This is a genomic window from Komagataeibacter oboediens (genome assembly GCF_018491655.1).
In the GTDB taxonomy this organism is placed as follows: Bacteria; Pseudomonadota; Alphaproteobacteria; order Acetobacterales; family Acetobacteraceae; genus Komagataeibacter; species Komagataeibacter oboediens.
The window spans coordinates 57,672-114,500 of the sequence record NZ_JABLUU010000002.1; the positions used below are offsets into that span (position 1 = coordinate 57,672).

Sequence of the window (56,829 nt, forward strand, 5' to 3'; positions counted from 1 at the left end):
TCGCCGCCGAGGACGACCGTGACATGGCGAAACTGCTGCAGCAGGGGTATCGCGGGTCGCGCTATTCCTTCGGCTATCCCGCCTGTCCCCGGCTGGAGGAGCAGGAGCCGATCCTGAAACTGCTGGATGCGGAAAAGATCGGCGTCTCGCTGACCGATGGTTTCCAGCTTCACCCAGAGCAGTCGACCTCCGCGCTGGTCATTTTCAACCCGCAGGCGAAGTATTTCTCGATCTGAAAACGCATTGGGGCCATCCGGCGGGACTTGTTGACCGGTGGGCGGAATAATGTCCATCATCGCCCGATGTCCCGTTCCCGCACCCCGTCCGCCCCGCCACCAGACCGGCCCGTCGCCGACCATGCGCTTGGCCGGCTGCAGGCGCGTCTGGATGCGGCCCGCACCCCCGATGACAGGCCCCGCAATACCCGCGTCACGCGTGAGGCAGGCCGCGCCTTCACCTGTTCAGCCGAACAGTGCGTGATGGACCTCATGACACTCGATCACGCGGGCCTTGTCGAACACAGCGCCGATGTACTGGCCCACCTGCTGGAAATCTGGGCCGCGGAAGGGGTCGAGCCCGAGGATGTATGGATCGAACTTGACCGCCGTACCCGCATGGGCAACCTGCTGCTGGCGCTGAATATGGCCGAACGCACGTCCGTCTCCACCGCCGCGCGCCGGCGGCCATGGAAGATCCGCACCACCAAGCTGCCCTGATCGCCCGCGCGGGCCGGGAATCGCGCGGGGCCATTTTTGGCCTATGCGTTGCGGCATGCCGGTGGCATAAGCTGGCCACAGGCGGAACAGCAGGAAATGTCTTGATATATGGACCAGGTCCATGCCTGTTACCTGCCGGCGGGTCATCCCCCGGTCCGGCACGCATGAACTGGATTGACGCAACAGGCATCGCCATTGTCGCCCTGTCGGCTCTGGTCGGTGCAGTCCGCGGCTTTTCACGCGAAGTCCTGGGGCTTGCCGCCTGGGTCATGGCCATCATCATGGCCGTGGCATGGTACGGGGCGCTCATGCCTTATGCCACGCAGTGGATCAGCAATCACACGCTGGCGTCCCTTGCGTCCTTCGCCGTCCTGTTCCTTGTCCTTCTTGTCATTTTCACCACGACTGCCCATCTGTCGGGTCGGGCGGTGCAGGGATCGATCCTGTCGGGAATCGACCGTGCGCTGGGCCTGATATTCGGGCTGGCGCGCGGGTATGTCTGTCTGGTGCTGCTATATGCGGGCATTACCGCCCTTGTTCCCGCAGCCGAATGGCCCGATGTCATGCGATCGAGCCGTATCGTTCCCCTTGTTGGCGACAGCATGACGTACCTGAACGCCTATACGCCCGATAACTTTCATGCGCACCTTGCGCAACCCGCCGGGACGCGGCATGACGCGCCCATCTGAACCTTCTGTCGGTACCCTCCGCCCCCGTCCGTCAAGGAAAGATCGCTGACCATGTCCCGTCCCTGCTTCCATGCTGTTTCCGGCAATCCGACAACACAGCACGAACGCGATGATATCGCCGCCCAGTGGCGGCATGATGATGACAAGCCGCATGAAGAATGCGGGGTTTTTGGCGTATGGAACACCAAGGATGCCGCCGCCCTGACGGCGCTGGGGCTGCATGCCCTGCAGCATCGCGGGCAGGAAGCCTCCGGCATCGTGTCCTATGATGGCGAACGCTTCCATACTCACAAGGGACTTGGGCTGGTTGGCGACGTGTTTGGCGATGCCCGCGTCATGGCGACACTGCCGGGGCACTGCGCCGTGGGCCACAACCGGTACGCCACAACCGGGGCCACACTGATCCGTAACGTGCAGCCGCTGTTTGCCGATTTTGAATTCGGTGGCCTGGCGGTGGCCCATAACGGCAACCTGACCAATGCCGAAACCCTGCGCAAGGCACTGGTGCGACGGGGATGCATCTTCCAGTCCACCACGGACAGCGAGGTATTCATCCACCTGATCGCCATATCGCTGTATTCCAACGTGGTGGACCGGCTGATTGACGCGCTCAAGCAGGTGCTGGGCGCGTATTCCCTGATCGTGCTGTCACGCAATGAACTGATTGGCGTACGCGACCCGCTGGGCGTGCGTCCGCTTATCCTTGGTCGCCTGCGCGAAGAAGATGGCTCGGACGGCAAATGGGTTCTGGCCAGTGAGACCTGTGCGCTGGACATTGTCGGCGCGGAGTTCGTGCGCGACGTGGAACCGGGCGAAATCGTGATCATCAATGATGATGGCATCCGTTCCCTCAAGCCGTTCGACAGCAAGCAGTCGCGCTTCTGCGTGTTCGAATACATCTATTTCGCCCGGCCCGATTCCGTCATGGATGGCAAGGCCGTCTATGACACCCGCAAGCAGATTGGCGTGGAACTGGCCCGCGAAAGCGCAGTGGACGCAGACGTGATCGTGCCAGTGCCCGATTCCGGCGTGCCGTCGGCCATGGGGTTCGCAGCCGAAAGCGGCATCCCGTTCGAACTGGGCATCATCCGCAACCATTATGTGGGCCGGACCTTTATCGAGCCGACTGACCAGATCCGCAATCTGGGCGTGAAGATGAAACATTCCACCAACCGCCCCGTGCTGGATGGCAAGCGCGTGGTGCTGGTCGATGACTCCATCGTGCGCGGCACCACATCGCGCAAGATCGTGGACATGGTCCGCGCGGCAGGCGCCAGGGAAGTGCATATGCGCATTTCCTCCCCGCCGACCACACATTCATGTTTCTATGGCATCGATACGCCCGAACGCAGCCAGCTTCTTGCCGCCCAGCACAATATCGAGGAAATGGCCAAGCTGATCGGCGTGGACAGCCTTGCCTTCATTTCCTTTGACGGGCTGTACCGCGCGCTGGGCTACAAGGACCGCAAGAGCGCGGCCAACCGCTACTGCGATGCCTGCTTTACCGGCGACTATCCGATTGAACTGGTGGATTACGAGGCCGAACACCACCCCGAACCTGCATGACGGGTTCCGTGACCGATCTGACCGGACGGGTCGCCCTGATTACCGGCGCCAGCCGGGGGATCGGGCGCGCGGTCGCCGTGGCGCTGGCGCAGGCGGGTGCGCAGTGCATCCTGACCGCGCGCGCGCAGGGTGGGCTGGAACACACGGATGACCTGATCCGCCAGCACACCGGGCAGAACGCTACCCTACTGCCACTTGACCTGCTGGACGGGGAAAAGCTGGACACGCTGGGCCCGTCCATTGCGGCCCGGATCGGCAGGCTGGACTGCGTGGTCCATTGCGCAGGGGAACTCGGCCTGCTTTCTCCCCTCTCCCACATGCAGCCCGGAGACTGGGAACGGGGGCTGCAGGCCGGTCCCCTGACCACGTGGCGGCTGATCCGCACGCTGGGTCCCCTGCTGGAGCACAGCCCGGCCGGACGCGCCGTCTTTCTGACCGACCACCATGCGCAGGTGCCGGAGCCGTTCTGGGGACTGGTGGCAGCAACGCGCGCAGCACAGGACGCCATTGTACGGACATGGGTACGTGAACTGCCACAGGGCAGCCCGCTGCGCATCAACCTGTTTGAACCCGGCATGGTCGCGACCCGGCTGCGTCGGCTGGCCATGCCCGCGCTGGACCAGAAAAGCCTGACGCTGCCCGAAGCCATCGCACCCCGGATTGTCAGCCTGTGCCTGCCCGGTCCCCAGCCGCAGGGGGGCTGCATACATTTCGATGTGGAAACGTAAAAGATTGTCTCCAGATAAATATAATAAACGTTTTTGAGTGCCATCTTTTTTCACAGAAGGTGGCGATCGCGGAGCTTTTTGAAAAAAGCTTCACCAAAAAATTTTATTCTTTATGACCAGTAACGTCTTCTGAAACGGTCTTCAGGATAAAGAAGGGAAGCATGAGCAGGGCAACACCCGCCACGGCGGCACTGGAAAAAGCTGGCGTGGCCTTCACCGTCATTGAATATGACTATGATCCTGGCGCGGGACAGACTGGCAACCATGCCGCCGCATCGATCGGGGAAGATCCCGCACGCGTGTTCAAGACACTGATGGTCATGGTGGACGCACGCCCGGCCTGTGTCGTGGTGCCGGTCGCGGCGACGCTGAGCATGAAGAAAGTCGCTGCAGCCTTTGGCGGCAAGTCAGCCGAAATGATGCCACCGCCCACCGCCGAACGCAGCACGGGTTTCCGCGTGGGCGGGATCAGCCCGTTCGGGCAGCGTCGGCGCGTGCCGACAGCACTGGCGCAGGACGCGCTGGCACAGCCTTATGTGGTCATAAACGGGGGAAAACGTGGCTATCTGGTCCGGCTGTCGCCTGCCGACGCCGTGGCGGCGACAGACGCGATTACAGCCGACCTGCTGGCCTGATCCGGTCCGCTCACCCCTGCATATGCAGGGGCCTGTTGCGGGACGGGTTCATGCGTGGGTGATTATTCTCCACCACCATCAGAGGGCTGGAACGGCATGACCGGGTATTTGCCGCTCTTGGCGATTTCCTCAGGGTCTTCCGTGGGACCGGGCAGGTACACCGACGGCAGCGCCTGATTGAGGTAGGTCACGACCTGATCGCTGATATCCAGGCTGTTGTCATGCAGGGCGGCGGTGCCAGCCTGCAGCACCATGGTCATGCCGCGCGCGGAGGCGATGGCGCTGACGATCTGCTGCATTTCACGCTGCACCTGGTTCAGGGCAACCTGCGCGTCTTCTTCCAGAATCCGGTTACGGTTGCCAAACTTGGTGCGGTCGGCGTTCACGCGCTTCTGCAGCTCCTGCTGCTGTTCCGGCGTGGGTGCCTTGCCTGCCTTGATGATGGACTGGCGCACGGCCTGAAGCTGCGCATCCTCGGCGCGCACGTCGCGCACCAGCGCCTCGCGGCGGGCGCCCAGTTCGGTCTGCAGTTTCTGCACGGCGGTGGACTGCGCCATGATCTGCTGGGTGTTGAAAATGCCGATGACAGGCGCGGCAGGCTTCGTGCCCGCGGGCAGCGGCTTGAATTCAGGCACGGGCGGCATGGGCAGTATGGGTGCCTGCTGCTGACCGCCACCAGCGTCCTGCGCCATGGCAAGGACAGGGGTCAGGGCAAGTGCCGCCCCACAAAGTGCGCCACACAGCCGCGCGTATCCGGTCCGGGCCATAGTGCTGCTGCGCATACCTGTCATTATCCGATCCATTATTGTTCCGCTATCGTGGTTTCTGCGTAGCGGATCGTATGTCGAAAGAACATACCCGCACAGGCAAAAAAACGCATTTTCACCGAAATGCCCGCCGCATCACCCTACAGCCGCCAGATCAGCGGCGTATGGGACAGGAAAATCAGGCACAGCCCGCCAAGGAACAGGACACGGAACCCCCGGTTGGCCCCTTTTTCCAACAGTTCGTCACGGGTGACAATCTGCATGAAGGAATCGGATATGCCGCCCCGTGCCTCTTCCGGCAGGGCGGCCAGTCTGCCGCGCCATTCATTACGGTGTCGTGCCTGTTCGGTATGGGAAATGTTGGCCCGGCGGTACAGGCCGTCCACATAATCGTCCAGATCCTCGATCCGGAACATCACCCCGTTCTTGCTGCGCATGGCGGCGTGGGGGCCTGCGTTCACAAGACGCAGGCTACGCAGCCGCAGCAGCGTGATACCGACATATTCCGCGGCCTCGCGCAGCGACAGCATGCGCTTGAGGGGGAACATGTGTACCGTAGCCTGCGGGTCACCTATGCTGCCGGATGAAGGGGGAAGGCTCATGGAAGGTGAGGGTCAACCATCCATCCGGACCAAGTCAATCGGAATATGGTTTCCGCCTGCCCACGCGCGGCATATGACCCATGCAGCATATGCGGCCGGGCCGCTAGCGGCAGACCCGGCGGCTGCCGTCAGCGGCGATATAGGTGCCGGTCTGCGCATCGAAACACGCATTGGCGGCGCAGCTGCTGGCGGTGGGGGTGATATCGGGGTGAACGGCGGCCCCTATGGCATTCGCCTCCCGCGCGGCATGGCCACACAGGGGCGTATCCGCTGGCGCGGAGGGATCATTTGTCAGGACGACACCCTGTGGTGGCGCACCTTCCTCCCCCGTCAGGCCGGGAGCGAAATCCTGCGGGGGGATACGCCCCGACGACGCCGGAGCCACGGCGGGGCGCGACGCGGTCCGGGGCGCACCGTGTCCCGCGCATCCCGCCAGCAGCACGACCGCGCCCATAGCGCACAACCACGGCGAAAGTGTCCTGTTACGTGCGTGTATATGCATTACAGATCCAAATGCCCCTGTTCCGTTTCCCCCGATCTTAGGGGACGGGCCGCAACCTTGCCATCGGCGAAGGTCATGGTCACCTGTGTCGCCCGCCGGGCCTGTGCCGCATGCGCCAGAGGCCGGCCCGCCCTGTCGGTCACCAGCACATAGCCGCGTTCCAGCACGGCCTGCGGGGACAGCGAATCCAGCTGTCCCCCCGCCCCGGCAAGGCGGCTGGTGCTGGCGCGCAGCTGTGACACCAGAATGGCGGGCGGCACGCGCAGGCCGCGCAGCGTGGACACCCGGCGGTGCAGGAAACCTGCCATGGCCTGCTGGCTAGCCGCGTCAATGCGTGCAAGATCCGCACGGCGCAGGGCAAGGACCATCTGCGGGGCGGGCAGCCGGTCGGATGCGTTGCGCAGGCGACTGCGTAACTGCTCCATACGGGTCGGCAGTGCCAGATCCAGCCGGTAGGCGCGATCATCCAGCCGCCGCCGGGCATTTTCAACCACGGCGGGCAGGTCAGGCAGCCCCGCCGCCGCCCGGTCCAGCCGCGCGCGCGCCAGCTGCAGCGTACGCTCAAGGCCACCACGCAGGCGTGCGTCACGCTGCGCGAGGCCCGCCTCCAGCTCGGCCCGTACAGGTACAGCCATTTCAGCCGCCGCCGTGGGCGTGGGTGCCCGGCGGTCGGACACGAAATCGATCAGTGTCGTATCCGTTTCATGCCCCACGGCGGAAATCACCGGAATGCGGCATGCCGCCACCGCGCGCAGCACGGCTTCATCATTGAAGGCCATCAGGTCCTCAAGCGATCCGCCACCGCGCGCGACAATCAGCACATCGGGGCGCGGCACGCCACCATGGCCTTCAATCGCATCGAATCCCGCAACCGCCTGTGCAATCCGTTCGGCCGCGCCCTCCCCCTGCACCGGCACCGGCCAGACGAGGACCGGATGGGGGAACCGGCGGGCAATGGTGGTGCGGATGTCATGCAGCACCGCCCCCTGCGCCGACGTGACCACCCCGATCACGCGCGGCAGGAAGGGCAATGGCCGCTTGCGCTCCGCATCGAACAGGCCGTCCGCCGCAAGGCGCAGACGCAGGCGCTCAATCCGGGCCAGCAGCGCGCCTTCGCCCGCATATTCCAGCCGGTCGATCACCATCTGGTAGGAAGATCGTTCGCCGTAGGATGAAATCTTGCCCATGGCGATGACTTCAACACCGTTTTCGGGTTTCAGCCCCAGCCGGGACACCGTGCCCCGCCATACGACGGAGGACAGCTTGCCCCCTTCATCCTTGAGTGAGAAATACAGGTGACCGGACGGATAGCGCTTGAATTCCGTGATTTCGCCACGCACGCGAATGCGGCCAAATGTGCCTTCAAGCACCCGGCGGATGGCCCCTGAAATCTCGGCAACCGAAAATTCCGGGGTATTGCCGCCCATGGTGCGACCGGAGTCGGGAAACTGTTCATCCATTCGCGCAAGGTATGATAGAGACGGCCACCCCGAAAGGGCCGAGATGAAAAACGGGAGAAACAGAGTAATGCGGGTGCTGCTGATTGGATCAGGCGGACGTGAACATGCCATGGCCGCTGCCATTGCGCGGTCGCCATTGCTTGACGCCCTGTTCATTGCGCCGGGCAATCCCGGCACCGCCGTCCTGGGCACGAACTGCGCCGTGCGCGCTGATGACGTGCCAGGACTGATCGCACTGGCGCGGCAGGAAGGCATCGACCTGGTCATACCCGGCCCCGAAGCCCCGCTGGTGGCAGGTATTGCCGATGCGTGCGCGAAGGCGGGCATTCCCTGCGCCGGCCCCACGCAGGCCGCCGCCGCACTGGAGGGCAGCAAGACCTTCACCAAGGAAGTGTGCGATGCGGCAGGCATCCCCACCGCGCGATGGGAACGCTTTGACGCTGCCGGTCCCGCGCTGGACTATGTCCGCCGGCATGGGGCACCCGTGGTGGTGAAAGCCGACGGCCTTGCGGCAGGCAAGGGCGTGGTGGTGGCGCAGACCGTGGCTGAAGCCGAACAGGCCATTACCGACATGATGACCGACGGCACGCTGGGACAGGCGGGCCAGAGCGTGGTGATCGAGGACTGCCTGATGGGCGACGAGGTATCCCTGTTCGCGTTCTGCGCGGGGGAAACCGCCGTGCTGATTGGCGCGGCACAGGACCACAAGCGCATTGGCGATGGCGATACCGGCCCCAATACCGGCGGGATGGGCGCGGTCTCCCCCCCCACCGGTTTTGACCGTGAACAGCAGGAAGCCGCCCTGGACCTGCTGGTACGGCCCATGCTGCGCGAAATGGTGCGTCGGGGCACGCCGTTCACCGGCATCATTTTCGCGGGCCTCATGCTGACCGCAACCGGCCCGCAGCTGATCGAATATAATGTCCGCCTTGGGGATCCGGAAGCGCAGGCCCTGCTGATCCGGCTCGAAAGCGACCTGCTGGCCGCCCTTGCCGCCGTGGCAAAGGGGCAACTGGATCAGACAGATATCCGTTTTGCCAACCAGTCCTCCGTAAGCGTGGTCATGGCCGCGCGCGGCTATCCCGGCACGCCGGTAACGGGCGGGGTGATCCGCGATATCGCGACCGCCGAAGCCATGCCGGGGGTGCATGTATTCCAGGCGCGCACGAAACGGAATGCAGCGGACGAACTGGTTGCCGCGGGCGGGCGCGTGCTTGCGGTCTGCGCGACGGGCGACACACTGCAGCAGGCCCGTGACCGCGCGTATGATGCGGTCAGGGTCATTGACTGGCCCGATGGCATCTACCGCCATGACATCGGCCAGCGCGCGCTGCTGGCGGAAGGATGACGGACCTGTCCTGCGGCATCCCCCCTGCAATGGGCGACTATTGATACCCCTGCTGCAGGGTCATATAACGTTTCACTATCAAAACCATAATTTCCTTCCCGTCTGAAAAGCCGCTGCCATGCCCCCCCGATCGACCCCTGTCCTGACCGAAGGCGAAGGCCTGCATGGTGCGGCCCGCGTCCGGGCGGTCAGCGCCGTGGCGCTGTCGGTACTGCTGGCGCTGCTGGATTACGCCATCGCCAACGTGGCCCTGCCCACCATCGCGCAGGACATCCATGTTTCCCCGGCTTCGGCGGTATGGATCGTCAATTCCTACCAGCTGGCCAGCGTGGTCTCGCTGCTGCCCATGGCGGCCCTGGGCTCGCGCATCGGTTTTGCGCGGCTGTGCCAGATCGGGCTGGCGCTGCTGACGGTGGCGTCACTGTTCTGCGCGCTGTCCCATTCGCTGCTCATGCTGTCGCTGGCGCGGGCGGTGCAGGGCGTGGGGGGCGCATGTATCATGAGCGTCAGCATCGCGCTGATCCGCTTCATCTATCCCCATGCCATACTGGGTCGCGGCATCGCCCTGAATGGCGTGATGGTGGCGCTGGGCGTAGGGGGTGGCCCGACGGTCGCCTCCATCATCCTGACGGTCGCGTCATGGCCATGGCTGTTCCTGATCAACATTCCGCTGGGGGTGACAGCCCTTGTGCTGGCGCTGGTTTCGCTGCCGCGCACGCCTGTCAGCGCGGGAACATTCGACGGGATCAGCGCCCTGCTGAACGTGCTGACCTTTGGCGCGCTGATCATGGCGGGGGATTCGGTGGCGCATCACGCGGGCATGGCGCAGGTCATCTTACTGCTGCTGGCCGGGATCGGCGCGGGCTGGCTGCTGGTGCGCCGACAGCGCGGGCGCGAACACCCCATGTTTCCTGTGGACATGCTACGTATCCCGGCCTTCCGCACCGGGACGCTGGTGGGATTCGTGGGCTTCGTATCCTCCAACCTGTTCATGATCTCCTTCCCGTTCACGCTGCAGTCCATGTTCCATTATCCCCCGTCCATCGTGGGATTGCTGATGACGCCGTGGCCGGTTGGCATCATGGCAGTCTCCCCCGTCATCAGCCGGCTGGCGGACCGCATTCCGGCCGCCATCCTGTCATCGGTGGGACTGTTCATCACCTCAATGGGGTTTCTGCTGCTTTATAACCTGCCACCACATCCGGGCTGGTTCGACATCGCATGGCGCATCACGATCGCGGGGATGGGGTTCGGGATTTTCCAGCCGCCCAACAACCGCATCATGATGGTAACGGCCCCGCCGGGGCGTTCAGGCAGCGCGTCGGGCATGGTGCAGATCGCGCGGCAGTGCGGGCAGGCCACCGGGGCCATGTTCGTGGCCATGGCCTTTGGCCTGATCACGCATGATGCGGAGCGCAGCTGCCTGGGCTTCGGGTCGATTGTCGCCTTTATCGGCATGCTGTGCAGCGCCGCGCGCCTGCTGAACCGCCGCACTGCCTGAAGGACGGCAGATACAGGAACGGGCAAAGGTTCCGGATATTGCCCTGCCCCAGATAAAGACAGCGTTATCTGAAGCTTTCCGGACAGAGCGTCACCAGAAATTTCTTTATGGTCCTCAGGCTTTCATGGCGTGCGTTCGTCCACCACGCTTTCCACATCCGGCGCGCTTTTCCCTACGATCAGGTTCATCAGCACGCCCGACAGGATGCACAGCAGCACACCATTACCCAGTAACAGCCGCGCCAGCCCGCTTATATGCGTAAACAGGTCCGGGCACGCCATTGGCAATACGCCCAGCCCGATGGAAACAGCCGCAATCAGGCCATTCCGTGTCCCTTCAAACCGGACATGCAGCAGTTCGCGTATGCCGCCAATGGTGGTCATGCCGAACATGACCAGACCACATCCCCCCAGAACCGGCGGTGGCAGGGCGGCAATCAACGCGCCAAGCTTGGGAAACAGTCCCAGCCCGATCATGACCACCCCTGCCGCCGCCACGACAAAACGGCTGCGGATATCGGTTATGGCGATCAGGCCGGTATTCTGCGTAAAGGCATTATAGGGAAAGCTGTTGAACAACCCGCCCAGCATGGTGGACAGGCCATCGGCCCGTAAGGCGCCGGCAATGGTGGCGTCGGTAATCGGCACATCGACCACGCGGCCAATCGCCAAGCAGTTACCGGTCGTTTCCGCCACGATGATAACCATGCTGAGCAACATGATCATGATCGGCATGAAATGAAATTCCGGCATGCCGAACGCAAACGGCGTGCTGATGGCAAACCATGGCGCATCGGCAACCACGCCATAATGGCCCATGCCGCACAGCGCAGCGAGAATACTGCCCGCAATCAGCCCGATCAGAACACTGATATTGGCCACAAACCCCCTGCCCCATGCCTGCACCCCCACGGTAATAAGGATGGTTGCGAACGCCAGGGTCAGGTTTGCGATGCTGCCAAAATCGGGTGCGCCAGGCGTACCGCCGCCAATCCACCGCCCCGCCACCGGCACCAGCGTCAGGCCGATGATGGTAATCAGGCACCCGATCACCACCGGCGGGAAAAACCGCATGAGCCGCGCCATGAACGGCGCCAGCACCACCATGGCCAGCCCCGCGCCAATGACCGCGCCAAATACCGACGGCACGCCGTACATCTGCCCGATCAGCAGCATGGATGCCAGCATGGCAAAGGACGACCCCTGCACGATTGGCAGGCGGGAGCCGAATTTCCATACCCCGATACTCTGTATGATCGTGGCGATGCCCGAGGTCATCAGCCCGCAGTTGATCAGCAGGATGGTCTGCACGGGTGACAGGTGCATGGCCGCGGCAAAAACCAGCGGCACGGCAACCGTGCCCGCGTACATGACCAGCGCATGCTGGAGGCCAAAGGCGAACAGCATGCCCGCAGGCAGCATTTCATCAACCGGGTGTGTCGGGTCTGTTTTCACAATCATACGGTTTCCAGCGGCAGCGCGCCCTGTCTGCCTTTCTGTCAGCGGCCCTGTGCCATCCGGCCATGCTGAAGTCATGACGGAAACTGGGTGTTCCGCCTCTCCGTTGACTTATGGAATACAGATACGCGGACAAAGCTTAAAAAATGCAACATGCTGTTCATCTAACTGCCTGTTGCACGTTCCGATGACCACCCGCCGGCCCGGAACCCGCATAAAACACTCATTCCGCCGTAATATTCGATCTGCCTGCCCCGATGCAGGCGGGAAAGTGATCGGGAACAATGCGGGCCCTGTGGCTTTCATGCCACATGGTGCCATTCCCTAATGCCCTGAAAACGGAAATTTTTCCGGGTCACGGCGAACATAAAAAAACGGCCCTTCCCATAAGGAAAGGGCCGCCGTGCTGTCTGGCAGGATACCGTCAGGAAACTGACAGGGTTACTGCGCATCCATGAACTGGTCGCTACCCATGATACCAAGCTTGCTTACACCCAGGCGCTGCGCATCCGCCAGAACCCGTGCCACGACCTTGTAGCTGGCCAGACGGTCTGGGTGGATATGCATTTCCGGCTGTACCGGCTGGGCGGCTGCATCCCTGAAACGGGCCTGCAGGTCCGCATCGCTGGCGACGGGTTCGCCATTCCACGTGATGGTGTTGTCAAAATCGATCGCCACCGTGTCCACAACCGGGTCCGGTGCGGAAGACGGCGGGGGATTGCCCTGCGGCAGGTCGATCGAAACTGAATGCGTCTGAAGCGGAATGGTGATGATCAGCATGATCAACAGCACCAGCATGACGTCAATCAGGGGCGTGGTATTGATATCGACAATACCTTCGTCCTCTGTCGTGCTGTCTGAGCCGATATTCATGCCCATGGTCTACTCTCCCGAAATTGGCCGGGGCACACAGGCCCCGGCCGGGAATGGATATCAGCCGTGCGGCTGCTCGGTAATGAAGTCGATGTGGACGATACCAGCCTGCTGGCAGGCTGCAATCACCTTGCCCACACCTTCGTATTTTGCCGCCTGGTCACCACGGATCTGGATCTGTGGCTGCGGGTTTTCCGCCGCCACGTGTTCCAGATGGGACTCCAGATCGGCATAGCTGGTCAGAGGCGTCTCGTTCCAGTAAGCCTGACCCTCCGGGGTCACTGCGATGACGATGTTGTTCATCATCGTCCGGGTGGGCTGGTTGGCATCCATGGGGAGGCTAACCTTGATGGTATGTGTCGCGACGGGGATGGTGATCAGGAAGATGATCAGCAGCACCAGCATGACATCGACAAGCGGTGTGGTGTTGATGGCGGACACCACCTCGTCTTCATCGCTGCCACCTCCAACTTGCATACCCATGATCAGGCCACCCGGTTATCGATAGTCGTCGTGGTCGGGGAGTTGTCCGGATGGACGGTGATTTCCGCACCATGGCGATAACCACCCATCAGGATCGACTGCACGTCAGCGGCGAAGTTGCGGATCTTGTCCATCGCACCCTTGTTACGGCGCACCAGCAGATTGTAGCCCAGAACCGCAGGCACGGCGGTGCCCAGGCCGATGGCGGTCATGATCAGCGATTCACCAACCGGACCGGCAACCTTGTCGATCGAGGCCTGGCCCGCGATGCCAATGGCGGTCAGCGCGTGATAGATGCCCCACACGGTCCCGAACAGACCCACGAACGGAGAGGTCGACCCCACGGTGCCGAGGAAGGCAAGGCCGCCCTGCAGCTTGGTCTGGATCACGTCAACCGAACGCTGGATGGACATGGTGGTCCAGGAATGCAGGTCGATGGATTCCTGCATCGTGCCTTCGTGGTGTTCAGCAGCCTTCACGCCGGTATCGGCAATGTAGCGGAACGGGGAGTTCGCGGGCAGGGCGGCAGCACCGTCCTTGATGGAACCCTTGGTCCAGAAATCGGTCATGACCTGCTTGGCAGCGTTCATGACACGCGCCTGCTCAAAGAACTTGGTGATCATGATGTACCATGTGCCAAGCGACATGAAGACCATGATCAGCAGGACGCCACGGGCAATGAAGTCACCATTGGCCCACAGCGCGCCCAGGCCATACGGGTTACCCTCGGGTGCCTTGGGGGCATCGGCCGGGGGGGCTGCATCGGCGGCGGGCGCCGGGGCTGCGGGTTCTGCCGGGGCGGCAGGGGCCGCATCAGCAGCCGGTGCGGCATCGGTCGGGGTGGATGCCTGCGGGGCCGGGGCATCCGTGCCGGGGGCCGGGGTGGCGGCAGCGCCGCTGCCATCGGTTGCGGGGACGGAAACCGCCGGTGCCGTGGCCGCATCGCTAGCGGCCGGGGCGGCGTCCTGTGCCAGCGCGGCGAGCGGGGAAGCCGCGCACAGCATGGCAGCGAAAGCAGCCGAGGCAACAAGAGTGTGTTTACGATGCAGTCTGATCATTTAACCAAAATCCTCTGGAGCAGGATGTTTTTTTCCGAGGCGGCGGGGTGCTGCCGGCCCCCGCCGTGCCTGACCTAACACTCAGGCTCAGTCATTCAGACTGAACGTGATCGTATAGAGATGGTGGAACTCCTTGACGGGCACACCATTTTTGACAGCCGGCGCATAACGCGAACGACGGACCGCCTTCAGCGCGGCATCAGCGAATGCCTGGCCACCCTTTACACTGACCACCTGGCAGTTGCTGGTAACACCGGTCGCTTCCACGTCACATGCCACGGACACGACGCCTTCACGGCCTTCTTCCGACATTTCCTCCGGATATTCCGGCACGACATGGTTCAGCGGCGACGTGCCTGCCGAATGATCGGGCACGGGCGGCGCGTTGGACACGGGCGCATCAGCCGGCGGGGCTGCCTTTGCGGGCGGCATCGCCTTCGGCGGCTTCGTGTGGGTCACCTTCATCGGCGGCGGCGGCGTCGGAACCTGAATCTTCGGCGGCGGAATATACGGCGGCGGCGGCTGCGTAATTTCCGGCGGCGGCGGCGGTGGCGGTGGCGGCGGCGGTTCCTTGATCATGTGGACTTCCACCGGCGGCCGCGGCGGTTCCTTGGGCGCATCCGGCGGGGAACTGAGCCCGAACAGCAGCGCAAGCACCAGCAGCCCTTCAAATACCAAAACAAGGGCGAAAATTATTATCTTCTGTAGTCTGTTATCACTCTGTTCCGCATACGTCATACCCATACCTCACTCAGAACGGCATAGTTTTTAGGAAGGAATTATTACAGAATTTGTTCTGGTTGTTCTGATTTCACCAATTTTACTACGGGAGTATGACCAGATTTCTACGAAACGACTGATGCGATCCGCCTTGTTCTCCCCGGCTCAACCCTGAAGCCCGATTGCCCTCTTTCCCGGCGGAACGGGAAAGCACGACCCTCGCCACCTCCGGCAGTGCATATACCAATACACAGGCATTGGATGCGCCCTGCCCTGACAGGCCAAGCCATTCATTCATCACGTTTTATCCATAAACATTATTAACATCTCGAAATCAACCCTGATCTTAATATGAAATAATCTTCCAGCGGCGCCCCGCCCGACAGGCCGCGGTCCATGGCGAAAAAATGCCCTGTTGGAATGGCCGCTGTCCCGGTCTGGCAGGCCGGTAAAAAACTCATACCTGCCAGCTTGATCAAAAAAAAATCCCAGTCAAGCAAACTGTTAAAAAATTAGGAAAAAATCTGCCTGTTCGTGCCCGATAGCCTGTTTTTTCATATGATATTATCAATTCGACATGAACCGGCGGTCTGACAGTATAAGCTGCAACGATCCGTTCATTTCGTCCTGTTTCCAGATCCGGGGGAACTTTTCCCCTGTCGCGGCGTTGCGTCCGGCACACCGCTGAAACAGGGCATGGTTTCCGGGGCGGGCTGATAGGCCAGGGCCTCCCCCTGCTTCACCATTTCCAGACAGGCGGCGAACGTACTGCTCCATGCCGACCGCCGCTGCCCCGATGACAGGTCGCCCCCCTGCCCCACCCACACGGAATCGGGCAGCATCCGGTCCAGCGGCACCGGTTCGTCCTGCGCACGCGCAAGACAGGTGCGCACGCGCATGCGGGCGTCCTCCACCGAAAACAGGTCCAGCTGCACCGGGGCATAGAATGGCGTTTCCACCGGCATGACGCCCCAGTTGCCGTCAAACACCGCAAGGCAGCCCCACAGGAACTCGATCCGGTCCACTTCCCACTGCGCCGATTCGTCCGCGTCGGGGGCAACCGCGCCGCCAAAGGCATGGACATCCCGGCCCAGCTGTTCACGCACCGCAAGCCAGCCCGCCAGGCGGGCGGCGTCCTCCGCCGCCAGCAGGCGCGTGCGCAGGTCGGCTGCCTCCTGCGTGGCCTGAGCCTGACGCGGATCGTCCGCAGGTAACATGAGTCGCGAACGCAGCAGCAGCAGCCCCGACGCCATGACCGCCCACTGCGCCTTGATTCCCAGCGGCAGGTCGGTATGGGTCCGCGCGGCCTCGGCCAGCTGGTCGATCAGGGTCACGATATCCAGCCGCGCCAGATCGATTTCACGCGCATGCGCCAGCTGCAGCAGGTGCGACAGCCCGCCCTGATAGATGTCGAGGACAATGACCGGTTCGCCATCGGGCAACGGCCTGCTGAACAGGTCGGTCTGTTCCGTCATGCCAGCGACCGTTCCGACAGGCGGAATGTCAGGGTGGGGTAATGCTCCTCCATCCGGCGGACCACGGGGGCGGGCGTGCCCATACGGGTAAAGAAGCCATAGACCATGGCCCGATGGCCACGCGGCAGGCGGCGGCCCGCCTTGCGCCCCGGCAGGTGGCGCACCTGTCGCGGTGCCTCGGTCAGGCCCCAGTTGGCATGCAGCCATGCCCGGGCATCGGGGTGGGTGGCGCCCAGATGGAGGATCCGCTCCGGCACGGGCACAAGCTGGTGGAAATCCAGCGGACATGCCTTTTCCATACGCAGGCCCAGCCGGGCATGCCGTGCTTCCGCCGCCGCGCGGAACTGGCGCGCCAGAATACGGCAGCCATCAATGGACAGTCCCGCCCGGCCACGTGCCGGGCCGTTGGCACCAATGGCCAGCGCGAACATGTCCTCCTCCACCCGTTCGGCATCAAACGGCCACGGGATCAGGCCGGGACCCGCCGCTTCCGTAACAAAAGCGTCCATGCCGGCATCCGGCCCGTATACCAGCAGATGCCACCACTGCCATGGCGATGGTTCGGCAGGCTGCGGCCATGCGGAAAGTGGCCGCCGCCCCCGCCTGCCCGGTGGGCGGCGCGTGGTCTCGGCGGGCGTCTCCTCCTCCCGCGCGGTTGCGGGGGGCAGGTCGGCCCAGGGCAGGCGCAGGTTTTCAGTCATGGGTCAGCAGGCGTTCATACTGGCGCAGGGCACGCGGATCACGGTACCGGGTATGCTGGCACAGTGCTTCGGTGTCCATGCCCTGCCGCAACGCAGCGACAATGTAGCCCGCACGCAGGGCATGCGCGCTGAGTGCCGTTGCGATCTCCGGCGGGATTTCGGCCATCGCCGCGCGTCGTTGCAGGATGCGGGTCACGGCATAGGGTGTCAGCGCGCGTCCCCCCACGCGCTCCCCCTTGGAAATGGCGCGGAACAGCGGCCCGGTCTGCCGGTGCGCCACCTGCTGCCATGCCGTGAACGCCGCAGCGGGACACATCTCCTTCGCTTCGGGCAGGGGCAGGTGCACCGGCTGCGCTTCACCGTCCTCACGAATGCTCAGCACGACCGCCATGCGGTCGATGCGCACGTCCTCCACCTGCAATCCCACCAGTTCCGAACGCCGCAACGCGCCCGCAAACCCGAACAGAAGCAGGCAGCGGTCACGCAGGCCGCGGGGGGATCCGTCCGCGCAGCGTTCGACCATGGCGCGCAGCATGTCCGGTGTCACCACCGCGGGCGGCGGAGCCGGACGGCGGGCCCGTTCGGTCATGTCGGCCAGTGCCGCGCGGATGCGGCCGTCGGTCACATCCCACGGCATTTCGTTAAAGCGGTGCATCTTGCCGATCGCAGCCAGCCTGCGGCGTATGGTGGCGGGCGCGAATTCCGTCAGGCTGCGCAGGTACGCCGCCACGACATCCGCCGCGGCAGGAATGGGGGACACGGCATGTCCCGCGCACCAGTTGGTGAAATGCACCCAGTCCGCACGATAGGCCCGCAGGGTGGCCACGGCTTCACGCACGGGGGCTGCGACATCGGCCCCTGTCATGGTCTGCTCCTGTATCGTGACCGCGTCAGACCAGTTCCATCCGGTTGACATCCACCATGCCGAAATCCGTGATCTTGAGATGCGGAATCACCGGCAGCGGCAGGAAGGCCAGTTGCAGGAACGGCTCATCTAGCTTGCAGCCCAGCGCACGGGCGGCGGCGCGCAGCACCTCAAGCTGGTCACGTACGGTCTCGAACGGGGCGTCGCTCATCAGGCCCGCCACCGGCAGCGGCATGTCGGCCACCACCTTTCCATCACGCACCACCACGAAGCCGCCACCTGTCTTTTCCAGATGGTTGACCGCAAGCGCCATGTCCGCGTCATCCATGCCAACCACGCAGATATTGTGGCTGTCATGCCCGACCGAGGACGCCAGCGCGCCACCCGACAGGCCAAACCCCTTTACGAAGCCCCGGCCGATATTGTCGTTATGGCCATGCCGCGCCACCACGCAGATACGCGCGATATCCTGCGCCGGGTCGGGCTGGACGACGCCATCGACCACCGGCAGGTCGGCATGCAGGAAGGGGGTGATGATCTGGCCAGGCAGCAGGCCGATCACGGGGCGCTGCGTGCCGCTTCCCCTGACCTGCATGTCCCCTGCGCTGACGGGGCCGGGCAGGTTGATGCTGTCGGTGCCGACGGGGGGAATGACCTCCCGCGCGGCGAACAGCGCGTCGTTTACCAGACGCCCCGCGCTGATCACGTCCGACACCCGGCATTCGCGCAGGTCGTCAAGCAGCACGATATCCGCCCGCCGGCCCGGCACGATCATGCCCCGGTCACGCAGGCCGAACGCATTGGCGGCGCTGAGCGAGGCGCTGCGATAGGCGGCCAGCGGCTCCACCCCCAGCGAGATGGCAAGGCGGATCAGGTAATCCAGATGCCCTTCATGCGCGATTTCCAGCGGGTTGCGGTCATCGGTGCAGAAGGCGAAGAACGGCGATGTCACCGGGTTGAGCAGCGGCACAAGCGCACGCAGGTCCTTGCACACCGAGCCTTCGCGGATCAGCACCGTCATGCCCTTGCGCACCTTCTCCAGCGCTTCTTCGGCCGTTGTCGCCTCATGGTCGGTGGTGATGCCGGCTGACAGGTAGCCATTCAGCTTCCGCCCGCGCAGCAGCGGGGCATGGCCATCAATATGGCCGCCCGCGAACGCTTCCAGCTTTTCCATGCACACCGGGTCGCCATTCAGCACACCGGGAATGTTCATGAACTCGGCCAGGCCAATGACCTTGGGGTGATCACGGTACGGCAGCAGGTCAGCCGCGTCCAGCGTCGCCCCCGATGTTTCCAGATGGGTCGCAGGTACGCAGCTGGACAGGTTGACCCGCAGGTCCATGACCGTGCGCAGCGCCGCTTCGGTAAAGTAGTCCAGCGCCGGACGCCCCAGCACGTTGGCCATTTCATGCGGGTCGCATATGGCGGTGGTCACGCCATGGGGCAGGACGCAGCGGTCGAATTCAAACGGGGTGATCAGCGAGGATTCAACATGCAGGTGCGTGTCGATAAAGCCCGGCACGGCAATGCGGCCATGCCCCTCGATCACGTTCGTGCCCTCGTACCGGTCCAGCGTGCCAACGATGGTGTCACCACATATGGCGATATCGGTTGGCAGCAGTTCACCGGTCACCAGATCGAACAGACGGACATTGCGGATCACGGTGTCCGCCACGCTCCGTCCGCTTCCCTGTGCAATCCGGTCGGAAATCACGCTACCTGCCATACTGTCCTGCTTCCTGGTGAAAAAACGATGGTGCCCGCAGTCTATCACAACAGCGCGCCTGGCAAATCGATACACGGATTCTTTTTCGTCGCCAGCCCGCGAACCATCGCGGCACTGTTGACAAAAGCAAGGCATTTCAACATCCTGAAACGACCAAGGGGAGTCCCGGCAAGGGGCTGAGATACCGCTGGCATGGGCCAACCATGCGCGCGGGGACCCTTCCGGGCGCATCGTGCGTTCCGGGGAACCTGATCCGGCTCATACCGGCGGAGGGACTGGTGCAGACAATCGGCACGACGCATCGGCCCTGATGGCCCGGGCGACACCGCGCGCATGATCCATGCGGGCGTTCCGGTTTTCTCCCCCACACCCCCTGTCGGAGAGGAAACTTGGAGCATTGCCATGTCGACTGTTGCTTCGCCTTCGTCTCCCGACCATGTCACCACCGGCCCCATCATGGGGTCCACCAAGATCTGGTCCTCGCCCGAAGGCCACCCGCATATCCGCGTGCCGTTGCGCGAAATCGCCCTTGAACCCGGCGCGAACGAACCGCCGGTGCGCGTCTATGACACCTCCGGCCCCTATACTGATCCGGCTGCGCGTATCGATGTACGTGCGGGCCTGCCCCCCGTCCGCGCACCGTGGATTGCGGCACGCCACCTGCCCACGGTCGTGCCCCGCGCCGTCCGCCCCGAGGATAACGGCTTTGCCAAAGGCAAAAACCTGGTCCCGCCCTGCCCTGCCCCCCATACGGTGCATGAAGGGCAGCCGGGGCAGATGGTCACGCAGTACGAATTCGCCCGTGCAGGCATCATTACCGAGGAAATGATCTACGCCGCCCACCGCGAAAACCTTGGCCGCGCCACCATGGACGAAGGGGCCGAGGCACGTCGCGCCGATGGCGAGGATTTCGGCGCGGACATTCCCGCCTTCGTCACCCCCGAATTCGTACGGTCCGAAATCGCGGCAGGCCGCGCCATCCTGCCCGCCAACATCAACCACCCCGAACTTGAGCCCATGGTGATCGGGCGCAATTTCCTTGTGAAGGTCAACGCCAATATCGGCAATTCCGCCGTAACCTCGTCAGTGGCCGAGGAAGTGGAGAAGATGGTCTGGTCCATCCGCTGGGGTGCCGATACGGTCATGGACCTGTCCACCGGGCGCAATATCCACAACATCCGCGACTGGATCCTGCGCAACGCGCCGGTGCCCATCGGCACGGTGCCGCTGTATCAGGCGCTGGAAAAGGTCGGTGGCGTGCCCGAGGCCCTGACATGGGACATCTTCCGCGACACGCTGATCGAGCAGGCTGAACAGGGCGTGGATTACTTCACCATCCATGCGGGCGTACGCCTGCAGCATGTGCCGCTGACGGCCAACCGGGTCACCGGCATCGTCTCCCGCGGCGGGTCGATCATGGCCGGGTGGTGCCTGCACCATCATCGCGAGAGCTTCCTGTATGAACATTTCGGGGAGATATGCGACATCATGCGCCGTTATGATGTCTCGTTCTCGCTGGGTGACGGGCTGCGCCCCGGCTCCATCGCCGATGCGAATGACGCCGCCCAGTTCGCGGAACTGGAAACACTGGGCGAACTGACGAAAATCGCATGGGCGAAAGGCTGTCAGGTCATGATCGAGGGGCCGGGTCACGTGCCCATGCACAAGATCAAGGTCAATGTGGAAAAGCAGCTGCGGGAATGTGGCGAGGCGCCGTTCTACACGCTTGGTCCGCTGACGACCGATATCGCGCCGGGCTATGACCACATCACATCAGGCATAGGGGCCGCCATGATCGGCTGGTTCGGCACCGCCATGCTGTGTTACGTGACACCAAAGGAACATCTGGGCCTGCCCGACCGCAATGACGTGAAGGTGGGTGTCGTGACCTACCGCATTGCCGCCCATGCCGCCGACCTGGCCAAGGGGCACCCGGCCGCGCGCATCCGCGATGATGCGATCAGCCGCGCGCGTTTCGATTTCCGCTGGAATGACCAGTTCAAACTGTCGCTCGATCCGGATACTGCGTGTTCGTACCATGATGAGACACTGCCGCGGGAGGCGCACAAGAACGCACATTTCTGTTCCATGTGCGGACCCAAATTCTGTTCCATGCGCATAAGCCATGACCTGAAGGCCAATGCGCAGCGGCAGGCGGGACTGGAACAGAAAAAGGAAGAATTCCGCAATAACGGCAATCGGATCTATGTACCGGTCGACGATGCGGTGACACCTGCGCAATAGGCCCGCAGGGCAATCGCGGGACCGATTCGGATGGGTCTGCAACAAGCCGGAATGCAGACCCATCGCGCAGCCCGAACGCCATAGGCAAAGTTTCCGCTGACACGCTGTCCGGACAGCATCAAACAGATGCCGCCTTTCAAAAACAAAGGCGGCATTTGGAAAATTATTTCTGAAAACAATGTTTTGATTAAAGAATGTCCAGAGTTTCCGGGCGTTGCCTTTTTCAAAAGACAGCGGTCTTCGAAGCTTTTTGAAAAAAGCTTCACCAAAAAACTTTCAGCCGGTTTTTAGCAGGAAACGGGCGCGCAATCCGCATTGGACAGGGCGTTGGACACTGTCGTTTCCGCCACCCTGTGTTCCGCAACCGTGCCCCCCGCCGCCCGGCGGATCATGAGGAACGGCCCCGACCAGGATCCGGCGATACGCCATTCCCCTTCGATCTCGCAGCCATCCGCGCTCAGCGTGCCCGCATACAGCACGGCATGGATGTGCACATGGTCTTCATATGTCTTTGTAAACCGCACATGCAGGCCGTTGCGCTCCCCCTGTACCGTTGCGATGAAACACGCCCCGGCACTGGCGCCCGACGTGGCGCGCTCCGTCACCGTTCCGCCCACATGCCCACCGGTTTCGAACAGGGAGGCCGAAAAAGACTCCGGCATCAGCGTATGGGGATAACTGAACTGCCCATCCCACTGTCCCGTTACATCCAGAGTCGTCTCAGTCATCGAAACCTGTGTTTATCTTGATACAAGGGAACCCAGACCAATCTGCCAACCGGAAACGGCAGAAGCTGTCGGGCACTACTTTATTTAAAAGACCGCGTTCTGGTCCGCAGGCCATTCCATACAGCCCGCACCAAGCATGGGCATGGCCGGGATGGGTGTCATGCCCGGCCATGTGCGCGTGATCAGATGACCTTTTCGACCCAGCCATGCGGGTCGGGTGCCGTGCCGCGCTGGATGCCGATCAGGGCATTGCGCAGCTTTTCGGTCACGGGGCCAATACCCGCGCCATCACCGATCACGGCCTCGCCCCTGTGGCCGCGGAAACGCCCGATGGGGGACACCACCGCCGCCGTGCCGCAGGCGAACACTTCCTTCAGGCGACCGGACGCGGCATCGGCATAAAGCTGATCGATGGCATAGGGTTCTTCCCGCACGGTCAGGCCCATTCCACGCGCCAGCGTCAGCAGCGAATCACGCGTGATGCCACGCAGGATCGTGCCGGTCAGCGGCGGGGTGGCAAGAGAGCCGTCGTCAAAGACGAAAAACACGTTCATGCCGCCCATTTCCTCGATCCAGCGGCGTTCCACCGCATCAAGGAACAGGACCTGCGCGCAGCCATGGCCCTTGGCTTCCTGCTGCGCCAGCAGGCTTGCGGCATAGTTGCCGCCGCACTTGGCTTCCCCCGTGCCGCCGGGGGCGGCGCGACAGAAATCGGACACCCACACGCTGACCGCTTCAGCACCGAAATACGCGCCCACGGGCGATGCGATGACCATGAACATGTATTCCGACGCGGGCTTGACGCCCAGGAACGTCTCGCTCGCGATCATGTAGGGGCGGATATACAGGCTTTCATCGGGGTTGCCGGGAACCCAGGCATGGTCCACGCGCACAAGCTGGCGCACTGCCTCGACAAACACTTCATCGGGCAAATCCGCCATCGCCAGGCGTTCAGCCGACTTGCGGAAGCGCGCGGCATTGGCATAGGGGCGGAACAGGGTAATGCCGCCGTCTGCCGTCCGGTACGCCTTCATTCCTTCGAAGATTTCCTGCGCGTAGTGCAGGACGGCCGCCGCCGGGTTCAGCGTAATCGGTGCATAGGGCTGTACGCGCGCATCATGCCATCCCCTGCCTTCCACATAACGGATCACGACCATGTTGTCGGTAAAGACACGCCCGAAACCGGGATTGGCCAGAATCTCCGCCCGCCGCTGCGGCGAAACCGGGGAGGTGCTGGGTGAAAGCGTAAAGGGAAGGGAAGTGGCGCTGTCCATAGCCGTTCGTTTCTCTTTCATCATGGCGCTGGCGCGATACACAGGGCGCGCCCCTGCCCGCCAACAGATGCGGGCAACGTTAGCAGAAGTTCACCAGAACATTGTGCCGGTCAACCCCGCCACGTGCGCATGACCCCTGCTTTTCATACCTCGCCCAGCATGAAACCAAGCCGCCGCAGCACCTGCGGCAGGTGTTCGCGCCCATGCAGCGCGCTTATGTCACCCAGCCGCGCCAGCACGCTGTCACTCCATCCCCGCGCGGGCTTGCCCTGGGCCGCGGCCGCCGCGCGCAGGCGGTCGTCATAGGCGTCCAGAACCTCGGGATTGCTGGCGGCGGCCCCGTCGTACTGCTCGGAATGCAGGACAGCCTGCTGCGGCAGGCGGGGGCGGATGGCGGTGGGCTGCTTGCGATCAGGGTAGCCCACGCTCATGCCGAACACCGCAAGCGTGCGTTTGGGCAGCCCCAGTTCCGCGGAAATCGCTTCGGGCTGGTTGCGCACCGCGCCCACATACACGATTCCCAGACCATAGGACTCGAACGTGGCCGCCGCGTTCTGCGCGGCAAAGGCCGTATCCATGACCGCGCCCAGGAACGTATCAAGGCAGTCCAGCCCCGGCAGCGCACGCCCGCGCGACTGTCCCACATGTTCCAGCCGCGACAGGTCGGCGATCCAAGCAAGGAACAATGGCGCCTGCGCGATGAAATCCTGATCCCCCGCGATTCTGGCCAGCCGTTCGCGCCGCGCCGGATCGCGCACGGCGATCACGCTCCATGCCTGCAGGTTGCATGAGGTCGAGGCCGACTGCCCCGCCGCCACGGCCGCTTCCAGCACGCCATCGGGCACTGGCGTGGGGCTGAAGGCCCGCACCGAACGATGGGTCATGAGACTGCGCGCCACCGGGCTTTCGGGCAGGGAAATGCCGGGGGGACGGGTGCCATAGCGCGCCTGCCACAGCGCGTTCATGGAAGACAGGGCGGAAAAGGAAGAAACGGTGACGTCGGACATGGGCATGCCTCCTGCCTGTGCAATGATGGCTGAAAAATCAGCACACCACACCCACCTTCCGGCAGGAAGCGGGGGAAGGTCACACCAGCCCTGCGCTTTCCTGCATCGCATCACGCACTGCCCGGCCGGTGCGGAACAGGCATGGGCACGCCTGCCGCCACATTGGAAAATCTTCTTGCACAATCAGAAGGTTCAGAAACCAGACCGCTTCACGATCATGCGAAATCACGCGGCTGTACATAGGAAGACAGACCTGAATCAGGCATGGATGATGCATTGAACGCGGTCCTGCGTTCCCCTCCCCCTCATCACCACGGAAGACTGCCAGCATGTTCGATGCCCTCATGATCAGCCGCGCGGATGGCGTGGTCACGACCCGGCTGGAGCAGGTCGATCCCATGACCCTGCCCGAAGGCGACGTGACGGTGGAAATTGACCATTCCAGCCTGAATTACAAGGATGCGCTGGCCATAACCCGTGGCGCGCCGGTGGTGCGGCATTTTCCCATGATTCCCGGCATCGACCTTGCCGGACGCGTCATCCACTCCGACGATCCCGTCCATTGCACGGGTGACCGGGTTCTGGCCACCGGCTGGGGACTGGGGGAACGGCACTGGGGCGGACTTGCCCGCATGGCCCGCCTGTCGGGACGGTGGCTGCTGCCGCAGCCTACGGGCCTGAGCGCACGGCAGGCCATGGGAATCGGCACGGCGGGACTGACCGCCATGCTGTGTGTCATGAGCCTTGAAGAAGGCGGCCTGACCCCCGCCAGTGGTCCCATCATCGTCAATGGTGCCGGCGGCGGTGTAGGGGGCATGGCGATCATGCTGCTGGCGCAGCTGGGCTATCAGGTGGTGGCGGTCACCGGACGGCCACAGCTTCATGCCTACCTGACCGGCCTGGGGGCCGCAGAGGTACTGCCGCGCGATACCCTGTCTCCCACTGGCAAGGCGCTGGAAACCGCGCGCTGGGCGGGGGGAATCGACGTTGTAGGTGGCGAGACGCTGGCCGCGATGTGCGCCTCCATCCAGTACGGGGGCACGGTGGCGGCATGCGGGCTGGCGGGCGGGCTGGCGCTACCGATGACAGTGGCGCCGTTCATCCTGCGCGGCGTACGCCTGCAGGGAATCGACAGCGTGATGTGTCCGCGTCCGCGCCGCATGACGGCATGGGCCCGGCTGGCGCGCGATATCGATCCCACACGACTGGAAAGCATGCTGCACGATGCCCCCCTGTCCGACGCCATTGCCATCGCGCCGCGCATCCTTGCCGGTCATATCCGGGGCCGGACCGTCATCACCATCAACTGAACCACCCGGGGCCACGCAATAAAAAACGGCATGCCCGCAGGGGCATGCCGTCCGTCACCCGCCATCGCGCAACCATGGCACGACGCCGTGCCTTCAGTGGCAGGGGAAACCCAGCAGGTGACGGCCATCATGCACGAATTCATGCACGTAATGACCGGAAATAAGGGAGGTCGCCCCCTGCTCCGCTCCGACGAAATACAGCAGCAGGGACGCCAGAACCAGCCCGAACACACCCCACGGCAACAGGTCGCGAACCGGGATGGAAACCTGCGGCGCGGCGACAGCGGCGCTGGACAGAACGGATGTATCTTGGCTCATTGACTGGAAACTCCCTGGATCACATGCGACCCGGGGCAGCATGTGGGCGACGTGCCGCGTCAGGCCGTCCTTCCCATAACCGGATCGGGGCGCATGTTTCCAAAAACGGCATGGAAGGTCAATCACTCCCTGTGCATATCCCACCCCTTCCCCCCGTGCGCGGCCACTGCGCATGACCCAGACCCTGACCTGCATCGCGCTGCCTGCCGCCGGGTGCATGCGTCGCGGCATTTTCCCGAGACGTGATGAAATCCCGCCCCTGCCCACCGGTCTGGCGCGGCACATCGGGACGGCCGGGCAGATCATGCTGCCCCCCGCCCTTCTGGCCGCGTGGCCTTCCACCGCCACCGGCACGGCCTGCCCGCAGGCGGCTCTGACCGCGCCGGACATGGGCGCATGGCACGGGCAATCGCTGAAGGACCTGCCGCCTGACGACGTGGCGCGCTGGGTTGCGGATGCCGGTTTCACCCCGCCGGGGGGTGAAAGCCGGGCTGCGCACCTGCATCGCATGACCCGGTGGCTGGATGCCCTGCCGCCTGCGCCCGCGCAGATCACGGTGCTGACGCATGCCACGGTGGTCCGGGCCATCGTGGTGGCTGCCCTTGGCGGAAGCGCAGCCATGCTGTCACGGCTGGATATCGCCCCCCTGACCCGGTCCCGCCTGACCCGCCATACGGCATGGCGCGTGGCCATCAGCGGCGCACCGCTGCCATGACCGCATGGCATGCGCCCCGCACCGGGTTCCTTTGACAGTGCCGGGACCGATCGTCTAAATCCGCCGGTGATGGTTCCCCCTTCCGGGGGAGAATAGGGAAGACGGTGCGCCATACCGGCAAGTCCGTCGCTGCCCCCGCAACTGTGGGTGGTGATGTCCCGGCACGGTCCATGAAAACATGGACCGGCATACGCCACTGGCCCCCTTCACGGGACCGGGAAGGCCGCCGGGATCGGGGGTGCGGCCGCACCCTCCGCCACAAGCCAGGAGACCTGCCATCATGCCACGCCCTGCCGGCGGGCATAACAGGACCGAATTCGATCGCATGGCCGGCGGGGTGCCCGGCACGCGACAGGCGACCATCCCGCCCCATGCCGGGTGACGCCGCCATGACCGTGCACCCCGCATTCAGCTGCCACGCGCAGCACCGCCGCGAAAGGGCACGGACCGTCATGAGCATTCCCGCACCACCCGAGCCGACGGATGAGACCGGCCCCGTTCACCTGCATGTCTGCGTGACCTGCCGCCGTGGCCTGCCCGCGTCCGACAATCCGCCGGGACGGCAGCTGCATGACGCCATGCAGGCGCTGGCGGCGGACAGCCCGCAGGTCGTGGTACACGAGGTCAGCTGCCTTGCCGCCTGCAATGACGGCTGCACCGCCGTGGTGGCCATGCCGGGCAAATGGGGTTGGCTGCTGGCCAATCTCGGGCCGGAGAAGGCGGATGACCTCATGACGTATGTCGCGGCCTACGGCGCATCACGCAGCGGCACCGTCATGCCGTCCCGCCGCCCCGCCAGCCTGTCGGACATGGTGCGCGGCCGTTTCCCCGCATCCCTTTTTTCAGGAGCCTGATCGCCATGACCCCATCCACCACGGCCCGCGCGCGGGTGCCCGTTACCGTCATCACCGGTTTCCTGGGGGCGGGCAAGACCACGCTGCTGCGCCATGTGCTGGCCAATGCGAAGGGACAGCGCATCGCCATTGTCGTCAATGAATTCGGCACGCTGGGCATTGATGGCGATACGCTGCGCGCCTGTGGCGTGGAAGGCTGCCGCGACGAGGATATTGTCGAACTGACCAATGGCTGCCTGTGCTGCACGGTGGCAGATGACTTCCTGCCCACCATGGAGGCGCTGCTGGACCGTGATGCACCGCCCGACCATATCGTGATCGAGACATCGGGGCTGGCGCTGCCCAAGCCGCTGCTCAAGGCATTTGGCTGGCCCACCATCCGCACCCGCATGACGGTGGATGGCGTGGTGACGGTCGTGGATGGTCCCGCGGTCGCCGCCGGCCGCTTTGCCGACGACCCCGAGGAAGTCGCCCGCCAGCAGGCCGCCGACCCGTCGCTGGACCACGACAACCCGCTGGCTGAAGTATACGAGGACCAGCTTCTGTCCGCCGACCTGGTGGTGCTGAACAAGACCGACCTCATGACGCCCGCGCAGGCCGACGCGGTGGAATCGTCCATCCGCGCCGAGATCCCGCGCGTGGTGAAGGTGGTGCGCGCGACCGACGGACAGGTGGACCCCGCCATCCTGCTGGGGCTTGATGCCGCAGCGGAAGATGACCTTGACGCCCGTCCCTCGCACCACGATGCCGAAGGCGGCGAGCACGAGCACGATGATTTCGAAAGCTTTGTCGCACCCGTGCCCGAACAGGACAGCGTGGAAGATTTCGTCGCGCGGCTGAAAACACTGGCTGAACGGCATGACATCCTGCGCATGAAGGGCTACGCCACGGTGCGCGGCAAGGCCATGCGCCTTGCGGTGCAGGGGGTGGGCAGCCGTTTCCGCCACCAGTTCGACCGCGCCCTGCCCAAGGACGCGCCGCGCACGGGCAGCCTTGTGGTCATTGGCCAGAAGGGGCTGGACCAGTCCGCCATTACGGCTTCATTGGCGCAGGGCTAGACGGCAGGCAGACTGACGGGAACGGGGCAGCGCCATGCATCTGCTTGCACGTGAGGTCCGCACGCTGGATGACGGCGCGCAGGCGGAAGACCTGGGGCATGCCCCGGCTGATATCGTGTTCCTGTCCTTTTCGGACAGTGACCTGCTGTGCCTGAGCGCCGCCCACGCGGCACAGGACGCGCCTGCCGCGACCCTGCGCATGGCCACGCTGTCGCGCCTGCTGCATCCCATGTCCATCGACCTGTACGTGGCCGATACGATCATGGACTCGCGCTGCGTGGTGGTCCGGCTGCTCGGCGGCGTGGAATACTGGCGCTACGGGGCGGAAGAGCTGTCGCGCGCGTGCCGGCAGGGGGGCATTCCACTGGCCTTCGTGGCGGGGGACGGGCGCGATGACCCCCGCCTTGCCGCCCTGTCCACCATGCCGGAACGCATGCGCGCCCGCCTTGACGCGCTGCTGCGCACGGGGGGCACGGCCAATATGGAAGCCGCCCTGCGGCTTATGGCGCATCTGGCAGGTCGCTGTGCGGATGACGGCACCGCTCCCGTTCCCCTGCCACCCGCCGATGTGCTGCATGAAGCCGACCCGGCGCTGCCGCTGCGCGCCATGGTGGTGTTCTACCGCGCGCACCTGCTGGCCGGTGACATCGCACCCGTTACGCAGCTGGCAGCGCAACTGGCGCGCCACGGCATGGGGGCGGACCTTGTCTATGTCACATCGCTCAAGAACCCTGACTCCGCCCGGGTGGTGGCCGCACGGCTGACGGCCTGCCCGCCGGACGTCATCATAAACGCCACCTTCTTTTCCGCCCGCGCAGGGAATGACAGCCGTTCCCCGCTGGATCTCGCGGGCGTGCCGGTACTGCAGGTGCAGCAGCCGGGCATTCCCCATACCGTATGGCGCGACAGCGTGCGCGGCCTGTCGCAGGCCGACCTGGCCATGCAGGTGGTGCTGCCTGAACTGGATGGCCGCATTCCCGCCTGCCCCATTTCCTTCAAGGAAGAAACCACCCCCGGCCTGCCCGCGCGCCATGAACCCTATCCCGATGGCATCACCCTGACCTGCGCACGCGCGGTCGGATGGGCGCGGCTGGGGCATGAAGCGCCCGCCGCGCGACGGGTGGGGATCATCCTGTCCGATTATCCCGGCGCGCAGGGTGCCCCCACGGGACAGGCGGCGCATGCCGTGGGGCTGGACAGTTTCGCAAGCCTTGAACACATCCTGCGCCTGCTGCGCGACGCCGGTTACGATACGGGTGATGCGTCCCTGCCCACGGCGGATGCACTGGCCCACATGCTGGCGCGGGCACCGGCGCGACCCTTCGTTTCCGTCACCACCTACCGCCAGTGGCTGGGCGCACTACCCGCCACATTGCGCGACGCACTGGCCGCCTGCTGGGGCGCGCCGGAAGAGGATCCGGCAGTAACCGATGGCCGGTTCTGCCTGCGTCATGTCCATCTTGGCCATATCCTGATGGCATTGCAGCCCGATCGCGGGGCCACGACCGACCGGCATGCGGGCTATCATGATCCCGACACGCCACCACGCCATGCCTATGTCGCGTTCTACCTGTGGCTGCGCCATGAACGGCAACTGGACGCCATGGTGCATCTGGGCACGCATGGCACGCTGGAATGGCTGCCAGGCAAGGCCGCGGCCCCGTCGGCCACGTGCTGGCCATCGGTGCTGGTTGGCGGCATGCCGGTCATTTACCCCTTCATCGTCAACAACCCTGGCGAGGCCGCCGCAGCCCGGCGCAGGCTGGGGGCGGTCACCATCGGGCACATGACGCCGCCCATCGTGCCTGCTGGTTCAGCGGGGGCCGATACGGGCGACCTTGAACGGCTGATTGATGAATATGCCGCCGCTGACGGACTGGACCGCAGGCGGGGCGCGATCCTGCGCGGGGACATCCTGCAACGCGCCGACAGCCTTGGCCTGCTGAATGAAACCGGCCTGACCCGCACCGATGACGAGGACGAAGCCCTTGCCCGGCTTGATGCCTATCTGTGTGACGTAAAGGACCTGCAGATCCGCGACGGACTGCACGTATTCGGCAATCCGCCGCCGCGCGCGACCGAACTGGCGCAGGCCATCGCACGGTCATGCGGCGGGGTGGCGACGGACGACATCACCACCCGCCTGCTGGCCTGCGGCCCTGCGGAAAGCGCGGCGCTGCTGGCGGCGCTGGACGGACGGTTCGTCCCGGCGGGGCCGGCGGGCGCGCCCACGCGGGGCCGGGCCGACGTACTGCCGACGGGGCGCAACCTGTACGCCATGGACCCGCGCGCCATTCCCACCCGGTCCGCCATGGTGCTGGCGCAGCGCACGGCGGAAGTGCTGCTGGAAGGGCACCTGCAGGATCAGGGCGAGCCGCTGTGCAGTCTGGTCATTGACCTGTGGGGATCGGCCAGCCTGCGCACGGGGGGCGAGGACCTTGCCCTTGCGCTGCTGCTGATGGGGGTGCGCCCGGTATGGGATGACGCATCAGGACGGGTCACGGGGATCGAGGTCATCCCGATGGCGGAACTCGACCGTCCGCGCGTGGATGTGACGCTGCGCCTGTCGGGCCTGTTCCGTGACGCTTTTCCGGGGCAGATCGCCCTGTTTGAACAGGCGGTGCAGGCCGTGGCCGCACGTGGTTTCGAGGCCCCCGGCCTCAACCCGCTGGCGGCACAGGCGGCGGGGCTGGACGGGGCGACGCTGCAGGCCGCGACCGCACGCATGTTTGGCGCGGCGCCCGGCAGTTACGGCACGGGGATGGAAGACCCGCTGGCGCGTGGCACATGGTCAACGCGTGACGATCTGGGACAGGCATGGCTGGATGGGTCGGCATGGACCTATGGCGGCAACCGCGAGGGACAGCGCCAGCCCGACGCGCTGGCCGCGCGCATGGCGGGGGCGGCGGTCGTGCTGCATGTGCAGGACAGTGCCGAAACCGACATTCTGGAAAGCGCGGACATGGCCACCCATGAAGGCGGCATGGCCGCGGCGGCCAGCATGCTGGGCAATACGCCGCGCCTGCTGCATGGCGATACCTCCCGCCCCGATGCGCCGCGCCTGCGGGCCACGGCGCAGGAAGTGGCCCGGATCACGCGCGGACGGCTGACCAACCCGGCGTGGCTGGCGGGCATGCGCCGCCATGGCTACCGGGGCGCTGCGGACATCGCACGCGGGGTAGAGGCCCTGCATGGTTTCGCCGCAACCATGCCTGCGCGTTTCGACCGGCAGTTTGACCTGACCTTCCACGCCGTGCTGGACGACCCGGACATGGATGCCTTCCTGCGCCACGCCAATCCCGACGCGCATGCCGCCATACGCCGCCTGCTGGCCGATGCGCTGCGCCGCGACCTGTGGCGGCCGCGCAGCAATTCCGCGGCCATGCTGCTGGATGATACACGGCCATGACCACGCCACCCGCCATACGCGGCTGGTGTCCCGGCCTGCACACTCCCATGGAAGCCGCCGATGGCTGGCTGGCCCGCGTGCGCCCGCCACTGGGCCGCCTGTCCGGGACACAGGCGCGACAGATCGCCCGCGCCGCCACCATGCATGGCAATGGCCTGATCGAACTGACCAGCCGGGGCAACCTGCAACTGCGTGGCCTGACGCCACACAGCGCCCGCGCCTTTGCCCGCGACATGCACGCGGCAGGACTGGCCAGCAGCGATGCCGCGACCGAGGCACGGCGCAGCCTGCTGCTGTCGCCACTGGCCGGGATCGACCCGGATGCGGCACCCGATGCGCTACAGGTGATCCGGGCGCTGGATGCCGCCCTTGCCGGTGCCGATACGCTGTGTGGGCTGCCCGCCAAATTCGTGGTGGGCGTGGAATGTGGAGGATATATCCCCGCAGGGACGCTGCGCGCGGATATTGTCGCCCGCGCCACGAATGGCGGGTGGCTGGTGGTCTGTGGTGATCGCGCGCTGGCCTGCGCTGGACATGACGTTCCACCCGTTGCTGTCGCGCTGGCGCATGCGCTGGCGGCAGCATCCCCCGCCGCACGGCCCCTGCGTGATCCCATGCTGGGCCGGGTCGCCTTTGCCCGCATCGGGCGACAGAATACTATGGCCGCCCCACCCGCGACCCGGCACAGCCCCCGGCCTGCAGGACCCCTGCCCGGTCACGCCATGGGCGCCGTGCTGCCGCCCGGTCCCGTTACCGCCCGCATGTTCGAAGACATTGCGCAATGGTGCGATGACCACGGAAATGGCCATATGCGCGTGGCCCCGTGGCGCGCGATCGTGCTGGAACAGTGCGCGGTGCCCCCCGCCCTGCCCGGCCTGATCACGCACGCGGATGACCCACGCCTGCGCATATGGGCGTGCATCGGCACACGTGGCTGCGCGTGTGCTGCGCGCGACGTGATTGCGGACGCGCAGGTACTGGCCCCCGACCTGCCGCCGGGTGTCAGCCTGCATGTATCAGGCTGCGCCAAGGGATGCGCCCACCCCGCTCCTGCCGACATCACGCTGGTGGCGGGACCGGACGGGTATGGCCTATGCCCGCATGGCCGGGCGGACAATACGCCTGTGGACATCGGGCTTTCACTGGCACAGATACATCCGATCGTGCGGGGCTGGTCCCGGCACCCCACCAATCCCACCCCACGCAACGGGAGAACTGAACCGGCATGACCCCGCAGACGGAACCGTACGACTATATTCATGACGGGGCGGCGATTTATGCCCGTTCCTTTGCCATCATCCGCGCCGAAGCCGACCTGAGCGGGCTGACCAAGGCCGAAGCCCGCGTGGTCGTGCGCATCATCCACGCCTGCGGCATGGTGGATGTGGTGAAATCCATCCGCATGTCCCCCGATTTCGTAAGCAGTGCGCGCGCAGCCCTGCTGGCGGGCCGGCCCATCCTGTGTGATGCGAACATGGTCGCCCATGGCGTGACCCGCGCGCGCCTGCCTGCCGACAACGCGGTCATCTGCACACTGCGCGACCCGCGCACGCCCGTGATTGCAAAGGAAATCGGCAATACCCGCTCGGCCGCGGCGATGGACCTGTGGGGCGACCGGCTGGATGGCGCGGTGGTGGCCATCGGCAACGCGCCGACCGCGCTGTTCCACCTGCTGGAAATGATTCGCGCGGGCGCACCCCGGCCGGCGGCGGTCATTGGCATGCCGGTCGGTTTTGTCGGGGCGGCGGAATCCAAGGACGCGCTGGCGGAATTTGGCGACCTGCCGTTCATTATCGTGCGCGGACGTCTGGGGGGCAGCGCCATGGCGGCGGCCACCGTCAACGCGCTGGCGAGTGAAGCGGAATGAACGCCAGCGCCGCGACAGGCCGCCTGTCCATCCTTGGCATGGGGCCGGGTGATCCGGAACTGATGACCCTGAAGGCCGCGCGCATGCTGCGCGAAAGCCCGGTGGTGGCATGGTTCTGCCGTCATGACCGGCCCGGTCATGCCCGCCAGATCGCTGGCGACATGCTGCCCGCACAGGCCGAGACCCTGCGCTTCGCCTATCCCTTCACCACGGAAATCCCGGTCAGCGACCCGGCCTATCTGGTGCGCATGGCGGCATTTTACGATGACTGCGCCGGACAGATCGCAACCCGCCTGCAGAACGGACAGGACGTGGCCCTGCTGTGTGAAGGGGACCCGTTCCTGTTCGGGTCGGCCATGTATGTGTTCGACCGCCTGCAGGACCGTTTTGCCTGCACCGTGGTGCCCGGCATTACCGCCATGGCGGGATGCTGGTCGGCCGCGCGGCAGCCGATGGTGCATGGGGATGACGTGCTGTGCGTCATTCCCGGCACGCTGGATGAAGCGGCGCTGACCGCAGCACTGGAACGCGCGGATGCCGCCGTCATCATGAAGCTGGGCCGCAACCTTGAAAAGGTGCGGACCGCGCTGCGCCATGCGGGGCGCGAGGACCGCGCGATCTATGTCGAACGCGCGACCCAGCCGCAGCAGCGCTGGATGAGGCTTGCGGACATGACGGGACCGGCCCCCTATTTCTCCATCATCCTTGTCCCCGGGCGGGAGGACGCGCGATGACGCAGGCGGCAGGGCGCATCTTCATCGTGGGGCTTGGCCCCGGCGCGCCGGAACAGCAGACCCCGCAGGCCGGTCATGCACTGGCGCAGGCAACCGACCTGATCGGCTACGCACCCTATGTCGCCCGGGTCAAATCCGGGCCGGAGGTCGTGCGCCACGCATCCGACAACCGCGTGGAACTGGACCGCGCGCGCCATGCCATTGAACTTGCACTGGCGGGCCGGACCGTGGCGGTCGTATCCGGCGGGGATGCAGGCGTATTCGGCATGGCCAGCGCCGTGTTCGAAGCCATCGATCACGGCCCCGCCGCATGGCGGGGGGTGGATGTCACGGTCATACCCGGCGTCTCAGCCGTGCTGGCCGCAGCCGCCCGGCTGGGTGCGCCGCTGGGGGGGGATTTCTGTGTCATTTCCCTGTCGGACAACCTCAAGCCGCGCGAGGTGGTGCACCGCAGGCTGGCCGCCGCCGCGGGCGCGGGGCTGGTCATTGCGCTGTACAATCCACGTTCAAAGGCCCGGCCCGACCAGCTGGGCGAAGCGCTGGACCTGCTGCGCACCATTTTGCCCGGCGATGTGCCGGTCGCCTTCGCCCGCGCCATAGGCCGCCCGGATGAACGCGTGATCCTGACCGATATCGCCCATGCCGACCCCGAACAGGTGGACATGAGCACGCTGGTGCTGATCGGCTGCCCGCTGACCCATGTGATTGACCGCGCGGATGGCGGGAAATGGCTCTATACCTCCCGCCGGGTGGATGAGACGTGCGCATAAAGGCACTCCAGCCATGCCATGGCGCCCCCCGCATCGGCCACGGTGGGGGCCGGGGCCACAGGCGGGCGATCGACCATGATGACCGGCAGGCCCAGTACGCGCGCGGCCTCCAGCTTGGCAGATGTTGCCGTGCCGCCGGAATTCTTGGTGATGATCACATCAATGCGTTCAGTGCGCAGCAGCGCATCCTCGGCCGCGACATCAAAGGGACCACGCGCCTGCAGCACCCGCGCGCCGGGCGGCAGCAGGGCTGCATCGGGCCGGTCCACGCTGCGCAGCAGCCAGTCATGCGCCCCCGCATGATGGAAGGGCAGCAGGTCCTTGCGCCCCACCGTCAGCAGCACGCGGCGCGGCGTGGCGCCCAGTGCGCGGGCAGCGGCCTGCATGTCGCCCACCCGTATCCAGCGGTCCCCCGCCACCGGCGTCCAGCCGGGACGTTCCACGCGCAGCAGCGCGACACCCGCCTGCGCACAGGCCTGTACGGCATTGGCGCTCATGCGCACGGCAAAGGGGTGGGTCGCGTCAATGACCGCCTCGATCCGGTGCGCCACCAGCCACTCCCGCAGGCCGTCCACCCCGCCAAACCCGCCGATCCTGACCGCAAGCCGTGGCAGGACGGGCGCGCGCGTGGCCCCGGCGAGGGAGACCGTGACATCAAACCGTGCGGCCGCCTGTTCCAGAAGGCCATACAGCGCGCGGGCCTCCGTCGTGCCACCCAGAACCAGAACCCGCATCTTTTCCCCCCTGCCTGCAACGGGGCCTGCGCATGACCACCCCATGGCTGCATGTTATCGGCATTGGCGAGGAAGGTGTCGAGGGCCTGCCCCCGGCCCTGCGCACCCTGATCGCGGGCGCGGACCTGGTGGTGGGTGGCGCGCGCCACCTGGCCCTTGCGGCGACGGTGACAACCGGGCGCACGCTGGCCTGGCCGCACCCCTTTGTCGATGGCGTTGCCCGGTTGCTGGCCCATCGCGGGCAGGCCGTGTGCGTGCTGGCATCTGGTGATCCGTTCCTGTTCGGAGTGGGCAGCACGCTGTGCCGCCACGTGCCGATGGGTGAAATGCGGTGTTATCCCGCGCCGTCTTCCGTAGCACTGGCATGCAACCTGCTGGGCTGGGCGGAACAGGATGTGAATGTCCTGTCCCTGTGCGGTCGCCCGATGGAGGCCGTGGCCCCTGCCCTGCAGCCCGGTGCGCGGCTCGTGGTGCTGTCGGCGGATGAAGAAACGCCTGCGCGGTTCGCGCGCTGGCTGCACGAACGCGGCTTTGGTCCGTCCACCATGCATGTGCTGGGCGCGCTGGGCGGGGCGGGACAGACGCACCACACCGCAACAGTTGCGGACATGGCGGCGGATGCGCCCCGCCCGCCCCGGCTGAACCTGATGGCGCTGGATATCGTGGCGACACGTGATGCGCTGGTCATCCCGCTGGCCTGCGGGCTACCTGATGAGATGTTTGCCCATGACGGGCAGATCACCAAGCGCGAGATCCGGGCAGCAACCCTGTCTGCCCTTGCCCCGCGACGGGGCGAAGTGCTGTGGGACATTGGCGGCGGATCGGGGTCGATCAGCATTGAATGGATGCTGCGCCACCCGGCCAACCGGGCTGTCGCCATTGAAAAATCGGCTGACCGCCGTGCCCGCATCGCCCGTAACGCCCTGAACCTTGGCGTGCCCGCGCTGCATATCGTAGCGGGGGAAGCGCCTGCAATCCTGCCCACACTTGCGGCCGATGGCCTGCCACCACCTGATGCCATTTTCATTGGTGGCGGCATAAGCAGTCCCGGCATGCTGGACGCGGCATGGCGCGCGCTGCGGCCAGGCGGGCGGCTGGTCGCCAATGCCGTCACACTGGAAAGCGAGGCAGCGATCATGGCCGCCCATGCCCGCCGGGGCGGCACGCTGACGCGCATGCAGGTGGAACGGCTGGAGGCCATCGGGCGCTTCCACGGATTCCGCCCCGGCATGACCGTGACCAGCTACGCCGTCACCCGCGCGCAGGACGCATCCGCATGATCGTCGCGGGACTTGGCCTGCGCAGCGGGTGCGCGGCGGGGGCGATCCTTGACCTGCTGCAGGCGGCCCACGAACGCTGTGGCAGGCAGGCGGACCTTGTGGCCGTGCCCGCCTTCCGCTACCGCGAGGCCGGGCTGCAGGCGGCACTCGCCCGGCTGGGCCTGACGCTGTGCGCGGTGACGCCGGATGAACTGGCCGCGGCACAGCCGCGCTGCCTGACCCGATCTGCCCGCGCGCAGGCTGCACTGGGTGTCGCGTCGGTGGCGGAAGGCTGCGCGCTGGCGGCGGCGGGGCCGTACTCACGACTGATCGTGCCGCGCCTGACCGGCACCCACGCAACATGTGCCATGGCACAGGGAGAGGATGCATGACCGTACACTTCATTGGCGCAGGTCCGGGCGCTGCCGACCTGCTGACCCTGCGTGGGCGCGACCTGCTGGCGGCATGCCCGGTCTGCCTGTACGCGGGTTCCATCGTACCGGCCGAAATGCTGGAACACTGCCCGCCAGATGCGCGGCTGGTGGATACTGCCCCGCTGACGCTGGACCTGATCGAGCAGGAATATCTGAAGGCCCATGCGGCGGGACAGGATGTGGCGCGCCTGCATTCAGGTGATCTGTCTGTCTATAGCGCGGTAGCCGAACAGATCCGCCGTCTGGACCGCCATGGCATTCCGTGGACCATGACACCGGGCGTGCCAGCCTTTGCTGCTGCCGCTTCCGTTCTGGGGCGGGAACTGACGGTGCCCGAAGTGGCGCAGAGCGTGGTGCTGACGCGTGTCAGCGGGCGGGCATCGGCCATGCCGGACCGTGAAAAACTGGTCGCTTTCGGCGCGACGGGCGCAACGCTTGCAATCCATCTGGCCATTCATGTGCTGGACCGGATCGTGGCCGACCTGACGCCGCTTTATGGTGCGGACTGTCCCGTGGCCATTGTGGCGCGGGCGACATGGCCTGACCAACTGGTGCTGCGCGGCACGTTGGGGGATATCTGTGCGAAGCTGTCGGAAAATCCCATCGAGCGCACGGCACTGGTGCTGGTGGGCCGGGCGCTGGGCACGCACAATTTCAGGGAAAGCGCGTTGTACAACGCCGATTATCATCGCCGCTTCCGGTCCTGAACGACAGCGCCAGAAAGTATCGAGACCAAAAGATAAAAAATTTTGGGTGCCGCCTTCTTCAAAAGGCGGCGTTCCCTGAAACTTTTTTGGGGAAATTTTACCAAAAACTTTTATCCAGAAGTAGTAATCATCCATCTTTTGCCGTTTTGGTAAATAAAACCGGATATGATGATACCGCGTTTCAGCCCCTGACCGGATGCGGGCCATGCCGGGCAACCAGCGTGCCCGCGCGGTCGAACAGCAGCACATCCAGCACGCAGTCATTGCCAGCCAGCACATCGGCCGCCGCCTGCCACGCCCCGTGCGCAACAGCCGGACCAAGGGGATACCCGGCCCCGGCCGCCAGCGCGAAGGCGGCGGCGACGGAATGGCTCCGTGCAATGTCCTCCACCAGCGGATCAGGTCCCCCCATCCCCTGCGCAAGCGCCGCCAGCCGCGTCATGTCCGCCTGTCCACGGCGGGAATGCAGATCAAGAAAACCCTGCGCCAGCTTGGTCATCTTGGCCACGCCGCCACCAATGGTCACACGCCCCACCGGATGACGGCGCAGGTATTTCAGCAGGCCACCGGCAAAATCCCCCATTTCCAGCATGGCTTCTTCCGGCAGGTCGTACAGCGCCCGCGTGGCCCGTTCCGACACATCGCCCGTGCAGCCCGCCACATGCGGCAGGCCCAGCGCGCGCGCCACGTCCACGCCGCGATGGATGCTGTCGATCCACGCGGCACAGGAAAACGGCACGACAATGCCCGTCGTGCCCAGAATGGACAGACCGCCCACGATTCCGAGACGGCCATTGAGCGTATGACGCGCCATGTCCTGCCCACCCGCGACGGACACCGTGACCACAACATCCGGTTCCCGCCCCGCCACGTCACGCAGGGCGGTCCGGATCATGCGGCGGGGCACCGGGTTGATGGCGGGCTCGCCCGGCGGGACGGGCAGGCCGGGCAGGGTCACGGTGCCCACGCCTTCGCCCGCACGAAACACCACGCCACTTCCCGGTGGCCCACGACGCACGTCCACACGCACATGCGCGCCGTGTGTCACATCCGGGTCGTCGCCTGCGTCCTTCACAACCTCCGCCCATGCGCCATCACCATCATGCCCGTGGGCCGCCAGCGCGAACGCCACATGCTGCCCGCCAGGCAGGATAATGGTCACAGGGTCGGGAAACGCTCCCCCGCACAAGCCACACCATGCGGCACGGGCGGCGGCGGTGGCGCAGCTGCCAGTGGTCCATCCCCGGCGCAGGCTGGTATGGGTACGCTCCATCTGGGTGGTCTTCTTTCCCTGCAGGGGTAAAAGGTGACTTGGCTCAACACGGTCTAGCAGGAACGGATACGATGACACGAGGGCTGATGATAGCCGCGCCCCGATCTGGTGGCGGCAAGACCACGCTGACGCTGGCCCTGCTGGCCGCCCTGCGCCGCAGGGGTATTGCCGTGCGCGGGGCCAAGACCGGGCCGGACTATATCGACCCTGCGTTCCATGAAGCGCTGACCGGGCTGTCCAGCCTCAACCTGGACAGCTGGGCCATGCCGCCCGCGCTGCTGGATGATGTCATGTCGCAGGCGTGTTCAGGCTGCGACATGCTGGTGACCGAAGCCTCCATGGGTCTGTTTGACGGACTGATGGAGCCACGCGGCGCGCGGGGCGCGCCTGCGGATATCGCCGCACGCTTTGGCCTGCCGGTCGTGCTGGTGCTGGATATTTCCGGGCAGGGGCAGTCAGCGGCGGCCACCGCGCTGGGTTTTGCAACGCTTGATCCCTCCGTCCGGATCGCGGGGGTCATCCTGAACCGCGTGGGGTCCCCCCGTCATGCCGCCATGGCGACACGGGCCATTACCGCCACGGGCATACCGGTACTGGGCGCATTCGGGCGTGATACGCAACTGCAGATGCCCGAACGCCATCTGGGACTGGTACAGGCGCGGGAGCATGGCGGGCTGGATGCACTGGCCGAACGTCTGGCCACGCAGGCCGAACGAGACCTTGACCTTGACGCCATACTTGCCTGCGCCATGCCACAGTCCCCTGCCGCTGCGACTGACGCCATTGCCATCGCTCCACCGGGGCAGCGGATCGCGGTGGCGAATGACGCGGCCTTTTCCTTCCTGTACGCACACGTGGCGGCAGGCTGGCGCAGGGCGGGGGCAGAACTGCATTTTTTCTCCCCGCTGAATGACGAAGGCCCGGCGGACGGATGCGATGCCTGCTGGCTGCCTGGCGGCTATCCCGAACTGCATGCCGGGCGGCTGGCGGCAGCGGACCATTTCCGCCATGCGCTGGCATGCTTCGCGCAGACCCGGCCGGTGCATGGGGAATGCGGGGGATTCATGGTGCTGGGTGAAAGCCTGACGGACAAGGCAGGGGAAACCCACCGCATGACCGGGCTGCTGGGGCATGCCACATCATTTGCGCGGCGACGGATGAACCTGGGCTATCGCACGGCGCAACTGCGCCACGACTGTGCCATTGGCCGGGCGGGGACGGTCCTGCGCGGGCATGAATTCCATTACGCCACCGTGACAGATCCGGGTAATGACACGACACTGGCGGACATGCACGACGGATACGGCGAACCACGTGGCACGGGCGGGGGCCGGCGCGGGCTGGTATCGGGCACGTTCTTCCATATCCTGTCCACGCTGCCCGCATTGCACGACGGGGCTACATGCACACCCGGCATACCCGCATCCGCCACGGCGCAGGTATCGGAACAAACATGATGGACAACATTACCACCAGTATTTAATAATAATTATCACTTACTATTATTGTCCGGATAATACCGCCTTATGCGACTGAGTGACCTGCCACGCGGAACCGACGCCGTGATCGACAGCGTTGATGACCACGGCAGCACAGACCCCGTGGCCCACAGACTGCGTGAACTCGGCTTCGTGCCGGGGGAGGCGGTGCGCGTTGTCGCGACCGCGCCACTGGGGGGGGATCCGCTGGCGGTGCGCATCGGCTTCACACGATTTGCCCTGCGCCGCACGGAAGCCGATCGCGTGAACGTCCATGCCGCGGTTGGGACACCGGCATGACCACACTCAACATCGCACTGGTCGGCAATCCGAACTGCGGCAAGACCGCGCTATTCAACCTGCTGACCGGCAGCAGGCAGAAAGTGGCCAATTACGCCGGTGCTACGGTGGAACGCAAGGAAGGCTGGTTCACCACACCCGCGGGCCATACCGTGCGCCTGCTGGACCTGCCCGGCGCATACAGCCTGAACGCCACCAGCCCCGATGAAGCCGTCACCCGCGATGTCTGCGCCGGCACCTACAAAGGGGAGGCTGCGCCCGACCTGCTGGTCTGCGTTGCGGATGCGACGAACCTGCGGCTGCACCTGCGCTTCGTGCTGGAAATGCGCAACCTTGGCCGGCCGGTGGTACTGGCACTGAACATGATCGATGCGGCCCAGCGCGGCGGCATGGAGATCGACCTGCCCCGCCTGCAGGCGGAAATCGGCATGCCGGTGGTGCCCACGGTGGGAATCAGGCGGGACGGCGCACGCAGCCTGCTGACACAGCTGGACGAAACCCTGCCCCCCGTGCCCACGCCCCTGCCCGCGGGCACCGACCTGCATGCACTGGTGCGGCAGATCCTGTCGGACTGCGTGACCCAGTCCACCCCCCTGTCCGACCGGGTGGAAGAACGGCTGGACCGATGGGTGCTGCACCCGGTCTGGGGGCCGGTCATCCTGATCGTGCTGCTGTTCTTCATGTTCCAGGCGGTTTTTTCATGGGCCCAGCCCGTCATGGACGGAATCGATGCGGGCATGGGCTGGCTGGGGCAGCAGGTCGGGCAGATGCTGCCCGATGGCGTGCTGCGCAGCCTGATCGTGGATGGCGTGATCGCGGGGGCCGGCAGCGTGGTGACGTTCCTGCCGCAGATCCTGATCCTGTTTGCATGGATACTGGCGCTGGAGGAATCGGGCTACCTGCCCCGGGCCGCGTTCCTGCTGGACCGGCTTATGTCATTCGCGGGGCTGAGCGGGCGTTCCTTCATTCCGCTGCTGTCCAGCTTTGCCTGCGCCGTGCCCGGGGTCATGGCCACGCGCACGATCCAGAACCCGCGTGACCGGCTGGTGACCATTCTGATCGCGCCGCTCATGACCTGTTCGGCCCGGCTGCCGGTCTATACGCTGCTGATCGGGGCATTCATTCCCCACCGCAACATCGCCGGATTCCTGAACCTGCAGGGGCTTGTCCTGTTCGGGCTGTATGCGCTGGGCATCATCTCCGCCGTGGTGGTGGCGCGCATACTGCGCTGGCGCAATGCCGACCGGCAGGAAGCCACCCTGCTTATGGAACTGCCTGCCTACCGCCTGCCCAACCCGCGCGACCTTGCGCTGGGGCTGTGGGAACGCGCGCGCATCTTCCTGCTACGCGTGGGCACGACCATTGTCTCGCTCACGGTGCTGTTGTGGGGCCTGTCCAGCTTTCCCGCCCCGCCGCCGGGTGCGCCTGGGCCTGCCATCGACTGGAGCCTTGCAGGCCGGATCGGCCACCTGATGCTGCCGGTCTTCGCGCCGCTGGGCTTCAACTGGCAGATCTGCGTGGCGCTGATTCCCGGGCTTGCCGCGCGTGAAGTCGCGGTGGGTGCGCTGGCCACGGTCTATTCCCTTGGCTCCGGCACGGATACCGATCAGGCGGCCATCCAGCTTGGGCAGATGCTGCCCACGCACTGGAGCATGGCGACCGCGCTGTCGCTGCTGGCGTGGTATGTCTACGCGCCACAATGCGTTGCAACGCTGGCGGTCATCCGGCGGGAGACGTCATCATGGCGCGTGGTGGCGCTTGCGGCGGGGTACCTGTTTGCCCTTGCCTATGTCGCGGCGTTCCTGACCTACCATATCGCACGGATGTTCTGATGCATTTCACGACGCTGCTGCAGACGCTGCTGGCCTGCGGGCTGGTGCTGGCGTGCGCGCTGTACTGGGCGGGACGGCTGTTTCCGGCACTGGCGCGCAAGGGCTGGCACCAGACAGGCAGCCTGCTGCGGTGGCTTCATGCCCCTGCCGCCATGACCCGCTACGCCACCCGGCGCGCCGCACCCCGTTCCGCTGGCGGATGCGGCGGATGTTCCGGCTGTCGTGGTGAAACCTGTAGCACAGACAGAAAAGCGGTCAGGTAAGTACGGGTATTTTAAACAAATGACGCGATGGATCAGTGCACCGGGATGGGTTATATAGACCATCTGGTTTTCTGTTAAATCGTGTACCATGGTTTTTGTCTATACAAATTCGGAATAAATACTATTCTATATAATATGTAATATATGTCTGCTGTTCATATGATATGCCTGCGCCCACTGCTATTACCGGCATGTCCGTCTTCCCTATAACGTCACGTCCGGCACGCCGTGTGCCTACTTGTCCCATACTGCATGCCCCACGGTCCGCATGGCTCGTGGCTGCAGGCCGTCCTTGTCCCTTTTGCGAGGTAACTCAATGTCCAAGCCTAACCTGAGCGCTGAAGTCCTGATTTCGGCACTGGAACAGGCCATAGACGCAACCGTTATTATCGATGACCAGAACCGTGTCATCTTTTTCAATAGCGCTGCGGAAAACCTGTGGGGTCTGGACAAGAAGGACGTGCTTGGCCAGAACGTGAACGTGCTGGTGCCCATGCTGCATCGCAACGGACATGACGCGTTTGTGGACCGCAGCCGATCCAGCAGCCAGAACCGTATTGTCGGCACATCGCGTGAGGTGGAGTTCACCCGCAGCGACGGGGAATACATCTGTGGCGAACTGTCCCTGTCGAAGGTCGTGACCGATAACGGACGCATCTTCTTCATGGGGGTGATGAAAAACGTCACCAACGAAAGCCAGCAGCGCAAGATCCTGATCCTGCAGAACGACGTGCTGCAGGCGCTGGCCAGCGACATGGTCATACAGGATGTGGCCGACCTGCTGTGCCGCCGGGTGGAAAGCTTCGTGCCCGGCACGGTTGCGGTGCTCATGCTCATCACGCCTGACGGGCAGCTGCGTGTCCTGTCCAGCCCCACACTGCCCAAGCGGTACCGGGCATCGCTGGAAAGCCTGTACATTTCATCGTCCGAGCTGGAGAAGCTGCGGCTTGATCCCAAATACGCCACGCGCCTGGTGTGGGACAGCTACCGCTCGCTCGGGATCTCGCTGGGGCTGCAGCAGTGTTTCTGCACGCCGGTCTGCACCCGGTCGGGTCAGGTCAAGGGCATTTTCGCCCTGTATTCGCGTGAGGACCAGGGCCGCAACACATGGCCGCAGCGCATCGTCGATTCCTGCATTCCCTTCTGTGCACTGGCGTTCGAGCAGAATGCAACGCAGGAACACATCTCCCACCTTGCCAATTTCGACAGCCTGACCGGGCTGCTCAACCGGTCCTCGGTCCACAAGGTGATCGAGAGCATGATCAACAAGCAGGATGGCAACCGCCAGTTTGCCATCTTCATGCTGGACATCGACCGCTTCCGCGACATCAACGACGCCCTGGGCCATGTCTATGCCGACCAGTTCCTGGTTGAAATCGCGGCCCGTATCCGCGCCATCGCGCTGGATGGGTATGTCATCAGCCGCTCGGGCGGGGATGAATTCGTGGTGGTGGTGCCCAACTGCCCCAACAAGGAAGCCGCCGAATTTGCCGAATGCCTGCTGACCACCATCGCCAAGCCCATGCAGATCGGGCAGAACACACTGACGATTTCCTGCTCCATCGGCATCAGCACCTATCCCGATAACGGGCCGGACAGTGAATCGCTGCTCAGCACGGCGGACGTGGCGCTGCGACAGGCCAAGGAAGACGGGCGCGGCACCTTCCGCTTCGCCAACCTTGAAAAGAACCAGGTGGCGCAGGACCGTCTGGTGCTGGGCTCCGCGCTGCGTGATTCACTGGCCAAGGGCATGCTGAACCTGCATTACCAGCCGCAGGTGCGCACGCATACGCTCGAACTCAGCGGGGTGGAAGCCCTGTCGCGCTGGCATCATCCGACGCTGGGCAACATCTATCCCTCGCGCTTTATCGCGGTGGCGGAGGAAACCGGCCAGATCGAGGCCATCGGCCGGTGGTCGCTGCTGGAGGCCTGCCGCCAGATCGTGAAATGGGACCGCGACGGCATCCATGTGCCGACCGTGGCCGTGAATCTGTCGGCGGTGCATTTCCGCAACCGCGCGCTGCCTGAACACATCGCCGCCCTGCTGAAGGACCACGACCTCAAGGCCGCGCGCCTGACGGTGGAAATCACCGAAAGCGTGATGATGGACAACAGCCGCGATACCGAGGAAGTGCTGCAGTCCATCCGCAACCTTGGCTGTGGCCTGTCGATGGATGATTTCGGGACGGGGTATTCGTCGCTGTCGCGCCTGACGCGCCTGCCGCTGACGGAAATCAAGATCGACCGCAGCTTCATCAATGATTTCGAATACGACACCAACGCGCAGGCCGTGACCATGGCCGTGATCGGCATTGGCTCGCGCCTTGGCATGACGGTCGTGACCGAAGGGGTGGAGACCGAACAGCAGCGCGAACTGCTGGAAGAACTGAACTGCGACGTGATGCAGGGCTACCTGTTCGCCAAGCCGCTGGCCCCCGACGACCTGGAAAAATGGGTACGGCAGCACAAGACGGTCAAGAAGACCCCGCCGGCCGGCGCAGCTGCCAAAACGGTTTCCGATAAGAAGAAATCGTCCTAGATTGAGTACCGGTAATTCCCCGTTTCCCGCTTCGTATCGAGGTAACAGAATGTCCGCACACCATGATAACAGGCTTCGTGCCCTAACACATGAAGATGCCGACTTCTGGGCGGACGTGGTGGATAATGTCCTGATCGTGGCGGTCACTGACCGCAAGGGGATCATTACCTACGTTAACGACAAATTCTGCCAGATCAGCCAGTACTCGCGTGAAGAACTGCTGGGCCACACCCACCGTATCCTGAATTCCGGGGAGCATAACAAGGCGTTCTTCCGCGACATGTACCGCACCCTGTATTCGGGGGAGACATGGTATGGCAACCTGTGCAACCGCGCCAAGGACGGCAGCCATTACTGGGTGGCGACCACCATTATCCCCCACAAGAACGCAAACGGGGACATAAGCGGGTTCGTGGCAACCCGTTTCGAGATTACCGAACTCATGAACACCAAGGTCCGGCTGAAAAAACAGGCCGCGACCGATGTCATGACCGGACTGCTGAACCGTGGGGGGTTCAACGCAAGCCTTGTCACCGCGGTCGAGGCCAGCAAGCGCCGTAACGCCGACCCGCAGGTACTGGTGATGTTCGACCTTGACGGCTTCAAGCCCGTCAATGACATCCATGGCCACCATGCCGGTGATGAGGTGCTCAAGACCATTGCGACGCGCCTGATCGAAGTGATCGGGCCGCAGGATGCCATAAGCCGTCTGGGCGGGGATGAGTTCGCGGTGATCCTGCATCACAGCCTGAAGCACACGCCGCTGCAGACCATCCTGAACAAGATCCAGAACCTGCTGGAAGAACCGATCATGCTGGACAGCGCCACCGTGCGCATTTCCGGCAGTATCGGCGCCACCCCCATCACCAGCGAGGACACGCTGGAGGGGCTGCAGAAAAACGCCGATGTCGCGGTCTATGCCGCCAAGCAGGCGGGTGGCAAGCAGGCACGCATGTTCACACCCAGCCTGCACAAGACCACGATGGAGCGGGCCAAGATCCTGTCGGAAGCCCGGCAGGGCGTCGTGGAAAAGCAGTTCGAGGTCTATTACCAGCCCATCCTCAACGCCCGCACCGGCAGGATCGAACAGGCGGAAGCCCTGATGCGCTGGCACCATCCCGAACGTGGACTGCTGTCCGCCGGTGCCTTCACCGATGTGTTCGCGGATTCCGCGCTGGCCCAGATCATGGAAACGCATCTGGTGCAGTCCTTCCATGATGATATCCTGAAATGGAAGGAAGCGGGTCTTCCCAGCCTGCGGCTGGCGGTCAACCTGTCGCATCTGGACCTGCTGAACCTTGAACAGCAGATCGACCTGTTCAGTGAAATCAGGCAGCTCAACCTTGATCCCGGCACTTTCATGCTGGAAGTCACCGAACAGATGCTGCAGGGACGGCGCGCGGAAAAAAGTCGCCTGCGCCTGCGCGGGCTGGCCGAAGACGGGTTCGGCCTGGCGATGGACAATTTCGGATACGGAACTGTACGCCTGTCCACCCTGCGGGAACTGCCGTTACAGTCACTGAAGCTGGACCGTTGCCTGGTTCGCAATATCGGGTCGGATACCAAGGCACGCAGCCTTCTGGCCTCGCTCATCAAACTGGGTCACGGCTACAACCTTGCCGTAACGGTGGAAGGCGTGGAAACGCAGGACGAATTCGATACGGTGCGCAAGCTGGGCGTGGATTATGTGCAGGGTTTCTTCATTTCGCCTGCGGTCTCCGCCACGGAACTGATCCGCATTACCCGCGAAGAAGCCTGGAACCCCGCGCCGACCGCATCCTGATGCCTGTGCCATTGTACTGTTAACTAAAAAGACGTTGCTGGATGCTGCCTTTTTCCAAAAAATCCGGTGTTTCCAGAAGCTTTTTGGAAAAAGCTTTACCAAAAACTTTTATTTCCTGAACAAACTCTAGAAAATTTTACGTAGTTTCAGGAAATTATAAAGTTTCTGCTTGGTAAACAAAAAACCCACCCGGCAGCAGACCTGCCGGGTGGGTTTTCTTTCAGTCACGCCAGATCAGATATGGATCGCGCGCTTGTCCACATCCAGCGCCGCTTCCTTCACCGCTTCGCTCAGCGTGGGATGGGCGTGGCAGGTGCGTGCAATATCTTCCGACGACGCGCCGAATTCGATCGCCATTGTGCATTCGGCAATCAGTTCGCCCGCCATCGGGCCGATGATATGCACACCCAGCACCTGATCGGTGGTGGAATCGGCCAGAACCTTTACAAATCCGTCCGTCATGCCGATGGCGCGCGCACGGCCATTCGCAGTGAAGGGGAATTTACCAACCTTGTAGGAAACACCCTCTTCCTTCAGGTTTTCTTCGGTCTTGCCGACGGTTGCGACTTCCGGCCAGGTGTAGACCACGGCGGGGATGGCACCATAATTGACGTGGCCTGCCTGGCCCGCCAGCAGTTCGGCCACGGCAACGCCTTCTTCCTCGGCCTTGTGCGCCAGCATCGGGCCTGCAATCACGTCACCAATGGCATAGATGCCCGGCACGCTGGTTGCGTAATGCGCATCGGTGACGATCCGGCCACGCTTGTCCAGTTCAATACCGGCTTCTTCCAGCCCGAAGCCCTTGCTGGCCGCCGTACGGCCAATGGCCAGCAGAACCACGTCGGCTTCCAGCGTTTCCGCCGTCCCGCCCTGCGCGGGTTCCACGGTCAGGGTGACACCCTTGGCGGATTTTTCCGCCTTGGTCACCTTGTGGCCCAGCTTCATCTTCAGGCCCTGCTTGGTCAGGATGCGCTGGAAGGTCTTGGCCACTTCGTTATCCGTGCCCGGCACCAGACGGTCGAGGTATTCGATGACCGTCACGTCCGCGCCCAGCCGGTGCCATACGCTGCCCAGTTCAAGCCCGATCACGCCACCGCCGATCACGACCATCTTCTTGGGAACAGCGGAGAGTTCAAGCGCGCCGGTGGAGGTGACGATCTGCTTTTCATCAACATCCACGCCCGGCAGGCCTGCGCTGTCGCTGCCGCTGGCGATCACGATATGCTTGGCCGTGACCGGCTTGCCATCAACCGTGATACGGCCCGTGCCCTCGACCTTGCCTGTGCCCTTGAGCCAGGTGATCTTGTTCTTCTTGAACAGGAACTCCACGCCCTTCACGTTGGCGTCGACCACGGACTGCTTGCGCGCCATCATCTTCGCCAGGTCCAGCTTCACGCTGTCGATGATGATGCCCATCTCGCCATACTCATCCTTGGCGGCATGGAAGTTTTCGGACTGCTGCAGCAGCGCCTTGGACGGGATACAGCCAACATTCAGACAGGTGCCCCCCAGCGTCGCGCGCTTTTCCACACATGCCACCTTGAAACCAAGCTGGGCTGCGCGGATGGCGCACACATAGCCACCGGGGCCTGCGCCGATCACGATCACATCGTAATCCGTCTCCGCCGGGGCCTCGGCGGCAGCCTTGGGCGCGGGGGCCGTGGCAGGGGCGGCGGCAGCCGGTGCAGGCTGGGCTGGCCTGGCGGCGGCGGGTGCTGCCTTCTGGCCACCCGCGCCGGGGGTCAGGGTGGTCAGTACGGTGCCGACCTCAACCTCGTCGCCTTCCTTCACGGCGTGTGCGCCCAGCACGCCAGCCTGCGGGGCGGGGACTTCCACGCTGACCTTGTCGGTTTCCAGTTCAGCGACCGGATCATCCGCGTTCACGGTATCGCCGGGCTGCTTCAGCCACTTGCTGACCGTAGCCGTGGTCACACTTTCGCCCAGCGTGGGCACCTTGATGTCGATTGTCATGTCTATTCAGTCCTGCTTGCTATGCGGTTGCGCGTAGGGGCCGCGCATGGCACGGCCCCGGCAGGCATCAGACCTGCAGCAGCAGACGGCGCGGGTCTTCCACGTTCTGCTTGACCCGCACAAGGAAGCTGACCGCTTCCTTGCCATCCACGATCCGGTGATCGTAGGTCAGGGCGATATACATCATCGGGCGGATCACGACCTGCCCGTCAACCGCCACCGGACGATCCTGGATGGCATGCATGCCAAGGATGGCCGACTGCGGCGCGTTGATGATGGGCGTGGACATGAGCGAGCCATAGATTCCGCCATTGGTGATCGAGAACGTGCCACCCGATAGTTCATCGATCTTCAGCGTACCTTCGCGTGCCTTCTTCCCGAAGCCCGCAATGGTGCTTTCGATTTCGGCAAAGCTCATCTTGTCCGCGTCGCGGATTACGGGCACGACCAGCCCGTTGGGGCCACCCACGGCAATGCCCAGGTTCACGAATTCACGGTAGATCACGTCATCGCCGTCGATTTCGGCGTTGATGGCCGGGAATTCCTGCAGGGCCGCGATCACCGCACGGCTGAAGATGGACATGAAGCCCAGCTTGGTGCCGTTGTGCTTCTTGACGAACAGATCCTTGTATTCCGCGCGCATCTGCTTGACGGCGGACATGTCCACTTCGTTGAAAGTGGTCAGCAGGGCTGCGGTGTTCTGCGCATCCTTCAGGCGACGGGCGATGGTGCGACGCAGGCGCGTCATCTTCACGCGTTCTTCACGCGGGTCGTCCTGACGGGGCGGGCGTGCGGCGGCGGCAGGCTGGGCTGCTCGCGGCTGCGACAGGAATGTCTGCACGTCACCCTTGGTGATCCGGCCATCCTTGCCGGTGCCGGTGCCGACCTGGGCTGCGGACACGCCCTGCTCGGTCATCATCTTGCGCGCGCTCGGGAAAGCCACGGCTGCGGCACCCTGTGCCGCGACATCGGACGGCGGTGTTGCCGGGCGGGCAACCGGGCCGCTGGCGGCGGGCTGGGCCTGCACGCCCGCAGGGGCGGCTTCCTTCTTCGGCGCGGGGGCGGCCGCAGGCTTGGGGGCGGCGCCACTGCCGGCCTCGATCGTGGACAGCACGGTGCCGACCTCGACTTCCTCACCCTCGGGAACCAGCAGCGGGCCAAGCACGCCAGACTGCGGCGCGGGAACTTCCACGCTGACCTTGTCGGTTTCCAGTTCCACCAACGGGTCATCTTCCTTCACGGCATCACCGGGATGCTTCAGCCATTTTGCAACGGTTGCTGTGGTAACACTTTCACCCAGTGTCGGTACCTTGATATCGGCAGACATCTTTTAATTCCCAATCCCTTTGCCGCCCTGGCGCATCGGACACGTCCGGGCGGCCTTATCGTTATTCAGGGGAACGGCCAGACCGCCGTTCCCATTTCCCTTATGCGTAACCCGTGACGGTCAGGCGCTGACACCCAGCGCCCTGTTCACCAGCGCCGTCTGCTCGGCGACATGGATCTTCGCCAGGCCCGTGGCGGGGCTTGCCGCCGCCACACGCCCGACATAGGCCGGCCGCGTGCTCTTGTGGCCAACCGATGTCAGCACGCCTTCGATCAGGCGATCGACAAAGCTCCATCCACCCATGTTTTCCGGTTCTTCCTGGCACCAGATCACCTTGGCCTGCGGATAGCGGGCCAGCTCCTCGGCCAGCATCTTTTCGGGGAAGGGATAGAACTGCTCCAGCCGAAGGATGGCGACGTTATCCAGCTTGCGCTCACGCCGTTCGGCCAGCAGGTCGTAATAGACCTTGCCCGAACAGATCACCACGCGGTCCACCTTGGCCGGGGCGGCAATCTGGTCGATTTCCCCAATCACCGGCAGGAAGCGCGTGCCCGGACCGAAATCCTTCAGTGCCGACACCGCCAGCTTGTGACGCAGCAGGGATTTCGGCGTCATGATGATCAGCGGCTTGCGGTAATCAAGGAACAGCTGGCGGCGCAGGGCGTGGTAGTAGTTGGCTGGCGTGGTCAGGTTACACACGCGCATGTTGTTTTCAGCGCAGAGCTGGAGATAACGCTCCAGACGGGCGGAGGAATGTTCCGGCCCCTGCCCTTCGTACCCATGCGGCAGCAGCATGACCAGACCGGACATGCGCAGCCACTTGGTCTCACCCGACGCGATGAACTGGTCGATGATGACCTGCGCGCCATTGGCGAAGTCACCGAACTGCGCTTCCCACAGCACCAGCGCGTTCGGGTCGGCCAGCGAATAGCCGTATTCAAACCCGAGCACACCGAATTCGGACAGCAGCGAGTTGTAGATCTCGATCGCGGCCTGGTCCTTGGCGATGTTGTTCAGCGGCACGTAGGTGTTCTGGTTGATCTGGTCGATCAGCACCGCATGACGCTGGCTGAAGGTGCCGCGCTGGCAGTCCTCGCCCGACAGGCGGACATGGTGCTTTTCCAGCAGCAGCGTGCCAAAGCCCAGCGCCTCGCCCGTAGCCCAGTCAATGCCCTCGCCCGTCTCGAACATCTTGGCCTTGGCCTTGAGCTGACGGACAATCTTGGAATTGGCGTTGAAATCATCGGGCACCTGCGCCAGCGCCGCGCCCACTTCCTTGAGCGTGTCGATCGCCACGCCGGTTTCCGGCGCGGGACGGGTTGCGTCCACCGGCGGCGGCTTCAGGCCCTTCCACGCGCCTTCCAGCCAGTCGGCCTTGTTGGGCTTGTAGCCCTGTGCCGCCTGGTAGGCTTCTTCCAGCCTGTTGTGGAAGCCGTCCCATTCGGCCGTGACCTCAGCCTCGGTCACGACACCTTCGCGCACCAGACGGTCGGAATACAGCGTGCGGATGGTCGGGCGCGCGGCAATGGCCTTGTACATGGTGGGCTGGGTGAAGGACGGCTCGTCGGACTCGTTATGGCCGTGGCGACGGTAACCCACGATGTCCAGCACCACGTCGGACGCGAACTTCTGGCGGAACTCGGCCGCAAGGCGGGAGCAGTAGATCACCGCTTCGGGCTCGTCACCATTGACGTGCAGGATCGGGGCCTGCACCGCCTTGGCCACGTCCGTGCAGTACAGACCGGAGAAGGAATGGACCGAAACGGTGGTGAAGCCGATCTGGTTGTTGACCACGACATGGATCGTGCCGCCGGTGCGGTAGCCGATCAGCTGCGACATGGCCAGCGTTTCATACACGATGCCCTGACCGGCGAACGCCGCGTCACCATGCAGCAGCAGGCCCATATGGCGACCACGCTGGTGGGGATCGTCATCATCCTGTGTCGCGCGGACCTTGCCGATCACGACCGGGTCCACCGCCTCGAGATGCGAGGGGTTGGGCTGGAGCGAGATATGGACCGGTGTGCCGCCGATCTCGACATCGGTGGAGGTGCCGAGATGGTATTTCACATCGCCCGACCCCTGCACGTCGTCCGGCTTGAAGGACGCACCGGCGAATTCACTGAAGATGGCGGTGTAGGGCTTGCGCACGATGTTGACCAGCGTGTTCAGGCGCCCGCGATGCGGCATGCCGATGGCGACCGAGCGCACGCCACCCTGTGCCGCCTGATCGATGATCGCGTGCAGCGCGGGGATGGTCACGTCCTCGCCCTCAAGGCCGAAGCGCTTGGTGCCGACATACCGCTTCTGACAGAAGGACTCGAAGCCTTCCGCTTCGGTCAGCTGCTGCAGGATGACCTTCTTCTGTTCAGGGCTTGCGCCCTTGCGCCAGTTGTCGCCTTCCAGCCGCGCCTGCACCCACATGCGCTGCTCGGGGTCCTGGATATGCATGAACTCGGCGCCGATCGGCCCGCAATAGACCGAACGCAGGGCATCAAGCACCTGATTGATGGTCGCGGTGTCGGTCCCGATCAGGCTGGCGACGGTGTGGCCAAGGTAGATCGGGCGATCAAGGTCCTTGGGGCCGAAGCCATAGGTTGCCGGGTCAAGGTCGGCATGGGGCTGGGGCACCTGCAGGCCCAGCGGGTCCAGCCGGGCCTCCAGGTGGCCACGCACGCGGAACGCACGGATCAGCTGGGTCGCGCGCAGGCTGTCATCAGCCGCGGCCCGCAGCCCTTCGGCCGTAACCCCCGCCGCCTTGCCGTTCGGCAGGGGTGCGGGTTCATCACCGGTGATGATGTGCGGACGCGGCGCCCAGGAGGCCCCTTCCGCATCATGAACGATTTCCGGACCATCCTCATGCAGTTCCTGGAACAGGGAGGCAAAGGAAGGATCGACGCTGTTGGGATCGGCCACCCAGCGCGCATACAATTCAGCCAGATAGGCCGTATTGGCGCCACTGAATGCGGTCGAAAGAATATCTACGCCCGCCATATTGAAGACATCTCCTCGCTGGCGGCCTTTTTTGGCCGCGCTATTGTCGGATCCGGCATGTCATTTTCACCGGCCCGATTTGTATCGCTACCCTAGCCGCACCCTTGCCGGGATGCCGCCATCATTCATCAGGATCAGGTCTGCTTGCCGCGCATACTGACATTTTCGTGCCTGTCCTCCGATAGCGGGGATCGGCGTGCGGAAAACGTCCATATCCGCGGCCTTTGTCCCGGCTGATGCGAACTTGCCCATACCCAAGCAAAGACCGTCCTGCTTGCCTACCGCCTGACCAGTCACACCACCGCCATAACCGTCACGATGGCGTGACCCTTTCATCCCCTGTCCGCTCCTATGCGTTCAGGTGCGGCAGCTGCATGTAGGCCGCGCTCTGCATTTCCTCCAGACGCGAGGCGGTGCGTTCGAACGCGGTGGCGCCCTGCCCCTTTGCATACAGTGCGTCCGGCCTGTCCTCGGCGGAGGCGAACAGCTTGACGTTCTGTTCGTACAGCGTGTCGATCAGGACGATGAAGCGCCGGGCCTCGTCAAAATTATCCGGCCCCATGCGCGGGACGCCATCCAGGACAAGGTTGGGAAACCGCGTGGCCAGCGCCAGGTAATCGCCAGCACCCAGCGGCCTGCCGCACAGATCGGTAAAGCTGAAGCGCGCGACCGGACCTGCCGCCTGGTCCACCTTCAGGCGGCGGCCCATGATGTCCAGCGTAACCGGCACGACCGGCGCGCCATCGGCCAGCCGGGTGAAGATCGAGTCGAGCGCCCGGCGCGCCGCATCATCGGCGGGGATGATCCATGTCTGCATTCCCCGCGCATTGCCCCGGCGGTAATCGCGCGGGGAATCGAGGATGACGGTATCCACTTCCTTGAGAATCGCGGCAATGAACGGCTTGAAGGCATCGGCGCCCGGACGGTCCTGGAACAGGTCCTCGGGTTTCGTGTTGGATGTCGCGACCACCACCACGCCATCGGCGAACAGGTAATCAAACAGGCGGCCAAGGATCATGGCGTCGGCAATGTCATTGACCTGAAATTCATCAAAGCACAGCAGCCACGCTTCCTGCGCGATCTGGCGCGCCAGCGGCGGGATGGGATCCGTCAGGTCGGGATCGGCCGCCTTCATGTCATGCAGGCGCTGGTGCACGTCCTGCATGAAGCGGTGGAAATGGACCCGGCGCTTGTGTTCCACGGGGGCGAGGCTGAAGAACAGGTCCATGAGCATGGTTTTGCCACGCCCCACCTGTCCCACCATGTAAACGCCGCGCGGACGCGGGGCCTCGGTGGCGTGGCGCCCCGACAGGCCCAGGCGCGCCTTCAGCCCGCCCAGCCAGCCCGAGGCCTGCGGCGCGTGCTGCTGGACCACCGGGTGGTAGTCACGTAGTTCACGCCACAGGCGGTCGAGCCGGCGGGCGGCCTTTTCCTGTTCCGGGTCACGATCAAGACGGCCAGAAGCCACACGGGCCTCATAGGCGGCGAGGGGGCCGGTACCTGCGGGCAACGCCGCAGCGGACGGGCGGGCGGGGGCTATGTCTGTATCCATGGTATTTCGGCGATAGTCCGTAACAAACACCCCATCAAGGGCGCAAACTCGCCAAACTGTGTCATGACAGGGGTTCTCTCCATCTGGTGAACTGAAACCAGCCAGAATGGAGAGTTTGTGATGACTGACTGGAACGCCTACCGCGCCCACCTGGGCGACTCTATCAAAGCTTTCGCGGCGCTCTCGCCCGACACCATCAAGGGACTCCAGACGCTGGATGGCG

At 64.4% G+C, this 56,829-nt stretch carries 53 protein-coding genes and 1 riboswitch (2 of these 54 running past the window's edge); of the genes, 29 read left to right on the forward strand and 24 right to left on the reverse strand.

All coding sequences use genetic code 11. From position 1 onward, the window contains the following. From metH to ybaK, 6 genes are all read left to right on the forward strand, one after another. Nucleotides 1-236, forward strand: partial view of a methionine synthase gene (gene metH / locus HNO79_RS02180; RefSeq protein ID WP_214165374.1) — the 3' end only. It extends 3,274 nt beyond the left edge of the window; 236 of the gene's 3,510 nt are visible here — the last part of the coding sequence; its start codon lies beyond the left edge, outside the window; its stop codon occupies nt 234-236. Nucleotides 237-302: 66 nt separating this feature from the next. Beyond that, the gene (locus HNO79_RS02185; RefSeq protein WP_048855498.1) at nt 303-716 is read left to right on the forward strand and encodes a phosphoribosyl-ATP pyrophosphatase; all 414 of its coding nucleotides are present in this window, start codon (nt 303-305) and stop codon (nt 714-716) included. A 164-nt stretch (nt 717-880) separates the two neighbouring features. Then, nucleotides 881-1,405, forward strand: a complete 525-nt coding sequence (locus HNO79_RS02190) for a CvpA family protein (protein ID WP_010514174.1) — start codon at nt 881-883, stop codon at nt 1,403-1,405. 51 nt (nt 1,406-1,456) lie between these two features. Next, nucleotides 1,457-2,971: an amidophosphoribosyltransferase gene (gene purF, locus HNO79_RS02195; protein WP_214165375.1), complete on the forward strand. Its 1,515-nt coding sequence runs from the start codon at nt 1,457-1,459 to the stop codon at nt 2,969-2,971. Continuing rightward, a complete protein-coding gene (locus HNO79_RS02200; protein ID WP_214165376.1) occupies nt 2,968-3,699 on the forward strand; it encodes an SDR family NAD(P)-dependent oxidoreductase in 732 nt (243 codons plus the stop codon). Before purF ends, HNO79_RS02200 begins: the two co-directional genes overlap by 4 nt. Nucleotides 3,700-3,860: 161 nt before the next feature. Beyond that, a complete protein-coding gene (gene ybaK, locus HNO79_RS02205; RefSeq protein ID WP_010514178.1) occupies nt 3,861-4,334 on the forward strand; it encodes a Cys-tRNA(Pro) deacylase in 474 nt (157 codons plus the stop codon). A gap of 62 nt (nt 4,335-4,396) precedes the next feature. Here ybaK and HNO79_RS02210 read toward each other — a convergent pair whose 3' ends face one another. The 4 genes from HNO79_RS02210 to xseA all read right to left on the reverse strand — a co-directional run bounded on the left by HNO79_RS02210 (nt 4,397) and on the right by xseA (nt 7,665). Further along, entirely contained in the window at nt 4,397-5,116 is a 720-nt protein-coding gene (locus tag HNO79_RS02210; protein ID WP_010514179.1) for an OmpH family outer membrane protein, read from the reverse strand. A gap of 125 nt (nt 5,117-5,241) precedes the next feature. Next, nucleotides 5,242-5,649: a hypothetical protein gene (locus HNO79_RS02215; protein ID WP_042658828.1), complete on the reverse strand. Its 408-nt coding sequence runs from the start codon at nt 5,647-5,649 to the stop codon at nt 5,242-5,244. Nucleotides 5,650-5,806: 157 nt separating this feature from the next. Next, entirely contained in the window at nt 5,807-6,157 is a 351-nt protein-coding gene (locus HNO79_RS02220; RefSeq protein ID WP_048855495.1) for a BA14K family protein, read from the reverse strand. A 47-nt stretch (nt 6,158-6,204) separates the two neighbouring features. Continuing rightward, on the reverse strand, nt 6,205-7,665 hold the full coding sequence (gene xseA / locus HNO79_RS02225) for an exodeoxyribonuclease VII large subunit (RefSeq protein WP_214165377.1): 1,461 nt from the start codon (nt 7,663-7,665) through the stop codon (nt 6,205-6,207). A 67-nt stretch (nt 7,666-7,732) separates the two neighbouring features. Here xseA and purD point away from each other — a divergent pair, with 67 nt between their 5' ends. Next, the gene (gene purD / locus HNO79_RS02230; RefSeq protein WP_214165378.1) at nt 7,733-9,013 is read left to right on the forward strand and encodes a phosphoribosylamine--glycine ligase; all 1,281 of its coding nucleotides are present in this window, start codon (nt 7,733-7,735) and stop codon (nt 9,011-9,013) included. 118 nt (nt 9,014-9,131) lie between these two features. Then, on the forward strand, nt 9,132-10,514 hold the full coding sequence (locus HNO79_RS02235) for an MFS transporter (protein ID WP_010514184.1): 1,383 nt from the start codon (nt 9,132-9,134) through the stop codon (nt 10,512-10,514). 122 nt (nt 10,515-10,636) lie between these two features. Here the strand turns inward: HNO79_RS02235 and HNO79_RS02240 are convergent, their stop codons facing one another. The 9 genes from HNO79_RS02240 to ade all read right to left on the reverse strand — a co-directional run bounded on the left by HNO79_RS02240 (nt 10,637) and on the right by ade (nt 19,872). After that, the gene (locus tag HNO79_RS02240) at nt 10,637-11,935 is read right to left on the reverse strand and encodes a solute carrier family 23 protein (protein WP_214165399.1); all 1,299 of its coding nucleotides are present in this window, start codon (nt 11,933-11,935) and stop codon (nt 10,637-10,639) included. Nucleotides 11,936-12,412: 477 nt separating this feature from the next. Continuing rightward, nucleotides 12,413-12,850 carry an ExbD/TolR family protein gene (locus tag HNO79_RS02245; protein WP_010514186.1) on the reverse strand — a complete coding sequence of 146 codons (438 nt, stop codon included), beginning with the start codon at nt 12,848-12,850 and terminating at the stop codon, nt 12,413-12,415. Nucleotides 12,851-12,904: 54 nt separating this feature from the next. After that, complete coding sequence (locus tag HNO79_RS02250) at nt 12,905-13,327, reverse strand: ExbD/TolR family protein (protein WP_010514187.1); 423 nt, start codon at nt 13,325-13,327, stop codon at nt 12,905-12,907. Nucleotides 13,328-13,329: 2 nt separating this feature from the next. Further along, nucleotides 13,330-14,385, reverse strand: coding sequence for a MotA/TolQ/ExbB proton channel family protein (locus tag HNO79_RS02255; protein WP_214165379.1), 1,056 nt, complete (start codon nt 14,383-14,385; stop codon nt 13,330-13,332). Between the two features lie 87 nt (nt 14,386-14,472). Beyond that, nucleotides 14,473-15,129 carry an energy transducer TonB gene (locus tag HNO79_RS02260; RefSeq protein WP_214165380.1) on the reverse strand — a complete coding sequence of 219 codons (657 nt, stop codon included), beginning with the start codon at nt 15,127-15,129 and terminating at the stop codon, nt 14,473-14,475. Nucleotides 15,130-15,722: 593 nt separating this feature from the next. Next, the gene (locus HNO79_RS02265; protein WP_214165381.1) at nt 15,723-16,580 is read right to left on the reverse strand and encodes a segregation and condensation protein A; all 858 of its coding nucleotides are present in this window, start codon (nt 16,578-16,580) and stop codon (nt 15,723-15,725) included. Continuing rightward, nucleotides 16,577-17,281, reverse strand: a complete 705-nt coding sequence (locus HNO79_RS02270) for a hypothetical protein (protein ID WP_010514191.1) — start codon at nt 17,279-17,281, stop codon at nt 16,577-16,579. The genes HNO79_RS02265 and HNO79_RS02270 overlap by 4 nt, the downstream gene beginning before the upstream one ends. Beyond that, nucleotides 17,274-18,146: a tyrosine-type recombinase/integrase gene (locus HNO79_RS02275; protein ID WP_214165382.1), complete on the reverse strand. Its 873-nt coding sequence runs from the start codon at nt 18,144-18,146 to the stop codon at nt 17,274-17,276. The genes HNO79_RS02270 and HNO79_RS02275 overlap by 8 nt, the downstream gene beginning before the upstream one ends. Before the next feature lie 25 nt (nt 18,147-18,171). Beyond that, on the reverse strand, nt 18,172-19,872 hold the full coding sequence (ade, locus tag HNO79_RS02280; RefSeq protein WP_010514193.1) for an adenine deaminase: 1,701 nt from the start codon (nt 19,870-19,872) through the stop codon (nt 18,172-18,174). Nucleotides 19,873-20,274: 402 nt separating this feature from the next. Between ade and thiC the strand changes: the two genes are divergently transcribed. Continuing rightward, entirely contained in the window at nt 20,275-22,116 is a 1,842-nt protein-coding gene (gene thiC / locus HNO79_RS02285) for a phosphomethylpyrimidine synthase ThiC (protein WP_214165383.1), read from the forward strand. 126 nt (nt 22,117-22,242) lie between these two features. Beyond that, the gene (locus tag HNO79_RS02290) at nt 22,243-22,407 is read left to right on the forward strand and encodes a hypothetical protein (RefSeq protein WP_214165384.1); all 165 of its coding nucleotides are present in this window, start codon (nt 22,243-22,245) and stop codon (nt 22,405-22,407) included. Here the strand turns inward: HNO79_RS02290 and HNO79_RS02295 are convergent. From HNO79_RS02295 to HNO79_RS02310, 4 genes are all read right to left on the reverse strand, one after another. Then, a complete protein-coding gene (locus HNO79_RS02295) occupies nt 22,404-22,844 on the reverse strand; it encodes a hypothetical protein (RefSeq protein ID WP_010514195.1) in 441 nt (146 codons plus the stop codon). The genes HNO79_RS02290 and HNO79_RS02295 overlap by 4 nt on opposite strands. 182 nt (nt 22,845-23,026) lie before the next feature. After that, entirely contained in the window at nt 23,027-24,118 is a 1,092-nt protein-coding gene (locus HNO79_RS02300; RefSeq protein ID WP_048856857.1) for a branched-chain amino acid aminotransferase, read from the reverse strand. 143 nt (nt 24,119-24,261) lie between these two features. Next, nucleotides 24,262-25,125, reverse strand: a complete 864-nt coding sequence (locus HNO79_RS02305; protein WP_214165385.1) for an NADPH-dependent oxidoreductase — start codon at nt 25,123-25,125, stop codon at nt 24,262-24,264. Nucleotides 25,126-25,204: 79 nt separating this feature from the next. Further along, entirely contained in the window at nt 25,205-25,456 is a 252-nt protein-coding gene (locus tag HNO79_RS02310; protein ID WP_214165386.1) for a hypothetical protein, read from the reverse strand. On the opposite strand from HNO79_RS02310, the gene acuI reads away from it, so the two are divergent. Then, the gene (gene acuI, locus HNO79_RS02315; protein WP_010514200.1) at nt 25,455-26,435 is read left to right on the forward strand and encodes an acrylyl-CoA reductase (NADPH); all 981 of its coding nucleotides are present in this window, start codon (nt 25,455-25,457) and stop codon (nt 26,433-26,435) included. The two genes, HNO79_RS02310 and acuI, sit on opposite strands and share 2 nt — an antisense overlap. Before the next feature lie 93 nt (nt 26,436-26,528). On the opposite strand, the gene HNO79_RS02320 is transcribed toward acuI, so the two are convergent. Beyond that, nucleotides 26,529-26,753: a CbtB domain-containing protein gene (locus tag HNO79_RS02320; RefSeq protein WP_029329432.1), complete on the reverse strand. Its 225-nt coding sequence runs from the start codon at nt 26,751-26,753 to the stop codon at nt 26,529-26,531. A 172-nt stretch (nt 26,754-26,925) separates the two neighbouring features. On the opposite strand from HNO79_RS02320, the gene HNO79_RS02325 reads away from it, so the two are divergent. The 8 genes from HNO79_RS02325 (at nt 26,926) to cobJ (ending at nt 36,160) form a co-directional block, all read left to right on the forward strand. Next, nucleotides 26,926-27,468: a histidine phosphatase family protein gene (locus HNO79_RS02325; RefSeq protein ID WP_214165387.1), complete on the forward strand. Its 543-nt coding sequence runs from the start codon at nt 26,926-26,928 to the stop codon at nt 27,466-27,468. 53 nt (nt 27,469-27,521) lie between these two features. Beyond that, a riboswitch (cobalamin riboswitch) is annotated at nt 27,522-27,762 on the forward strand. Nucleotides 27,763-27,920: 158 nt separating this feature from the next. After that, nucleotides 27,921-28,322: a DUF1636 domain-containing protein gene (locus HNO79_RS02330; RefSeq protein ID WP_029329434.1), complete on the forward strand. Its 402-nt coding sequence runs from the start codon at nt 27,921-27,923 to the stop codon at nt 28,320-28,322. A gap of 5 nt (nt 28,323-28,327) precedes the next feature. Beyond that, nucleotides 28,328-29,380 carry a cobalamin biosynthesis protein CobW gene (cobW, locus tag HNO79_RS02335; RefSeq protein WP_214165388.1) on the forward strand — a complete coding sequence of 351 codons (1,053 nt, stop codon included), beginning with the start codon at nt 28,328-28,330 and terminating at the stop codon, nt 29,378-29,380. Between the two features lie 34 nt (nt 29,381-29,414). Continuing rightward, a complete protein-coding gene (gene cobN, locus HNO79_RS02340) occupies nt 29,415-32,789 on the forward strand; it encodes a cobaltochelatase subunit CobN (protein WP_214165389.1) in 3,375 nt (1,124 codons plus the stop codon). Next, a complete protein-coding gene (gene cobG / locus HNO79_RS02345; protein ID WP_214165390.1) occupies nt 32,786-34,018 on the forward strand; it encodes a precorrin-3B synthase in 1,233 nt (410 codons plus the stop codon). The genes cobN and cobG overlap by 4 nt, the downstream gene beginning before the upstream one ends. Continuing rightward, a complete protein-coding gene (locus tag HNO79_RS02350; RefSeq protein WP_039733046.1) occupies nt 34,015-34,656 on the forward strand; it encodes a precorrin-8X methylmutase in 642 nt (213 codons plus the stop codon). Before cobG ends, HNO79_RS02350 begins: the two co-directional genes overlap by 4 nt. Further along, nucleotides 34,653-35,390, forward strand: a complete 738-nt coding sequence (locus HNO79_RS02355) for a precorrin-2 C(20)-methyltransferase (RefSeq protein WP_214165391.1) — start codon at nt 34,653-34,655, stop codon at nt 35,388-35,390. The genes HNO79_RS02350 and HNO79_RS02355 overlap by 4 nt, the downstream gene beginning before the upstream one ends. Continuing rightward, nucleotides 35,387-36,160, forward strand: a complete 774-nt coding sequence (gene cobJ, locus HNO79_RS02360; RefSeq protein WP_214165392.1) for a precorrin-3B C(17)-methyltransferase — start codon at nt 35,387-35,389, stop codon at nt 36,158-36,160. The genes HNO79_RS02355 and cobJ overlap by 4 nt, the downstream gene beginning before the upstream one ends. Here the strand turns inward: cobJ and HNO79_RS02365 are convergent. Next, entirely contained in the window at nt 36,124-36,894 is a 771-nt protein-coding gene (locus HNO79_RS02365) for a cobalt-precorrin-6A reductase (RefSeq protein ID WP_214165393.1), read from the reverse strand. The two genes, cobJ and HNO79_RS02365, sit on opposite strands and share 37 nt — an antisense overlap. 32 nt (nt 36,895-36,926) lie before the next feature. Here HNO79_RS02365 and cbiE point away from each other — a divergent pair, with 32 nt between their 5' ends. The 3 genes from cbiE to cobM are packed head-to-tail and all read left to right on the forward strand — an operon-like array spanning nt 36,927 to nt 39,294. Then, the gene (gene cbiE, locus HNO79_RS02370) at nt 36,927-38,174 is read left to right on the forward strand and encodes a precorrin-6y C5,15-methyltransferase (decarboxylating) subunit CbiE (RefSeq protein WP_214165394.1); all 1,248 of its coding nucleotides are present in this window, start codon (nt 36,927-36,929) and stop codon (nt 38,172-38,174) included. After that, nucleotides 38,171-38,545 carry a cobalamin biosynthesis protein gene (locus HNO79_RS02375; protein ID WP_010514216.1) on the forward strand — a complete coding sequence of 125 codons (375 nt, stop codon included), beginning with the start codon at nt 38,171-38,173 and terminating at the stop codon, nt 38,543-38,545. The genes cbiE and HNO79_RS02375 overlap by 4 nt, the downstream gene beginning before the upstream one ends. Continuing rightward, on the forward strand, nt 38,542-39,294 hold the full coding sequence (gene cobM / locus HNO79_RS02380) for a precorrin-4 C(11)-methyltransferase (RefSeq protein ID WP_048856867.1): 753 nt from the start codon (nt 38,542-38,544) through the stop codon (nt 39,292-39,294). The genes HNO79_RS02375 and cobM overlap by 4 nt, the downstream gene beginning before the upstream one ends. A gap of 181 nt (nt 39,295-39,475) precedes the next feature. Here the strand turns inward: cobM and HNO79_RS02385 are convergent, their stop codons facing one another. Then, complete coding sequence (locus tag HNO79_RS02385; RefSeq protein ID WP_214165395.1) at nt 39,476-40,567, reverse strand: cobalt-precorrin-5B (C(1))-methyltransferase; 1,092 nt, start codon at nt 40,565-40,567, stop codon at nt 39,476-39,478. A 71-nt stretch (nt 40,568-40,638) separates the two neighbouring features. Here HNO79_RS02385 and HNO79_RS02390 point away from each other — a divergent pair, with 71 nt between their 5' ends. The 6 genes from HNO79_RS02390 (at nt 40,639) to HNO79_RS02415 (ending at nt 48,762) form a co-directional block, all read left to right on the forward strand. Continuing rightward, nucleotides 40,639-42,024: a cobyrinate a,c-diamide synthase gene (locus HNO79_RS02390; protein WP_244987399.1), complete on the forward strand. Its 1,386-nt coding sequence runs from the start codon at nt 40,639-40,641 to the stop codon at nt 42,022-42,024. Nucleotides 42,025-42,093: 69 nt separating this feature from the next. After that, nucleotides 42,094-42,345 (forward strand): FeoA family protein, encoded by a 252-nt coding sequence (locus HNO79_RS02395; protein ID WP_010514220.1) that lies wholly within the window; start codon nt 42,094-42,096, stop codon nt 42,343-42,345. Beyond that, entirely contained in the window at nt 42,342-44,177 is a 1,836-nt protein-coding gene (gene feoB, locus HNO79_RS02400) for a ferrous iron transport protein B (RefSeq protein WP_214165396.1), read from the forward strand. The genes HNO79_RS02395 and feoB overlap by 4 nt, the downstream gene beginning before the upstream one ends. Beyond that, nucleotides 44,177-44,440, forward strand: a complete 264-nt coding sequence (locus tag HNO79_RS02405; RefSeq protein ID WP_010514223.1) for a DUF6587 family protein — start codon at nt 44,177-44,179, stop codon at nt 44,438-44,440. Before feoB ends, HNO79_RS02405 begins: the two co-directional genes overlap by 1 nt. A gap of 316 nt (nt 44,441-44,756) precedes the next feature. Continuing rightward, nucleotides 44,757-46,979 (forward strand): EAL domain-containing protein, encoded by a 2,223-nt coding sequence (locus tag HNO79_RS02410; RefSeq protein WP_214176800.1) that lies wholly within the window; start codon nt 44,757-44,759, stop codon nt 46,977-46,979. Between the two features lie 49 nt (nt 46,980-47,028). Then, complete coding sequence (locus HNO79_RS02415) at nt 47,029-48,762, forward strand: putative bifunctional diguanylate cyclase/phosphodiesterase (RefSeq protein WP_048857293.1); 1,734 nt, start codon at nt 47,029-47,031, stop codon at nt 48,760-48,762. Between the two features lie 234 nt (nt 48,763-48,996). Here HNO79_RS02415 and lpdA read toward each other — a convergent pair whose 3' ends face one another. The 4 genes from lpdA to zapE all read right to left on the reverse strand — a co-directional run bounded on the left by lpdA (nt 48,997) and on the right by zapE (nt 56,606). Continuing rightward, entirely contained in the window at nt 48,997-50,733 is a 1,737-nt protein-coding gene (gene lpdA, locus HNO79_RS02420) for a dihydrolipoyl dehydrogenase (RefSeq protein WP_214164628.1), read from the reverse strand. A 67-nt stretch (nt 50,734-50,800) separates the two neighbouring features. After that, complete coding sequence (gene odhB, locus HNO79_RS02425; protein ID WP_010514781.1) at nt 50,801-52,060, reverse strand: 2-oxoglutarate dehydrogenase complex dihydrolipoyllysine-residue succinyltransferase; 1,260 nt, start codon at nt 52,058-52,060, stop codon at nt 50,801-50,803. Nucleotides 52,061-52,180: 120 nt separating this feature from the next. Further along, nucleotides 52,181-55,054 (reverse strand): 2-oxoglutarate dehydrogenase E1 component, encoded by a 2,874-nt coding sequence (locus tag HNO79_RS02430; protein WP_048857291.1) that lies wholly within the window; start codon nt 55,052-55,054, stop codon nt 52,181-52,183. A gap of 349 nt (nt 55,055-55,403) precedes the next feature. Continuing rightward, a complete protein-coding gene (zapE, locus tag HNO79_RS02435) occupies nt 55,404-56,606 on the reverse strand; it encodes a cell division protein ZapE (protein WP_214164629.1) in 1,203 nt (400 codons plus the stop codon). A 120-nt stretch (nt 56,607-56,726) separates the two neighbouring features. Between zapE and HNO79_RS02440 the strand changes: the two genes are divergently transcribed. Then, on the forward strand, nt 56,727-56,829 hold the start of the coding sequence (locus tag HNO79_RS02440) for a carboxymuconolactone decarboxylase family protein (protein WP_010514774.1). 236 nt of this gene lie beyond the right edge of the window; only the first 103 of its 339 coding nucleotides appear in the window; its start codon is at nt 56,727-56,729; the stop codon falls past the right edge of the window.

Coding starts and splice junctions, on each gene's coding strand:
- HNO79_RS02185 (WP_048855498.1), top strand. CDS start 303: ATGTCCCGTTCCCGCACCCCGTCCGCCCCGCCACCAGACCGGCCCGTC.
- HNO79_RS02190 (WP_010514174.1), top strand. CDS start 881: ATGAACTGGATTGACGCAACAGGCATCGCCATTGTCGCCCTGTCGGCT.
- purF (WP_214165375.1), top strand. CDS start 1,457: ATGTCCCGTCCCTGCTTCCATGCTGTTTCCGGCAATCCGACAACACAG.
- HNO79_RS02200 (WP_214165376.1), top strand. CDS start 2,968: ATGACGGGTTCCGTGACCGATCTGACCGGACGGGTCGCCCTGATTACC.
- ybaK (WP_010514178.1), top strand. CDS start 3,861: ATGAGCAGGGCAACACCCGCCACGGCGGCACTGGAAAAAGCTGGCGTG.
- HNO79_RS02210 (WP_010514179.1), bottom strand. CDS start 5,116: ATGCGCAGCAGCACTATGGCCCGGACCGGATACGCGCGGCTGTGTGGC.
- HNO79_RS02215 (WP_042658828.1), bottom strand. CDS start 5,649: ATGTTCCCCCTCAAGCGCATGCTGTCGCTGCGCGAGGCCGCGGAATAT.
- HNO79_RS02220 (WP_048855495.1), bottom strand. CDS start 6,157: ATGGGCGCGGTCGTGCTGCTGGCGGGATGCGCGGGACACGGTGCGCCC.
- xseA (WP_214165377.1), bottom strand. CDS start 7,665: ATGGATGAACAGTTTCCCGACTCCGGTCGCACCATGGGCGGCAATACC.
- purD (WP_214165378.1), top strand. CDS start 7,733: ATGCGGGTGCTGCTGATTGGATCAGGCGGACGTGAACATGCCATGGCC.
- HNO79_RS02235 (WP_010514184.1), top strand. CDS start 9,132: ATGCCCCCCCGATCGACCCCTGTCCTGACCGAAGGCGAAGGCCTGCAT.
- HNO79_RS02240 (WP_214165399.1), bottom strand. CDS start 11,935: ATGCTGCCTGCGGGCATGCTGTTCGCCTTTGGCCTCCAGCATGCGCTG.
- HNO79_RS02245 (WP_010514186.1), bottom strand. CDS start 12,850: ATGGGCATGAATATCGGCTCAGACAGCACGACAGAGGACGAAGGTATT.
- HNO79_RS02250 (WP_010514187.1), bottom strand. CDS start 13,327: ATGGGTATGCAAGTTGGAGGTGGCAGCGATGAAGACGAGGTGGTGTCC.
- HNO79_RS02255 (WP_214165379.1), bottom strand. CDS start 14,385: ATGATCAGACTGCATCGTAAACACACTCTTGTTGCCTCGGCTGCTTTC.
- HNO79_RS02260 (WP_214165380.1), bottom strand. CDS start 15,129: ATGGGTATGACGTATGCGGAACAGAGTGATAACAGACTACAGAAGATA.
- HNO79_RS02265 (WP_214165381.1), bottom strand. CDS start 16,580: ATGACGGAACAGACCGACCTGTTCAGCAGGCCGTTGCCCGATGGCGAA.
- HNO79_RS02270 (WP_010514191.1), bottom strand. CDS start 17,281: ATGACTGAAAACCTGCGCCTGCCCTGGGCCGACCTGCCCCCCGCAACC.
- HNO79_RS02275 (WP_214165382.1), bottom strand. CDS start 18,146: ATGACAGGGGCCGATGTCGCAGCCCCCGTGCGTGAAGCCGTGGCCACC.
- ade (WP_010514193.1), bottom strand. CDS start 19,872: ATGGCAGGTAGCGTGATTTCCGACCGGATTGCACAGGGAAGCGGACGG.
- thiC (WP_214165383.1), top strand. CDS start 20,275: ATGTCGACTGTTGCTTCGCCTTCGTCTCCCGACCATGTCACCACCGGC.
- HNO79_RS02290 (WP_214165384.1), top strand. CDS start 22,243: ATGCCGCCTTTCAAAAACAAAGGCGGCATTTGGAAAATTATTTCTGAA.
- HNO79_RS02295 (WP_010514195.1), bottom strand. CDS start 22,844: ATGACTGAGACGACTCTGGATGTAACGGGACAGTGGGATGGGCAGTTC.
- HNO79_RS02300 (WP_048856857.1), bottom strand. CDS start 24,118: ATGGACAGCGCCACTTCCCTTCCCTTTACGCTTTCACCCAGCACCTCC.
- HNO79_RS02305 (WP_214165385.1), bottom strand. CDS start 25,125: ATGTCCGACGTCACCGTTTCTTCCTTTTCCGCCCTGTCTTCCATGAAC.
- acuI (WP_010514200.1), top strand. CDS start 25,455: ATGTTCGATGCCCTCATGATCAGCCGCGCGGATGGCGTGGTCACGACC.
- HNO79_RS02310 (WP_214165386.1), bottom strand. CDS start 25,456: ATGCTGGCAGTCTTCCGTGGTGATGAGGGGGAGGGGAACGCAGGACCG.
- HNO79_RS02320 (WP_029329432.1), bottom strand. CDS start 26,753: ATGAGCCAAGATACATCCGTTCTGTCCAGCGCCGCTGTCGCCGCGCCG.
- HNO79_RS02325 (WP_214165387.1), top strand. CDS start 26,926: ATGACCCAGACCCTGACCTGCATCGCGCTGCCTGCCGCCGGGTGCATG.
- HNO79_RS02330 (WP_029329434.1), top strand. CDS start 27,921: ATGAGCATTCCCGCACCACCCGAGCCGACGGATGAGACCGGCCCCGTT.
- cobW (WP_214165388.1), top strand. CDS start 28,328: ATGACCCCATCCACCACGGCCCGCGCGCGGGTGCCCGTTACCGTCATC.
- cobN (WP_214165389.1), top strand. CDS start 29,415: ATGCATCTGCTTGCACGTGAGGTCCGCACGCTGGATGACGGCGCGCAG.
- cobG (WP_214165390.1), top strand. CDS start 32,786: ATGACCACGCCACCCGCCATACGCGGCTGGTGTCCCGGCCTGCACACT.
- HNO79_RS02350 (WP_039733046.1), top strand. CDS start 34,015: ATGACCCCGCAGACGGAACCGTACGACTATATTCATGACGGGGCGGCG.
- HNO79_RS02355 (WP_214165391.1), top strand. CDS start 34,653: ATGAACGCCAGCGCCGCGACAGGCCGCCTGTCCATCCTTGGCATGGGG.
- cobJ (WP_214165392.1), top strand. CDS start 35,387: ATGACGCAGGCGGCAGGGCGCATCTTCATCGTGGGGCTTGGCCCCGGC.
- HNO79_RS02365 (WP_214165393.1), bottom strand. CDS start 36,894: ATGCGGGTTCTGGTTCTGGGTGGCACGACGGAGGCCCGCGCGCTGTAT.
- cbiE (WP_214165394.1), top strand. CDS start 36,927: ATGACCACCCCATGGCTGCATGTTATCGGCATTGGCGAGGAAGGTGTC.
- HNO79_RS02375 (WP_010514216.1), top strand. CDS start 38,171: ATGATCGTCGCGGGACTTGGCCTGCGCAGCGGGTGCGCGGCGGGGGCG.
- cobM (WP_048856867.1), top strand. CDS start 38,542: ATGACCGTACACTTCATTGGCGCAGGTCCGGGCGCTGCCGACCTGCTG.
- HNO79_RS02385 (WP_214165395.1), bottom strand. CDS start 40,567: ATGGAGCGTACCCATACCAGCCTGCGCCGGGGATGGACCACTGGCAGC.
- HNO79_RS02390 (WP_244987399.1), top strand. CDS start 40,639: ATGACACGAGGGCTGATGATAGCCGCGCCCCGATCTGGTGGCGGCAAG.
- HNO79_RS02395 (WP_010514220.1), top strand. CDS start 42,094: ATGCGACTGAGTGACCTGCCACGCGGAACCGACGCCGTGATCGACAGC.
- feoB (WP_214165396.1), top strand. CDS start 42,342: ATGACCACACTCAACATCGCACTGGTCGGCAATCCGAACTGCGGCAAG.
- HNO79_RS02405 (WP_010514223.1), top strand. CDS start 44,177: ATGCATTTCACGACGCTGCTGCAGACGCTGCTGGCCTGCGGGCTGGTG.
- HNO79_RS02410 (WP_214176800.1), top strand. CDS start 44,757: ATGTCCAAGCCTAACCTGAGCGCTGAAGTCCTGATTTCGGCACTGGAA.
- HNO79_RS02415 (WP_048857293.1), top strand. CDS start 47,029: ATGTCCGCACACCATGATAACAGGCTTCGTGCCCTAACACATGAAGAT.
- lpdA (WP_214164628.1), bottom strand. CDS start 50,733: ATGACAATCGACATCAAGGTGCCCACGCTGGGCGAAAGTGTGACCACG.
- odhB (WP_010514781.1), bottom strand. CDS start 52,060: ATGTCTGCCGATATCAAGGTACCGACACTGGGTGAAAGTGTTACCACA.
- HNO79_RS02430 (WP_048857291.1), bottom strand. CDS start 55,054: ATGGCGGGCGTAGATATTCTTTCGACCGCATTCAGTGGCGCCAATACG.
- zapE (WP_214164629.1), bottom strand. CDS start 56,606: ATGGATACAGACATAGCCCCCGCCCGCCCGTCCGCTGCGGCGTTGCCC.